This is a genomic window from Cysteiniphilum sp. 19S12-1, assembly GCF_052030685.1.
Taxonomy (GTDB): domain Bacteria; phylum Pseudomonadota; class Gammaproteobacteria; order Francisellales; family Francisellaceae; genus Caedibacter.
Genome location: NZ_JBQAJM010000001.1, coordinates 1 through 57,671, shown reverse-complemented (window position 1 = coordinate 57,671; position 57,671 = coordinate 1). Strand labels below are relative to the sequence as shown.

Annotated in this window: 57 protein-coding genes and 3 tRNA genes (1 of these 60 running past the window's edge); 26 read left to right on the top strand and 34 right to left on the bottom strand. The window is 39.2% G+C overall.

The features are described 5' to 3' along the window. Both ACTS4L_RS00300 and hemC read left to right on the top strand, forming a co-directional pair. Positions 1-107 carry the 3' end of an alpha/beta hydrolase gene (locus ACTS4L_RS00300; RefSeq protein WP_440617307.1) on the top strand. 586 nt of this gene lie to the left of the window's left edge, so only the last 107 of its 693 coding nucleotides appear in the window; the start codon falls outside the window, past its left edge; its stop codon occupies positions 105-107. Further along, positions 91-1,005: a hydroxymethylbilane synthase gene (gene hemC, locus ACTS4L_RS00295; protein WP_440617306.1), complete on the top strand. Its 915-nt coding sequence runs from the start codon at positions 91-93 to the stop codon at positions 1,003-1,005. Before ACTS4L_RS00300 ends, hemC begins: the two co-directional genes overlap by 17 nt. Positions 1,006-1,014: 9 nt before the next feature. Here the strand turns inward: hemC and ACTS4L_RS00290 are convergent, their stop codons facing one another. From ACTS4L_RS00290 to ACTS4L_RS00270, 5 genes are all read right to left on the bottom strand, one after another. After that, on the bottom strand, positions 1,015-1,170 hold the full coding sequence (locus tag ACTS4L_RS00290; protein WP_440617305.1) for a type II toxin-antitoxin system YafQ family toxin: 156 nt from the start codon (positions 1,168-1,170) through the stop codon (positions 1,015-1,017). Next, positions 1,148-1,711 carry a YqeG family HAD IIIA-type phosphatase gene (locus ACTS4L_RS00285; protein WP_440617304.1) on the bottom strand — a complete coding sequence of 188 codons (564 nt, stop codon included), beginning with the start codon at positions 1,709-1,711 and terminating at the stop codon, positions 1,148-1,150. The genes ACTS4L_RS00290 and ACTS4L_RS00285 overlap by 23 nt, the downstream gene beginning before the upstream one ends. Before the next feature lie 5 nt (positions 1,712-1,716). Continuing rightward, positions 1,717-2,604 carry a 16S rRNA (cytidine(1402)-2'-O)-methyltransferase gene (gene rsmI / locus ACTS4L_RS00280; RefSeq protein WP_440617303.1) on the bottom strand — a complete coding sequence of 296 codons (888 nt, stop codon included), beginning with the start codon at positions 2,602-2,604 and terminating at the stop codon, positions 1,717-1,719. Next, on the bottom strand, positions 2,601-3,986 hold the full coding sequence (gene murC / locus ACTS4L_RS00275) for a UDP-N-acetylmuramate--L-alanine ligase (RefSeq protein WP_440651577.1): 1,386 nt from the start codon (positions 3,984-3,986) through the stop codon (positions 2,601-2,603). Before murC ends, rsmI begins: the two co-directional genes overlap by 4 nt. Positions 3,987-4,066: 80 nt before the next feature. Continuing rightward, a complete protein-coding gene (locus ACTS4L_RS00270; RefSeq protein ID WP_440617299.1) occupies positions 4,067-5,320 on the bottom strand; it encodes an O-antigen ligase family protein in 1,254 nt (417 codons plus the stop codon). A 108-nt stretch (positions 5,321-5,428) separates the two neighbouring features. On the opposite strand from ACTS4L_RS00270, the gene ACTS4L_RS00265 reads away from it, so the two are divergent. Next, entirely contained in the window at positions 5,429-6,328 is a 900-nt protein-coding gene (locus ACTS4L_RS00265) for a glycosyltransferase family 2 protein (RefSeq protein ID WP_440617298.1), read from the top strand. A gap of 12 nt (positions 6,329-6,340) precedes the next feature. On the opposite strand, the gene ACTS4L_RS00260 is transcribed toward ACTS4L_RS00265, so the two are convergent. The 3 genes from ACTS4L_RS00260 to ACTS4L_RS00250 are packed head-to-tail and all read right to left on the bottom strand — an operon-like array spanning position 6,341 to position 8,713. Then, positions 6,341-7,123 (bottom strand): glycosyltransferase family 25 protein, encoded by a 783-nt coding sequence (locus ACTS4L_RS00260; RefSeq protein ID WP_440617297.1) that lies wholly within the window; start codon positions 7,121-7,123, stop codon positions 6,341-6,343. Then, on the bottom strand, positions 7,120-7,962 hold the full coding sequence (locus ACTS4L_RS00255) for a glycosyltransferase family 2 protein (RefSeq protein WP_440651575.1): 843 nt from the start codon (positions 7,960-7,962) through the stop codon (positions 7,120-7,122). The genes ACTS4L_RS00260 and ACTS4L_RS00255 overlap by 4 nt, the downstream gene beginning before the upstream one ends. Next, a complete protein-coding gene (locus ACTS4L_RS00250; protein WP_440617294.1) occupies positions 7,952-8,713 on the bottom strand; it encodes a glycosyltransferase family 2 protein in 762 nt (253 codons plus the stop codon). The genes ACTS4L_RS00255 and ACTS4L_RS00250 overlap by 11 nt, the downstream gene beginning before the upstream one ends. 147 nt (positions 8,714-8,860) lie before the next feature. Between ACTS4L_RS00250 and ACTS4L_RS00245 the strand changes: the two genes are divergently transcribed. Continuing rightward, a complete protein-coding gene (locus tag ACTS4L_RS00245) occupies positions 8,861-9,505 on the top strand; it encodes a lysoplasmalogenase (RefSeq protein WP_440616641.1) in 645 nt (214 codons plus the stop codon). Here the strand turns inward: ACTS4L_RS00245 and ACTS4L_RS00240 are convergent. Beyond that, a complete protein-coding gene (locus ACTS4L_RS00240) occupies positions 9,499-10,746 on the bottom strand; it encodes an NAD(P)/FAD-dependent oxidoreductase (protein WP_440616640.1) in 1,248 nt (415 codons plus the stop codon). The two genes, ACTS4L_RS00245 and ACTS4L_RS00240, sit on opposite strands and share 7 nt — an antisense overlap. A gap of 193 nt (positions 10,747-10,939) precedes the next feature. On the opposite strand from ACTS4L_RS00240, the gene ACTS4L_RS00235 reads away from it, so the two are divergent. Beyond that, a complete protein-coding gene (locus tag ACTS4L_RS00235) occupies positions 10,940-12,346 on the top strand; it encodes an LbtU family siderophore porin (RefSeq protein ID WP_440616638.1) in 1,407 nt (468 codons plus the stop codon). Between the two features lie 166 nt (positions 12,347-12,512). Continuing rightward, complete coding sequence (locus ACTS4L_RS00230; RefSeq protein WP_440616637.1) at positions 12,513-12,947, top strand: DUF29 domain-containing protein; 435 nt, start codon at positions 12,513-12,515, stop codon at positions 12,945-12,947. Here the strand turns inward: ACTS4L_RS00230 and ACTS4L_RS00225 are convergent. Further along, on the bottom strand, positions 12,944-13,714 hold the full coding sequence (locus tag ACTS4L_RS00225; protein WP_440616636.1) for an exodeoxyribonuclease III: 771 nt from the start codon (positions 13,712-13,714) through the stop codon (positions 12,944-12,946). The two genes, ACTS4L_RS00230 and ACTS4L_RS00225, sit on opposite strands and share 4 nt — an antisense overlap. A 77-nt stretch (positions 13,715-13,791) precedes the next feature. After that, complete coding sequence (locus ACTS4L_RS00220) at positions 13,792-14,667, bottom strand: FKBP-type peptidyl-prolyl cis-trans isomerase (RefSeq protein WP_440616635.1); 876 nt, start codon at positions 14,665-14,667, stop codon at positions 13,792-13,794. Positions 14,668-14,870: 203 nt separating this feature from the next. Between ACTS4L_RS00220 and ACTS4L_RS00215 the strand changes: the two genes are divergently transcribed. Continuing rightward, complete coding sequence (locus ACTS4L_RS00215) at positions 14,871-15,620, top strand: substrate-binding periplasmic protein (protein ID WP_440616633.1); 750 nt, start codon at positions 14,871-14,873, stop codon at positions 15,618-15,620. 471 nt (positions 15,621-16,091) lie between these two features. After that, on the top strand, positions 16,092-18,038 hold the full coding sequence (gene ftsH / locus ACTS4L_RS00210; protein WP_440616631.1) for an ATP-dependent zinc metalloprotease FtsH: 1,947 nt from the start codon (positions 16,092-16,094) through the stop codon (positions 18,036-18,038). A 94-nt stretch (positions 18,039-18,132) separates the two neighbouring features. Here the strand turns inward: ftsH and ACTS4L_RS00205 are convergent, their stop codons facing one another. Further along, positions 18,133-18,870, bottom strand: a complete 738-nt coding sequence (locus ACTS4L_RS00205) for a helix-turn-helix transcriptional regulator (protein WP_440616629.1) — start codon at positions 18,868-18,870, stop codon at positions 18,133-18,135. A 222-nt stretch (positions 18,871-19,092) separates the two neighbouring features. Here ACTS4L_RS00205 and htpG point away from each other — a divergent pair, with 222 nt between their 5' ends. Together htpG and ACTS4L_RS00195 are read left to right on the top strand one after the other, a co-directional pair. Continuing rightward, a complete protein-coding gene (gene htpG / locus ACTS4L_RS00200) occupies positions 19,093-20,985 on the top strand; it encodes a molecular chaperone HtpG (RefSeq protein WP_440616627.1) in 1,893 nt (630 codons plus the stop codon). A gap of 289 nt (positions 20,986-21,274) precedes the next feature. After that, positions 21,275-21,856 (top strand): cysteine hydrolase family protein, encoded by a 582-nt coding sequence (locus ACTS4L_RS00195; RefSeq protein WP_440616625.1) that lies wholly within the window; start codon positions 21,275-21,277, stop codon positions 21,854-21,856. On the opposite strand, the gene ACTS4L_RS00190 is transcribed toward ACTS4L_RS00195, so the two are convergent. From ACTS4L_RS00190 to ACTS4L_RS00150, 9 genes are all read right to left on the bottom strand, one after another. After that, positions 21,853-22,203 (bottom strand): histidine triad nucleotide-binding protein, encoded by a 351-nt coding sequence (locus tag ACTS4L_RS00190; protein ID WP_440616624.1) that lies wholly within the window; start codon positions 22,201-22,203, stop codon positions 21,853-21,855. The two genes, ACTS4L_RS00195 and ACTS4L_RS00190, sit on opposite strands and share 4 nt — an antisense overlap. Before the next feature lie 4 nt (positions 22,204-22,207). Further along, a complete protein-coding gene (gene ubiB / locus ACTS4L_RS00185; protein ID WP_440616623.1) occupies positions 22,208-23,872 on the bottom strand; it encodes a ubiquinone biosynthesis regulatory protein kinase UbiB in 1,665 nt (554 codons plus the stop codon). Then, positions 23,865-24,485, bottom strand: coding sequence for an SCP2 sterol-binding domain-containing protein (locus ACTS4L_RS00180; RefSeq protein WP_440616622.1), 621 nt, complete (start codon positions 24,483-24,485; stop codon positions 23,865-23,867). The genes ubiB and ACTS4L_RS00180 overlap by 8 nt, the downstream gene beginning before the upstream one ends. A gap of 9 nt (positions 24,486-24,494) precedes the next feature. After that, on the bottom strand, positions 24,495-25,253 hold the full coding sequence (gene ubiE / locus ACTS4L_RS00175; RefSeq protein WP_440616620.1) for a bifunctional demethylmenaquinone methyltransferase/2-methoxy-6-polyprenyl-1,4-benzoquinol methylase UbiE: 759 nt from the start codon (positions 25,251-25,253) through the stop codon (positions 24,495-24,497). Positions 25,254-25,376: 123 nt separating this feature from the next. Then, positions 25,377-26,924 carry an AAA family ATPase gene (locus ACTS4L_RS00170; protein WP_440616619.1) on the bottom strand — a complete coding sequence of 516 codons (1,548 nt, stop codon included), beginning with the start codon at positions 26,922-26,924 and terminating at the stop codon, positions 25,377-25,379. A 292-nt stretch (positions 26,925-27,216) separates the two neighbouring features. After that, complete coding sequence (locus tag ACTS4L_RS00165) at positions 27,217-28,086, bottom strand: outer membrane beta-barrel protein (protein ID WP_440616618.1); 870 nt, start codon at positions 28,084-28,086, stop codon at positions 27,217-27,219. A gap of 251 nt (positions 28,087-28,337) precedes the next feature. Next, entirely contained in the window at positions 28,338-28,538 is a 201-nt protein-coding gene (locus ACTS4L_RS00160) for a DUF378 domain-containing protein (RefSeq protein WP_440616616.1), read from the bottom strand. Positions 28,539-28,645: 107 nt separating this feature from the next. Next, entirely contained in the window at positions 28,646-29,983 is a 1,338-nt protein-coding gene (rimO, locus tag ACTS4L_RS00155) for a 30S ribosomal protein S12 methylthiotransferase RimO (RefSeq protein ID WP_440616614.1), read from the bottom strand. Between the two features lie 21 nt (positions 29,984-30,004). Then, positions 30,005-30,820: a carbon-nitrogen hydrolase family protein gene (locus ACTS4L_RS00150; protein WP_440616613.1), complete on the bottom strand. Its 816-nt coding sequence runs from the start codon at positions 30,818-30,820 to the stop codon at positions 30,005-30,007. A 246-nt stretch (positions 30,821-31,066) separates the two neighbouring features. On the opposite strand from ACTS4L_RS00150, the gene ACTS4L_RS00145 reads away from it, so the two are divergent. After that, complete coding sequence (locus ACTS4L_RS00145; RefSeq protein WP_440616612.1) at positions 31,067-31,513, top strand: hypothetical protein; 447 nt, start codon at positions 31,067-31,069, stop codon at positions 31,511-31,513. Here ACTS4L_RS00145 and ACTS4L_RS00140 read toward each other — a convergent pair. The 5 genes from ACTS4L_RS00140 to ubiG all read right to left on the bottom strand — a co-directional run bounded on the left by ACTS4L_RS00140 (position 31,510) and on the right by ubiG (position 35,942). Beyond that, positions 31,510-32,712, bottom strand: a complete 1,203-nt coding sequence (locus ACTS4L_RS00140; RefSeq protein WP_440616611.1) for an amino acid permease — start codon at positions 32,710-32,712, stop codon at positions 31,510-31,512. The two genes, ACTS4L_RS00145 and ACTS4L_RS00140, sit on opposite strands and share 4 nt — an antisense overlap. A 117-nt stretch (positions 32,713-32,829) precedes the next feature. Further along, on the bottom strand, positions 32,830-33,780 hold the full coding sequence (locus ACTS4L_RS00135; RefSeq protein ID WP_440616610.1) for a hypothetical protein: 951 nt from the start codon (positions 33,778-33,780) through the stop codon (positions 32,830-32,832). A 56-nt stretch (positions 33,781-33,836) separates the two neighbouring features. Next, entirely contained in the window at positions 33,837-34,604 is a 768-nt protein-coding gene (locus tag ACTS4L_RS00130; protein ID WP_440616609.1) for a hypothetical protein, read from the bottom strand. Next, on the bottom strand, positions 34,580-35,278 hold the full coding sequence (locus ACTS4L_RS00125; protein WP_440616608.1) for an HAD family hydrolase: 699 nt from the start codon (positions 35,276-35,278) through the stop codon (positions 34,580-34,582). Before ACTS4L_RS00125 ends, ACTS4L_RS00130 begins: the two co-directional genes overlap by 25 nt. After that, positions 35,241-35,942, bottom strand: a complete 702-nt coding sequence (gene ubiG / locus ACTS4L_RS00120) for a bifunctional 2-polyprenyl-6-hydroxyphenol methylase/3-demethylubiquinol 3-O-methyltransferase UbiG (protein ID WP_440616643.1) — start codon at positions 35,940-35,942, stop codon at positions 35,241-35,243. Before ubiG ends, ACTS4L_RS00125 begins: the two co-directional genes overlap by 38 nt. Before the next feature lie 236 nt (positions 35,943-36,178). Here ubiG and ACTS4L_RS00115 point away from each other — a divergent pair, with 236 nt between their 5' ends. The 8 genes from ACTS4L_RS00115 (at position 36,179) to ACTS4L_RS00080 (ending at position 44,782) form a co-directional block, all read left to right on the top strand. Further along, complete coding sequence (locus ACTS4L_RS00115; protein WP_440616607.1) at positions 36,179-38,476, top strand: putative bifunctional diguanylate cyclase/phosphodiesterase; 2,298 nt, start codon at positions 36,179-36,181, stop codon at positions 38,474-38,476. Positions 38,477-38,608: 132 nt separating this feature from the next. Continuing rightward, a complete protein-coding gene (gatC, locus tag ACTS4L_RS00110; protein ID WP_440616606.1) occupies positions 38,609-38,896 on the top strand; it encodes an Asp-tRNA(Asn)/Glu-tRNA(Gln) amidotransferase subunit GatC in 288 nt (95 codons plus the stop codon). A gap of 11 nt (positions 38,897-38,907) precedes the next feature. Continuing rightward, positions 38,908-40,359 carry an Asp-tRNA(Asn)/Glu-tRNA(Gln) amidotransferase subunit GatA gene (gene gatA, locus ACTS4L_RS00105; RefSeq protein ID WP_440616605.1) on the top strand — a complete coding sequence of 484 codons (1,452 nt, stop codon included), beginning with the start codon at positions 38,908-38,910 and terminating at the stop codon, positions 40,357-40,359. Continuing rightward, positions 40,356-41,774, top strand: coding sequence for an Asp-tRNA(Asn)/Glu-tRNA(Gln) amidotransferase subunit GatB (gene gatB / locus ACTS4L_RS00100; RefSeq protein WP_440616603.1), 1,419 nt, complete (start codon positions 40,356-40,358; stop codon positions 41,772-41,774). Before gatA ends, gatB begins: the two co-directional genes overlap by 4 nt. A gap of 37 nt (positions 41,775-41,811) precedes the next feature. Next, positions 41,812-42,111 carry a hypothetical protein gene (locus tag ACTS4L_RS00095; RefSeq protein WP_440616602.1) on the top strand — a complete coding sequence of 100 codons (300 nt, stop codon included), beginning with the start codon at positions 41,812-41,814 and terminating at the stop codon, positions 42,109-42,111. A 5-nt stretch (positions 42,112-42,116) separates the two neighbouring features. After that, the gene (locus ACTS4L_RS00090) at positions 42,117-42,935 is read left to right on the top strand and encodes an SDR family NAD(P)-dependent oxidoreductase (RefSeq protein WP_440616601.1); all 819 of its coding nucleotides are present in this window, start codon (positions 42,117-42,119) and stop codon (positions 42,933-42,935) included. Positions 42,936-42,951: 16 nt separating this feature from the next. Beyond that, positions 42,952-44,337: a hypothetical protein gene (locus ACTS4L_RS00085; protein ID WP_440616600.1), complete on the top strand. Its 1,386-nt coding sequence runs from the start codon at positions 42,952-42,954 to the stop codon at positions 44,335-44,337. A 67-nt stretch (positions 44,338-44,404) separates the two neighbouring features. Continuing rightward, on the top strand, positions 44,405-44,782 hold the full coding sequence (locus tag ACTS4L_RS00080; protein ID WP_440616599.1) for a RidA family protein: 378 nt from the start codon (positions 44,405-44,407) through the stop codon (positions 44,780-44,782). Between the two features lie 156 nt (positions 44,783-44,938). Here the strand turns inward: ACTS4L_RS00080 and ACTS4L_RS00075 are convergent, their stop codons facing one another. Then, the gene (locus ACTS4L_RS00075) at positions 44,939-46,222 is read right to left on the bottom strand and encodes an AmpG family muropeptide MFS transporter (protein ID WP_440616597.1); all 1,284 of its coding nucleotides are present in this window, start codon (positions 46,220-46,222) and stop codon (positions 44,939-44,941) included. Beyond that, complete coding sequence (locus ACTS4L_RS00070) at positions 46,215-46,361, bottom strand: hypothetical protein (protein ID WP_440616595.1); 147 nt, start codon at positions 46,359-46,361, stop codon at positions 46,215-46,217. The genes ACTS4L_RS00075 and ACTS4L_RS00070 overlap by 8 nt, the downstream gene beginning before the upstream one ends. Before the next feature lie 255 nt (positions 46,362-46,616). On the opposite strand from ACTS4L_RS00070, the gene ACTS4L_RS00065 reads away from it, so the two are divergent. Then, a complete protein-coding gene (locus ACTS4L_RS00065; protein ID WP_440616594.1) occupies positions 46,617-48,287 on the top strand; it encodes a lytic polysaccharide monooxygenase in 1,671 nt (556 codons plus the stop codon). A 221-nt stretch (positions 48,288-48,508) separates the two neighbouring features. Here ACTS4L_RS00065 and ACTS4L_RS00060 read toward each other — a convergent pair whose 3' ends face one another. After that, complete coding sequence (locus ACTS4L_RS00060; RefSeq protein WP_440616593.1) at positions 48,509-48,847, bottom strand: P-II family nitrogen regulator; 339 nt, start codon at positions 48,845-48,847, stop codon at positions 48,509-48,511. A gap of 78 nt (positions 48,848-48,925) precedes the next feature. On the opposite strand from ACTS4L_RS00060, the gene ACTS4L_RS00055 reads away from it, so the two are divergent. From ACTS4L_RS00055 to ACTS4L_RS00030, 6 genes are all read left to right on the top strand, one after another. Then, entirely contained in the window at positions 48,926-49,180 is a 255-nt protein-coding gene (locus ACTS4L_RS00055; protein WP_440616592.1) for an accessory factor UbiK family protein, read from the top strand. Positions 49,181-49,185: 5 nt separating this feature from the next. Then, complete coding sequence (locus ACTS4L_RS00050) at positions 49,186-50,694, top strand: YifB family Mg chelatase-like AAA ATPase (protein WP_440616591.1); 1,509 nt, start codon at positions 49,186-49,188, stop codon at positions 50,692-50,694. 21 nt (positions 50,695-50,715) lie between these two features. Further along, a complete protein-coding gene (locus ACTS4L_RS00045) occupies positions 50,716-51,630 on the top strand; it encodes a lysophospholipid acyltransferase family protein (protein WP_440616590.1) in 915 nt (304 codons plus the stop codon). After that, positions 51,627-52,667 (top strand): uroporphyrinogen decarboxylase, encoded by a 1,041-nt coding sequence (gene hemE / locus ACTS4L_RS00040; protein ID WP_440616589.1) that lies wholly within the window; start codon positions 51,627-51,629, stop codon positions 52,665-52,667. Before ACTS4L_RS00045 ends, hemE begins: the two co-directional genes overlap by 4 nt. 68 nt (positions 52,668-52,735) lie before the next feature. Next, entirely contained in the window at positions 52,736-54,439 is a 1,704-nt protein-coding gene (locus tag ACTS4L_RS00035) for an NAD-dependent malic enzyme (protein WP_440616587.1), read from the top strand. A gap of 20 nt (positions 54,440-54,459) precedes the next feature. Then, positions 54,460-54,999 (top strand): dihydrofolate reductase family protein, encoded by a 540-nt coding sequence (locus ACTS4L_RS00030; protein WP_440616586.1) that lies wholly within the window; start codon positions 54,460-54,462, stop codon positions 54,997-54,999. A gap of 100 nt (positions 55,000-55,099) precedes the next feature. Here ACTS4L_RS00030 and ACTS4L_RS00025 read toward each other — a convergent pair. The 5 genes from ACTS4L_RS00025 to hslV all read right to left on the bottom strand — a co-directional run bounded on the left by ACTS4L_RS00025 (position 55,100) and on the right by hslV (position 57,380). Further along, positions 55,100-55,188 (bottom strand) — tRNA-Leu (locus ACTS4L_RS00025). Between the two features lie 14 nt (positions 55,189-55,202). Beyond that, positions 55,203-55,276: transfer RNA gene (locus ACTS4L_RS00020), tRNA-Cys, on the bottom strand. Positions 55,277-55,279: 3 nt separating this feature from the next. Continuing rightward, positions 55,280-55,354, bottom strand: a tRNA-Gly gene (locus ACTS4L_RS00015). Between the two features lie 100 nt (positions 55,355-55,454). Next, a complete protein-coding gene (gene hslU, locus ACTS4L_RS00010) occupies positions 55,455-56,804 on the bottom strand; it encodes an ATP-dependent protease ATPase subunit HslU (protein WP_440616584.1) in 1,350 nt (449 codons plus the stop codon). 21 nt (positions 56,805-56,825) lie between these two features. Beyond that, a complete protein-coding gene (gene hslV / locus ACTS4L_RS00005; RefSeq protein ID WP_440616583.1) occupies positions 56,826-57,380 on the bottom strand; it encodes an ATP-dependent protease subunit HslV in 555 nt (184 codons plus the stop codon). Positions 57,381-57,671 lie beyond the last annotated feature (291 nt).

The window sequence follows — 57,671 nt, the reverse complement described above, 5'->3', positions numbered from 1 at the left end:
AATTTCATGACTATCCGATGGAGCATAGCGTGTGCATGCCTGAGATTCATGATATTAGTCGCTTTATTCAATCATGTTATGGGCTAATCAATGACACCGCTAAATAAATTGATTATTGCTTCGCGTGATAGCCAACTGGCGTTATGGCAAAGTCATTACGTCAAAGCGTTATTAGAGCAAACACATTCGGGGTTGATCTGTGACATTATTACGATGAAAACACAAGGTGATAAGATTCTCGATCGTCCATTGAATCAAATTGGTGGTAAAGCGCTTTTTATGAAAGAACTTGAAGTGGCAATGACAGAGGGGCGTGCGGATATTGCCGTTCATTCACTAAAAGATGTCCCGTATGAATTGCCTGAAGGCTTTGCACTAGGTGCTTTTTGTCAGCGTGAAAATCCGCAAGATGCCTTTGTATCAAATGCGTTTGCTAGTATTGATGATCTGCCGCAAGGAGCGATTGTTGGTACATCAAGCTTAAGACGAAAAGCACAACTGTTAGCCTATCGACCAGATTTGGATATTCGCGATTTGCGTGGCAATGTCCAAACACGACTCAGAAAGCTCGATGAGGGTCAGTATGATGCGATTATTTTAGCTGCAGCCGGGTTAATTCGTTTGCAGTTAAGCACGCGCATTAAAAGCTTGATTGATGTCAGTATATCATTGCCAGCAGTGGGGCAAGGCATCGTTGTTGTTGAGTACTTAGCGCAAAATTCCAAAATCAAAGCATTGCTAAATGCCATTGATAATGAAGATGCTAGAGTATGCGCCTTGGCAGAGCGTAGTTTTAATGAAGCGCTACAAGGTGGCTGTCATGTGCCCATTGCGGCATTTTGTGAAAAAGATGCTAACAGTTTGCAGTTAACGGCAATGGTTGCCAGTAGTGATGGCAAAGCAATCATGCGTGAGACCTTAAATGGTGATGATGCTGTTAATTTGGGTAAAGCATTAGCGCAAAAGATGATTGAACAGGGTGCTAAGGCTATATTGCAACAATGATGTAGAATATTACATTCCAAAAATGCTAGCATGGCTACCAATATCAAGAAGCGTGATGCTTTCACCATCGACTTTAAAATACAACAATAAGTCGTCAGGCTTTAAGTGTAACTCTCGAATACCCTTTAAAATGTATAGTAATTCAGAGAAAAATTGACTTCTCAATAAAACGTAATAAGCCAAAAAAGCTTTCTTGAAAAGGTCGTCTCTTGTAGTTGCTATAAGGTCTTGTAACTAGGATAGGAAAGCTACCTGCTAAAATGCAGGCAAGACATCCGGTCAATAGCCTGTCATCGATAAGCGCCAGTTCACGTGCTTTGCATGACGCCAGCTCTTGAATTTTTAATAAGCCATCAGGATAAGGTTTTTTGGCGACACCATCAATAAAACGAATATTGGGGAAGTGTGTAGCAAAATACTGAGCGCGCTCTGCTGTTGGCATATTTGAAAGAATAAAAATATGATGCTCACTGTATTTACTCGTGAGCGATTTAAGCCAGTTGAGAATTTTTTCATTTGGCAATGGCTGACCATGGGGCGCGAGTACGCCATCAAAATCAAGTGCAATATAGTTGATACCTGATTTTTTAAGTTTTTCAGGATTTAACTGTGTGACATTTTCCACTTGGTGTTTGCGCTGGGCAATCGCTTTTATTTTTTTACGTTGATACCAACTCATTTTAATCGTAAAACTAAATCGTCCCATTAAATTTATATTCCTGATGTATTATTGGTATTGTTTTGTTTATCTTCTTGTATAGCAAGTGCTTGTTTATACAGGGCGTTTTTTTTGCCTTGGGTAAGCTCCACTACAATGCTGACAGCTTTCTTGATTGGCAAATCTGATAATAATAAGCTAAGCAATTTGTGCTCATCAATAATAGTATCGTCTTTTTTATCTGCCTTAACACCTTCAATGAGGATAACAAATTCCCCCTTTGTTAATGAAGAGTCTTTTGCAAAATCAGCTAAAATATCACAAGCAGTTCCATTAAAGAAACGCTCAAATTGTTTCGTCAGTTCTTTGGCAACAACCAACGTGTGATTTGGTAGTGTATCTTGAATATCTGTTAATGTCGCAATAATTCGATGTGTTGATTCGTAAAATGCTGTCGTGATCGTTGATTTTTCGATATTTTGTAAAATCTTTTTGCGTGCTGACGACTTGGCAGGTAAAAAACCTTTAAATTGAAAACCATCGGTCGCGATGCCTGCTGCGGATAATGCTGTGATCAAAGCATTAGCACCTGGTAGTGGTACTACGGGATAACCTCGTGCGCGTAGGTTCTTCACCAAGTGAAAACCAGGGTCGCTAATCAATGGCGTGCCGGCATCACTGACTAAAGTCACTATTTTTTGATCAGTTAAGTGTTGAATTAATAAATCAACACGCGCCTGTTCGTTATGTTCATGGCAGGAGATAACAACGGGCGGCTTAATCGCATATTGCTCTAATAGTTTACGCGTGACACGTGTGTCTTCAGCGAAGATTATCTCAGCTTGCTTTAAAGCATCTAAAGCGCGCAAAGTAATATCCTGTAGATTGCCGATTGGTGTGGCGACAACGTATAACACACCGCGTTCAATTTGATTTTTCATCGCAACATACTCACTAAATTAGCAATGTCCCCTGCCCCTTGCACGAGTACCACGTCATTTGCTGTTGCAAGTTTATCGATAAGGGTTTTGGCTTCCTCATTATTATCCACATAAAAACACTGTGGGTGTTTGCTTGTTAATATGTTAAATAAATCAATTGCATGCGCACCATCAATAGGGTTTTCACTGGCGGCATAACTGCGCATTAAAACCACAATGTCCGCACTGTTTAAGCAATTGATAAACTCATGAAATAAATCACGCGTCCGTGTATAACGATGTGGCTGATAGATGTGGATAAGGCGCTGATGCGGAAATTGTTGGGCAATGGCATCCAGTGTGCTTTGAATCTCAACCGGATGGTGACCGTAATCATCAATGAGTTGAGCAGGGTGATCATTAACGATGATTTGGTAGTGATTAAAACGACGATAAATGCCTTTAAAGCTTAATAGTGCCTGTTTAATCGTATTCTCTGTAATGCCAAACTTAAGGCAAAGGGCAATTGCTGCAAGCGTATTTTCAGCATTATGTTTGCCAGGTAGTGTGCTGACAAAGTTGTTGTAGACTTTACCTGCAATGGTAATATTAAACTTGGCGTGTTGCGTTGTTTGTTGGAAATGAGTAATTTGAATATCCATATCACTTTTAAAGCCATAATGTTTGGCATTTGGTTTTTTTGCTTTAATTATTTCGGCTAGTTTATAAGCGCTGTCGTTACCACTGCCAACAAGAATCTCACCACTGACATTATCAGTTAAAGCAAAATCAGCAAAGCTTTTAATAAGTGCTTTAATCTCATGCTGATAGGTTTGCATATGGTCTAAATCAACATTGCTGATAATGATGTGTTTTGGATGAATCTTAAGAAAAGAGGCATCGCTTTCATCTGCTTCAATAATCATATAAGGTGAATTGCCAGCATGCGCGTGATGCGTGAAATTATTAGCAAGTCCACCGTTAATAAAGCTCGGATCAAGTCCTGCCTCATGCATGATATGTGCCAAAAGACTTGTAATTGTTGTTTTGCCATGGGTGCCGGTAATGGCAATAAGCTCAGCATAGCCTTTGCTTAAAAAGGCTAAAAATTCGGCGCGATGATAAACTGTTATATTTTGACTCAATGCTTTTTGATATTCTGGATTATCTTTGCGCATGGCTGAGGTATAAATCACGGCATCAGCATTTGTCAGGTTTCCAGTATTGTGTCCCAATGAAATATGCGCACCCATTTGTTTAAGTTTTATCGTTAACTCTGATGATTGTAAATCAGAGCCAGATACTTGATAGCCTTTTTGTAAGCAGAAGATAGCTAAGGCTGACATGCCGATGCCGCCAATGCCAATAAAATGATAATGTGGTATTTTTTGTGTTGTTGTCACGATAATTTTTTATTACAGCAAATCAATATCTGCTAAGTAGTTTAATATAACTAGAGATAAAAATATTGGGGAATTTGGTTTTATTGTGAATCAGTGCCTTTGGTATAGCGTTGGGCTAACACGACGGGTAACAAAAAGCAAAAGATAAATCCAGGGCCAATATCCAGTATCCATGAATTCACCAAGCAGCCAATAGCAAAAGCAATGATAAGGATACGTGTGTTATTGCGCATCATCATTGGCATGTCTTTAGCATAGTAAAAAGAAGCGAGTAATAAAAAGATGAAGATTGCTAGTGCCCAAATGCCTGATTGCATTGCAAAATAAATATATTGATTATGTGGATTGTTGATTACGCGATAATATTTTTTGTCATTTGATGGAATCTCGCTATTAATAAAATGTGTGCTGCACTGTGTTTGCGCGCCCGTGCCACAACCGTAGAAAATACGTTGCGGTTTATGTTCAAAAATTCCCAAAGCAGTGTGATAAAAACCCAAGCGAATACCCGCAGAGGTGTCAGTGTTTGTACCATTATAATAGCTAATGGTGCTGTTGTAGGCTTCATCAATACGCATCTTGAAGTTTGGCGAGAAATGATAAAATGCAGCAAAAACACTTGGGACAATGACAATGGCTGCAATTAAACCCTTCCAGCGGAATTTCATAAAAAAGCCAACTGCCAATACGGAAAATTCAATTAAATAACCAGTGCGACTCGTGTTTAAGCCAAGCTCGGCACAAATAATGATAATGCCAAGAATCAGAAAAAGTACTCGTCGCTTTTTATTATGTGTTGTTAAAGCCATTGAAAAGAGCATAAATGCAGCAACAGCAAAGATAAAGCCTGTCACAAAGTGTGACTGTGCAGCTGGAAAAGTTGCGCCACTAAAAACAATCGCACTTTCAGGGCTTAGAAAGTAGTAGTTCACAAAAATAGCAATGACATTGAGTATCACGCCAATAAAAAATGCCAATAGAAGTTTATTAATAATCTCAGGGTTTTTGTAACATACATAGCCAATAATCCAAACAATCAAGAGCTTATAGAACTTGCCAACCCAACCAATGGATTCATTAAATGGTAGCGTTGAATACAGGCAACTTATCAATGCCAATACAATTAATGCAATGGCAGGCCAAATATAAAAGCGTTTGATTAAAGATAATTTAGCACGATAGTCACCGCTGATAATGAACAATAGCAGTAAAAATACAGCAAAGATGCTGGTGAGTGCTGAAGATACAGAAGAGAATATTCCTAGTAGAAAAGCAAATATTATGTAAAGCTTATTGATTATATTTGACTGTAGCAGGTTGCTAGATGCAGGCAAAGCAGACTCCTTGAGCTTAGTTGTATTTTCATTGTTAAAAAAACAGGGGGATTATACACTGAGATTGCGATACAATCCCAGTTAAAATTATAATGAAGTGTCTGAACGGTGAAATTTTCGATTGTTATTACCAGCTATAACCGCTTAACTCTACTTAAGCGCGCCTTAGCAAGTGCATTGACTCAAAGATATGATCATGATTACGAAGTTCTTGTGATAGATGATTGTTCAAGCGAAAACTATGAAGATTATATTGCTTCGTTGCAGTGCTCAAAGCTACGCTATTTTCGCCATAATTATAATCAAGGAGTTTCTGCCGCACGCAATACCGGAGTAAGACTATCATTGGGACAATATGTTGCGTTTTTAGATGATGACGATCAATTACATCCTGAGTATTTGGCTGAATACGAAAAGCATTTGTTAAAGTATCCAGAGCTTGATTTTATGTGGTGTGGTAAGCGCAATCAATTATATGAAGATGGAAAGCTATATAAAACTGAAGAGTTTGTGTATGAAATTCCAGAAAATATTGAAATGTATGATGTACCGATGTTGCATTATTGGTCGAACAATCTGGGGTTAATGATAAAAAAAGAATTGCTGGTTCAGCTAAAGGGCTATGACACTGAATTAGAAATTGCTGAAGATATTGATCTGTTACTTAGAATGTTGTTTTTAAAAGCAAAGTATAGGCCGGTGTCAAAAATATTAATTGATGTCTATATTGATACATCTGTTTCAAGCTTAAGTAGGCAGTCTAGCGCATTAAAAGCAGCGACAAGTTATAAACTGATCCTTGAGAAAAATACAGCGTTTTTAAAACATAATTTCACCGCATGGCGTCATTATGCAAAATCCTTGTTATTTGCTTATTACCGCTCAAATAACAAGATATCAGCCCGCAATCTTTTTTGGCAGATGTTATGTAGAAGTAATTTTTCAGCAATAAAATTATTGCCGCGAGTATTGCGTTATGAGTTTAAGAAATCATCGAAGCAATTATGATTGGGATAATTATCACCATGTATGATGCTGAGCTTTGATGCCAGTAATCAGTGAGACTACTTTTTGCAGGTATGTTTTCATGATTTTTTCACGAAAAAATTTAGCGAAGCGGCTGGGTATAGATTTGTTCTTTTGTTCATGCTTTATTCTGTCTTGTGCAATGCTTGATTGATTTGCCGCAGTTTCGTCGGTGCTGACACAATAAGGGTAAACACATAGTATTTCGATACTGCTGTATTTGCGGATATAACCCCAACTATCAATTGGGCGTGAAATCACTTTAAAATGCTCAAGCATTTCTTTGGCAGCATTTGGAGTAATGTAATATGCGTGTGTATATGCAGCTTGATGTGCTCTTTTGATTTTGTGATTCTCGCTGTTGATGAAGAAATGCTTGCTTCTTGTTTGTACGTAACGAGCTAGTGATAATAATATGACTATTTCTTTATTTGAGTTGTGCAACTCATCATTGATTGACTTCATAATATTTACTGCTTCATCATTGAGCAGGCAATCGTCCTCAAAAATAAAAGCAGCTTGGTTGTTTTGCACAATTTTTTGATAACAAGTTACGTGACTTAATGCGCAACCAACCTCACCTAAAGTCAAGGGTCGTTTATTGTCATGTATTGCTTTTTTTTCAGAGTACACAGCATTTAATTCATCTTGAGTTAAAGTCTTACCATAAATGGCTGGAATAAATTGATAATCACTTATCCCCATTTCATTAAAGTGTTGTGTAATATGCCTTTTTTTTGATATATCTTTCTCAAGATTAATAACAAAAATATTCATGACTCATCCTTTTGTAATAGAAGGCTTTTGTGCACCATTGCTTTATTGCTTTTCATGAGGTTGTTTAAACGCTTTAGATTGTTTTGTTCTTGTGAACGATCGGCTTCTTTATGCCAAAGGTGTAAGACAGTTGTTGCAAAGTAGCCTGATTTTCTTCTTATACCATGGTTAATAAGACGGATCATTAAATCAGAGTCTTCATAGCCCCAGCCGGAAATTTCTTCTTCAAAGCCGCATATATTTAATAAATCTTGTCGCCAAAAAGCCATGTTACACCCTTTGGCCTTCTGCCATTTTCGCGCATGCTTATACCTTATTTGACTGTTTAAGCCAATTGTTAGTAAAGTATGCCAGCGATTGATGTGTTTTAAAAAACGTTGTTTCAGCCAATACGCTAAGCTTTTCTTGGAAACATCAAATTTCAGGTCAAGCAACGTGTTACTGAATTTTGGGCTGAGCAAAATACGATTGCCTGCAACATAGTGTCCAATTTTGGCTAATATTCGGTGATTTGTCAGAAATTTTGGTCTGACGATGCAGTCTCCATCAATAAAAATAATATAATCACCGCTGGCTTCTTTAATTCCCATATTGCGAGCTCTTGAAAGTCGAAATCCTTTATCTTCTTGCCATAAATGCTTTAGAGGAAAGCGAGCCACTGTTTTAAATTGCTCAATCATCTTTTTGGTTGCAGAGGTTGAACCATCATCAACAATAATGACCTCGAAATTTTCATCGTTTTGATTGTTTAACGCTGTTAAAACAAGTTTCAGCGCATCAGGCCAGTTATAGGTCGAGACAATAACTGAAATCAATCCTTGATAGGTGTTATTGCTCATTTTGTTGTTTCTCCCATAATTTAACATATTTAAAATACGAGCCATAAGCTGAGAGTTTAGCAATTAAGTAGCCGCGTTTACCATCTAGAAATCCTCGTCGCATAATAAAGCCACGCAGGAAAGTCCAATGTTTATGGAAATTGGCTTTCATGAGTGATGTCTTTTTGCCTTTCTGCCAAAGTATTGTTGAGGTGCCATCGCTATACTCATTCATCTTCTTTAATGAGTTGGTGATGCTGTCTTGTGAGTAATGCAGCAATATGCCAGATATAAGCTGAGGATTATGAGTGGTTATAAGTCGTTCATGGATGATGTCATTTGAATATTTTGCTTCTGTACGTTTGAATAAACGTGTGATCACATCTCTTCCCCAATCACCATGATGAATCCATTGACCACAGAATTGAGATAATCTTTTGAATTTGTATACTGTGTAACGGTTGCTTTCAATGGCTGTTAAAATGGCTTTCTCAAGTTCCTTGGTGATGACTTCATCTGCATCTAGCGCAAGCAGCCAGTTACTTGTCGCTTTAGAAATCGCAATATTTTTTTGCTCACCAAACCCGAGCCAATCCTGATGATAAACTTTGGCTCCATAAGATTTGGCAATTTCAAGTGTATTATCAGTACTACCTGAATCAACAACAATAATTTCATCTGCCCATTTGACAGATTCTAAGCAACGGGCGATATTTTTTTCTTCGTTTTTGGTGATAACAACGACGCCAAGCGTATTTCTTCTTTCAGTCATAAGTACAAGGTTGACCGGATTGGATTGCCAAGTATCATAACATAAGTTAAGCAATGACAAGAGTGCGTTGTGACAACAATTTGTTAGAATGCTTTAATTGGATGTTGGATGTTGGATGTTGGATGTTGGATGTTGGATAAATAGCTTATGTTAGGAATAATTGGGTTAACGTTATTAATAGCAGTATGTGCGAGCATACATATTATCGATAAATATCGCACAATGAGTGTTGTGAGCTACGTATTTAAGCCGTTAACAACGCTGTTGATTTTAGTGTATGCATTTTGCTTTAGTGCTGAGATTAACTTGTTTGTGGTGTTGATTTTGCTAGGATTAATGCTGTCATTGATAGGTGATATTTTTCTGCTATCGACAAAGGCTCAATGCTTCACTAGTGGGCTTGCTAGTTTCTTGTTGGCACATATTGCTTATATTACAGCTTTCTCGTTGCAGCTTACATTATTTCATTGGTGGATTATTGCTGTGATGTTGCTATACGCGATAGTGTTTTATCTCATGCTGTATCCAAGACTGGGCTCAGATCGTATTGCCGTTGCTGTTTATATTGTGATTATTGTGCTAATGGGTGCCGTGGCTGTTAATGTTTATATTGCTAATAGATTGTTACCAAGTCTGTATGTGATGTTAGGTGCACTATGCTTTATGTTCTCAGATTCCGTGTTGGCGTGGGATAAGTTTAAATGCAAGTTAAAACACGAACCAAGTCTTGTGATGATTAGCTATTATTTGGCGCAATATTTAATTGCAAGTGCTGTGATAGTTCTTCATTGAAAGTGACTGCACACCTTCGCAAGTACACTGAGTTTGCGTTTGGCGTCAGTTGCATAATCATTGGTTTTATCCCAAGCATAGCCCGCAAGAATGGAACAAATCTTTGCTTTGATTTCAGGTGGCTGGGTGTTACTAAATATAATTTGTTGTAATTCACCGCTGTACCAAGCGCGGACATAAGCTTTAAAGGTATTAACCCCTTTTTGTAACGGAATGGCAAAATCTTGTTGCCAGTTAACGTTCTCGCCTTGTAGTGATTTGTCTAATGTTTCAGCAGCAAGGACGGCTGATTTTAAAGCAATGGTCACACCAGAAGAGAATACAGGGTCTAAAAACTCGCCAGCATTACCAAGAAGTGCATAGCCTGTGCCATGCAGTGTGCTTACGTTTTGGGCATAGCCAACAATTTTGCGCACGGGCATATCAAGGTTTATATCCTTTAGAATTTGATGTAAGTTAGGTGTTTCATTGACAAGTCGCATTAATATTTTTTTGGGGTCATCTTCGCTTTGTTGTAGCAAGTGAGGCTCGCCAACCACACCAAGTGAGTATTTGTTGTCGCTTAAGGGTATTAGCCAAAACCAAATGTCACTATGTGTTGGGTGTACGGTGATCAGTATCTTATTCTGGTCAAATAGTTTTTGATCAAGTGCGCTATTGATATGGGTAAAGACAGACATGCGTGGCGGGAATTCGCTTGGTAAATTAAGCTTTAATAGATTGGGTAATACGCGTGCAAATCCACTGGCATCAAGTACAAATCGTGCGTGATATTGATGTGTTTTGCCATTTTTATCCATTGTAGTGATCATTTGGCTTTCGTCACTTAGTTGAATATCAGTGACTTGTTGCTCATAGTTGATTTTCGTCCCCAATTTGGCAGCCTGATCGGCCAGTCGTTGATCAAAAACACTGCGTTCGACTTGAAATGTGCTATTAAAGCCAATGCTAAATTTTTGGCTAAAATCAAATTCTGTATAATGTTGTTGATGAGAAAAAGCAGCGCCATTTTTAAATTGAAAGTGTGCGTCTTCAATACATCGAAGTAAATTAGCCTGCGCTAGAAATTCCATAGCTTGAGGTAGCAGGCTTTCGCCGATGGAAAAACGTGGGAATTTCGAGGATTCAATAATTGTGACTTGATAGCCTCTTTGTGCCAATATTGCCGCAGCAACACTACCGGAGGGACCGGCGCCAATAATTAAAATATCAGCGTTAAAGGCATTAGATTTAGTATTCATTGGAAGTTATTGAGTAATAGTATTTTAAGTTAGTGCGCTCACTGTAATCAAAAACCAAGCGTTACTCTATAATAATTTCATAAAAAGCAAGTTTTTGTACTTTTCTTTTTTTTTGCCATCAGTTATCTTGTTATCGAGCATTTTTTGCTCGTAGGTAAAATTACCCGTAAAGAAAACAGGAAGGGGAAGATAAATGTTAAAAAAAATCACATTGGCAATGCTTGCTGCATCTGCTGCTACGGCAGTGTATGCGCAAGACGCTAACACCAGTAATGCGGACAATCAAACAGTACAATCACAGATTGCAGAGCTGAAAAAAGAGATTGCCGCACTGCAAGCAAGCCAAGAAGCAATGGCGAAGTCTACGCCAACTCAAACTCAACATGGTAGTGTTGAAAGTGTAGGTACTGGCTCAGACAGCACGGATCATGTTACAGTGCCGACTAATATGGGGCAGATTCAGAATTTCTTATTTTCAGATATTCATGATGGCGTAGTACCAATGGGGATGATAAGCTCATCACAATTTGCCTTGGGCTTATTAAAGCAGCGTAATATGTATAGCGATCGTGCGTTAGTATTTGGCGGATATTTGGAAGCGGATCCACAGGTTTGGCATGGTAGTCCAATTAAGTATGGTAAAGGCACGCCAACAGAAACATATCAATCAGGCAAAGGCTTGCCAATTACTACGGCTAATTTATATGTTGCAGCTAACTTAGGGCGCTATGTTACAGCGGAAACAACGTTAGCAGCAGATCCATCTGATAGCTATAAAGTGAATGCACAAGATGCTTTTGTGATGTTTGGTAATTTGGATGATTTCCCGCTTTATGCAACAGTCGGTAAAAACCGTTTAGCATTGGGCTCATTCTCAGGTGGTGGTCCATGGACTGGCTCATTAACGCAGATGTTATTTAGACCAAGTCGTGTTAATAACGTCTCTCTTGCTTATTATAAAGACGGTTTAAGTAGTAACGTAACCCTTTTCCAAACGGATGATCATACCAGTAACTTTATTTATGCAGCATTCTATGGCGGCGAGTCTGGTAAGTGGGCATATGGTGTTAACGGTGGTTATGTTTATAACGTTGATGGTACTGGTAATAGCTCATTTAAGGATGCAACTCGTTCTGGTACAACTAATAAAACACGCATTGGTGCCGTTAACTTTGATGCCAGCTTAAACTATGATATCTATGGTGTTGGTGCTGGTTGGGCGCAAACGACTAATAAATCAGATAAAACGAATGATGGTTATGCGGGTGCTTGGTATGTGCAAGCTGGTTTCTCACCTGAGATCTATGGCCGTTCAACCAACTTTAATATTGCCTATAACGGTGCCTATAACACCAATAATTTACCAATTACTTTAACAGGTAATGCAGATAAGGGTTATGCAACAACTTCCGGTGCAACTGCTGGTAGTCCAAGCTCAGTAAAATATCCAGGCTCTGGTGTTGATAAAATGATCGTTGCATCTGCTCAACGTCCATTCTTTACTGAAAATGTATTGCTTGGTTTGGAATATGCTTATATGCATATGTACAACAATCAACATACCAATGCGTATACTCTAGATATCTCAGTATATTTCTAAAGATAAAAGCTGTAAAAAATAGGAGGAACTCCTCAACCTTCTATTTTTGTTATTTTAAGCCTGCAACTGCAGGCTTTTTTGTTTGATCTTGAGTGAAGTGCTGTGTATTGAGTTGTTTGTTGCTATAATAGCCAGTGTTTGTAACGTTAAATAAATGGAGCAGTCTATGAATGTTTCACAGCTATATGAGAGAGACTTTTATGCATGGGCAATGAAAATGGCACATGCTTTAAAAGCGCGTGATATTGAACAACTTGATTTTGATCATCTAAGTGAGGAGCTGGAAGACATGGGTGTTAGTCAAGAGCGCGAGATGGAAAGTCGATTAACTATCTTAATTATGCACCTGCTTAAGTGGGAACATCAGCCGACTTATCAAAGTAAAAGTTGGTCGTTAACAATCAAAGAGCAAAGGCGAAAAATTGTCAGAAGATTGAAGAAAACTCCCAGTTTAAAAGCAAAAATTGAGGAAATGCTCGAAGATGTTTATGGTGATGCGATTTTGGCAGCGCAAAAAGAAACAGGACTGGCTGAAAGTGAGTTTCCAGCATGTTTGCCTTATACATTGGTGCAACTATTAGATGATGATTTTTACCCTTAAGTTTTATAGGTGATTGACAGAGGTGCATGATCTGAAAACCATGAATCAGTGTAAATATTATCGGCGATAATGCTATCTTTTAATTCAGGTGTAATCAACTGATAATCAATTCGCCAACCAACATTTTTAGCACGTGCTTGACCGCGATTTGACCACCAAGTGTATTGCTCAGCTTGTTGATTAATCACGCGAAATGCATCAACCCAACCAATATCATCAAAGACATGATCAAGCCAGGCGCGTTCCTCAGGTAAAACGCCAGATGTTTTCTGGTTTTGTTTCCAATTCTTAATATCAATTTCTTTATGTACAATATTGACATCACCACAGATGATAAAGCGCTTATTGTTGTGCATTTGATCTTTGAGTATATCTTTGTATTTATCTAAAAAATCCATTTTATACGCTTGACGTTCGTCACCACTGGAGCCTGAAGGGATATAGATAGATGCAACACTTAAATCGTCATAATCAAATTGAATGTAACGCCCCTCATCATCTGCCCAATCTATGCCAAGCGTGTGGATGATGCGTTTAGGTTTGCGCTTAGCATAGATTGCTACACCACTGTAACCTTTTTTCTTGGCGTCAGTATAGGCGTAGTGATAGCCTTCAGGGAAATAAATGTTATTATCTTTGAGTTGCTCAAATTGTGCTTTGGTTTCTTGAATGCATAAGAAATCAGCGTTTTGCTGGGTGAACCAGTCAAAAAAGCCTTTGCGCGTGGCAGCGCGAATGCCATTGGCATTAAATGAGATAACTTTCATATCATCCTTCTTGTCTTTCTACAATAAATAAAAAAGCCCGCAACAGCGGGCTTAAGATTATGGTGTGTTAGGTTAAACTATTTTGCAGCAGCTGTTGCGTCTGCTTTAGTATCATTTGCAGCGTCATCATTTGCTGCAGGTTTCTCTGCTTTTACTGCTGTGATTAATTCTACTTTGAAGCTTAATACTTGATTAGGTCCGATTTGTGGTGGAGCCATCTCGCCATAGGCTTGCTTAGGTGCACAGTAAAGAATAACTGTTGAACCTACTGGGATTTGACTTAAAGCATCCTTCCAGCAAGGAATCACTTGATTCAATGGGAAGGTTGCTGGTTTGCCAGTTTTTTTAGAGCTGTCAAACGTTTTACCAAGAAGCTCGCCTTTGGCTAGTTTTGCAGCACCTGCTTTAGCATCTTTGTTGAAAGCAGTAGCAGGTGTTGTGCCTGTGTAGTTGACCGTTACTGTATCAGTTTTAGCAGGTTTTTCACCTTTGCCTTCAGTGATTATTTGGTAGTAGATACCATCAGCTGCTTTTTTAACATTAGGCATTTTAGCAACATCAGCCATAAATGCATCGGCTGCTTTTTGGTTTGCCGCGCCCTCAGCCTTCATTTTAGTTTGTGCTTTTTGGATCATTTCCATTTGGAAAGCTTGCATAATTTCTTTGCTTTTAGCTTCAGAAATCTTAGATTCTTTGCCAGAAAGTCCAGCTTCTAAACCGGCATTTAATTGTTTGACATCAAGCTTGATATCTTGTGATTTGAAGCCTTTACCCATCTCTTGACCAATGATATAGCTTACTTCTTTCATGTCAACTTTAGCAGGCTTGGCTGCATCAGTTTTAGCAGCAGGCGTCGCAGTAACTGCAGTTGCAGTTGTTTGCGCATCGGCTGCATAAGCTGTAATTGAGCCAGCAAATAGCATGGCAGCGGTTAATGCAATAATCTTTTTCATGTGTTCTCCTTAGATTGAGATTATTTATTAGTTTAAATACGCATCACATCGTAAAAATTGATTTGGCATAAGTCAATATGTGTATGCGGCAAAAAAATGCTATATTCATCGGGTTAATGTTATGGTTAATGCATTTTGGATTGATTGCGTTTATGCTAAGAGCATGAATGTTAAGGATAAATAATGCGAAAGAGGAGTGCGATGTGAGCGTGTTAAAGTTTGGTATTATTCTGTTCTCTTTGCTAAGCATTGGTGTTGGGTATGCTAATGATAAAACTAAATACACAGTAAATTATGCGTTAGGTGATTATTATTATCCTTATGTGAATCAGCATGAAAGCAGCAAAGGCTGTTTGACTGAATTTGTGACAAAAGTTTTTAAAAGTCAAGGTGTGAATCTTGGCGAGATTAGATGGTTGCCTTGGAGTGTGGCAATAAAAAGCTTAGCTTATGGCTCATCGCCCGTTGTTTCATTCCCATGGAGCTATACCAAAGAGCGTGCACAAAAATATCTATATAGTGATGCACTTTATACCAAATCTGCTTATATTTGGGTGTTGACTGACGGCAAAAATGACCACCTTGATTTTAAAGCTTTGCAAGGAGCGAAAGTCTGTGTACCACAAGGTTATGGTGCTTATGGTAATTTGGCAGAAATGTTTGCGCAAAAAACAGCGACGCGTATTACTGCGTTAACGATGCAAGATTGTTTTAGTCAATTGAAAGCTAAGCGTGTGACCGCTGTCTACGCAGGTGATGATGCGTTTGAAAATATTGCGCATGTTAAAGATGGAGCTAAGCTTTTTACCAAAGCATTTGTTGCGGATCAACAAACGCATTACCTGATTGCCGCAAAAGATCAAACAGGGTCAGCCAAACTGATTAGCCTATTTAATAAAGGGTTAAAAAGCATGAAGTTTAATCCAAGTCTACACTGTAAGTTCGATAAATAATAATTATTGATTTTATTTTGATAATATATTTAATTTCTTGCTGAGCATGCGTTATGCTGAGTTCATATACCCATCGTGAATCATTTTGCGGTGTTTAGTTGCAAAGCAATTTGTGAGGATTTTAACAAGTTGGATTGCAGGTAATAGCTAGGACTATTGCCAAAATTCAACTTGGTGAAAGTACGGAAAGTGCAAAGCAAGCAATTCTGTAAAATGGTTTGTGGTGGGTGTAAGTGGTTTATTAAGCTAGAAAATAGAGAGTTAGCGCATTCGCTAAATATCTGCTGAATTACAATTGTGAAGCGATATTTTTTTGTGCTAAGGTTGAACCTAATAAGTGTTTGCAAAATTTTGTTGTGAAGCCATCGCGACAAGGTCAGCGATATACTATAATGTCCAACCAATAAATTGGCTTTTAGGTTTGAGCTTGGAAGTTAAATAATTAAGCAAAATCAATAGGATTACACTTGCATGAAGAAAAATGAGTTCTTGCGAAATGCACTATTCTGGGGCTTGATTGCCGTAGGTTTAGTGTTTATTTTTAGCAACATGAGTACAAAGACCGATCCATCAACAACGCTGAAGTACTCAAGTTTTGTGCAACAATTAAATAGCGGCAGCATCCAGTCGATCAATGTTGATGGTCGCACTTTTACTGGTACAACGGATACTGGTGAGAAGTTTACTACCTATGCGCCACTATTGGATCAAAGTATTGTTGATCAGATGCTAACTAAAAACGCTGAAGTTTCTGCGAAAGCACCAGAGAAACCAAGTTTATTATTGGCATTTTTGTTTAATTGGTTGCCATTATTGCTAATTGCCGGCTTTTTTATTTTCCTAATGATGCGTGCCGGAGGTGGCAAAAGTGGTGCTTTTTCATTTGGTAAAAGTAAGGCGAAACTTTTAGGTGAAGATCAGATCAAAGTCACATTAGCCGATGTTGCCGGTGTGGATGAAGCTAAAGAAGAAGTTGCTGAAATCGTTGATTTCCTAAAGAATCCTGCCAAATACGAGAAAATCGGTGGCAAAATTCCTAAAGGTGTCTTGATGGTCGGTCCTCCAGGAACTGGTAAAACGTTGCTAGCACGTGCGATTGCCGGTGAAGCAAAAGTGCCTTTCTTCTCAATCTCTGGTTCTGACTTCGTTGAAATGTTTGTCGGTGTCGGTGCATCACGTGTGCGTGATATGTTTGAGCAAGCCAAGCGTCGCGCGCCTTGTATTATCTTTATCGATGAGATTGATGCGGTGGGTCGCCATCGAGGGGCTGGTCTTGGAGGTGGGCATGATGAACGTGAGCAGACATTAAACCAGATGTTGGTAGAGATGGATGGATTTGCCGACAATGAGGGTGTTATCGTGATTGCTGCGACTAACCGACCGGATGTGTTGGATCCTGCCCTTTTGCGTCCTGGTCGTTTTGACCGACAAGTAACAGTTGGCTTACCAAGTGTCAAAGGTCGTGAGCAAATTCTAAAAGTCCATATGCGCAAAATCGCTGTAGCAGATGAGGTGCGCGTTGATTGGATCGCACGTGGCACACCAGGATTTTCAGGTGCTGAGCTTGCTAACTTGGTGAATGAAGCAGCGTTATTTGCTGCGCGTGTTAACAAAGAAATCGTTGGCATGGAAGAGTTTGAAAAGGCAAAAGACAAAATTTTGATGGGTACTGAACGTCGTTCGATGGCAATGAGTGACGAGCAAAAACGCTTAACGGCTTATCATGAAGCCGGACACGCGATTGTTGGGCGCCTGGTACCTGATCACGATCCTGTCTACAAAGTCAGTATTATTCCTCGAGGGCGTGCATTAGGTGTGACAATGTATTTGCCAGATGGCGATCAGGTCAGCCAATCTCGCGAACAGTTATTAAGTCGTTTATCAAGTATCTTTGGTGGGCGTATTGCTGAAGCGCTGATCTTTGGTTATGACAAAGTCACTACGGGTGCTTCTAATGATATTCAAGTGGCAACTAATATTGCTCGCAGCATGGTCACCAAGTGGGGCTTGTCCGACAAAATGGGACCAATTCTATTTGACGAAGATGATCAGCAGCCTTTCTTGGGGCAAAGCATGGGTAAAAGTCCGAAACATTTTTCGGATAAAACAGCCCTTGATATTGATGGTGAAGTGCGTCGCTTAATTGATGAAAATTACTCAAGAGCAGAAACGATTCTTAAGGAAAATACCGATATCTTGCACGCCATGGCGGATGCGCTGATGAAGTATGAAACCATTGATTCAATGCAGGTCGATGACCTAATGGCGCGTCGCGAGGTTAGAGAGCCGGGCGATTGGGGTGATAGTTATACTCCCAAAGGGGAAGAAGTGGCTTCTCCAGTTGCTAAAGAAACGGTAACTGTGACACCATCTGAAGCAACTAAACCGCAGCAGGCGGATGATCAGTCTGAAAAATAATATTAGCTTAACATCAACGCTGGCTGAGCGTCAGTCGAAGCCGTTGTGTCTTGTACCCATCAACTACGCTCAGGGAACGAATGGATCCCAATAATTACCTCTGTAATGCGCCTAAATCATGATAGATTTTTTTACGATGGGAAAATGCTTTTCTTGCTCGAGCACCCAAAGTCTCATTAATATCTTCTACAGTTGTGGCATACTCAATGATTTTATGATCTTTGATTTTTCCTTGCTGATAGAACCATTCAGCTACGGTTGTCCATCGCCATAGTGGACTTTTATTGCTAATTTTCAAAATTGGTTTGGGGAAAGTGTTATTACCCCTCTTGCCCAGAATGTATAGCGATAGCGCTTGCTTACTTAATGAAACCCGACTTGCAATATCAGTTGAGTTGACAAGGTGTTCTGGCGCAACACTACTTACAGAAGCATTAATTTGAGCTGATTCAATATCTTTAATTGCGGAAAGAATTGCGTGTTCAAAGCTTACATCTTCTCGGTCAAAATCAAGATATACAGTGCCATTTTTAAAATTAATAATAGCGTCGTCACAACCTGCCTCAAATAAGGCATCTTCCAAGTTAGGTGTATTTTCATCGACTCCCTGAAGGATAAGTGTAAATTCATAAGTTTCAGCCATTTTATTCTCCTTGATGCTCACAGTTATCAACGACTCTTCTAATTTGTTTTGCATGATTCTCAGCACTACGAGGTGTTGACCATATACTGATTGAGTGACCATCTCTGCTTTCAAGTGGGCATAATAATCGACCCCAAGCATGTGCAGAGCTCCCGCTAGATTGATAGCGCCATCCCCTAACTTCAGCATATTTGACGGCTTTCTCAATTTCTTTATTAGGGTGCTTAGGTCTCATGCATTTGCGTGGTTAATCAGAGTATTTTGGATTATAGTTCACTGTTGACCTATGTCAACAGATAAAGATGCACTTATAATTTGAATTTAGGTTAAATTATTCCTTGAAATATCTTTTTTAACGCCCATTTGTTTGCGGTCGAGTTTTAAATAAAGCAAATCAAAATAGGAGCGAACATGTCCGAAAAGCAAGTTTTTGACTTTCAAACGGAAGTAAAACAATTATTACATTTGGTGATCCATTCACTGTATTCAAACCGTGAAATTTTCTTAAGAGAGCTTATTTCTAACGCGTCAGATGCAGCAGAAAAGCTGCGTTTTGAAGCATTAAGCAATGCTGATATTTTTGAAAATGATGCCGATTTAAAGGTGCGTGTTTCTTTTGATAAAGACGCAAAAACGATTACGATTGCCGATAATGGTATTGGTATGACACGCGATGAAGTGATTGAGCATTTAGGTACAATTGCAAAATCAGGCACTAAGAAATTCTTAGAGGCATTAAGTGGTGATCAGAGTAAAGATTCGCAATTGATTGGTCAGTTTGGTGTTGGTTTTTATTCTGCGTATATCGTTGCTGATAAAGTCACTGTAAATACACGTAAAGCGGGTGTTGAAGCTTCACAAGGTGTGCGCTGGGAGTCTAAAGCAGATGGCTCATTTAGCGTTGAAGATATTACTAAAGAAGCGCGTGGTACTGAGATTGTACTGCATCTTAAAGATGAAGAGCATGATTTGCTTGATGACTTTAAATTGCGTCAAATCGTTAAGAAATATTCGGATCACATCTCATTACCTATTCAAATGTTTAAAACTGAGCATGATGAAGAAGGTAAAGAAAAAGAAACGAAAGAATGGGAAACGATTAACAAGGCAAAAGCCTTGTGGACGCGCTCTAAGTCTGAAATTACCGATGAAGAATACAAAGAGTTTTATAAGCATATTTCACATGATTTCACCGATCCATTAACTTGGTCGCACAATAAGGTCGAAGGCAATCTTGAATATACCAGTTTATTATATTTGCCAGAGCGCGCGCCATTTGATTTATGGGATCGCGAGCGTAAATCTGGTTTGCAGCTTTACGTACAACGCGTATTTATTATGGAGAATGAGCATTTACTGCCATCATATTTACGTTTCGTTAAAGGTGTCATTGATTCAAATGATTTGCCATTGAATATCTCACGTGAGATTTTGCAACACAATAAAGTCATTGATAAGATCAAAAAAGCGACTGCTAAGAAAGTCCTAGATATGCTCGATAAAATGGCAAAAGATGATAAAGAGCAGTATGAAAAATTCTGGAAGGCATTTGGACAGGTGTTGAAAGAAGCGCCTGCTGAAGATCATGAGAATAAAGATAAAATTGCCAAATTATTACGCTTTGCCTCAACGCACAAAGATACTGCTGAGCAAGATGTGTCATTGGCTGATTATGTGTCACGTATGAAGGAAGATCAGAAGTTTATCTATTATGTGACGGCTGAGAGCTTTAATGCAGCGAAGAATAACCCACAATTAGAAGTGTTCCGCAAGAAAGGCATTGAAGTCTTGCTTTTAAGCGATCGCGTCGATGAATGGATGACATCACATTTATCTGAATTTGATGGTAAGACGTTAAAATCAGTTGCTAAAGGTGATTTAGATCTTGGTGATTTGGATTCCGAGGAAGAGAAAAAACAGCAAGAAGAAACACAAAAAGAGTTTGAAAGCATTATTAAGCAAATGAAAGAAGTGCTTAAAGACAAAGTCGAAGATGTGCGCCTTTCTAAGCGTTTGACCAATTCGCCAAGCTGTATCGTTGTTAACGATTATGGTATGAGCATGCATTTGCAAAAAATGATGGCAGATGCTGGGCAAATGATGATGCCAGGCATGGGTGGTAAGCCGATTCTTGAGATCAATGCTGAGCATAAGCTAGTGAAGCACTTGCAGCAAGAGCAAGATGATGCACAGTTTGCTGACTGGACAGATCTTTTATATCAACAAGCCTTGTTGGTTGAAGGTGCTCAGCTTGAAGATCCAGCAAATTTTGTAGGCTTAGTTAATAAATACTTAGCGGTATAATCGTACTTTTTGATAAGGGATTTTGTGCCTTGGATGGCTATAATCTTTAAAGTTTCTATAAAGCTATTTAGTTTTTATCATTAGCGATTTAATATTACTTGGGATTATACTAAGTGATGTTGAGTCATGTTGTTGTAAAGCATGGGCTTGTTAATATGAACGTTGGCTGAGCAAAGTCGAAGCCGTTACACTTTTATATTCTCCATTAGAGTAATATTTTGAGGAAGTTAAATATGAGCTATTACTCATTAAATCTAAATGAAATATCATAAAACTTAAGGAGTTTTTTATGCAAAATACATTGGTTTTAATTGCCGATTTTATTAATGAAATCGTCGATCCAAAAGGTGCTTTTGGTGCGCATAATGCAGCACGTATTATCGAAGATAAAACAATGGAAAAGGCGAATGAAGTGATTGCTTGGGCGCGCAAGCATAACGTGTTAGTTGCGCATGTTAAAGTAGGTTTTGAAGCAAATTACCCAGAATGTCCTAAGCATTCACCGATGTTCGGTAAGGCGCCAGAATACGGCGTATTAAAACTGGAAACATGGGGAACTGAATTTCACGAAAAAATGGATGTTGAGCCTCAAGATGTCATTGTTACTAAGCATCGCGTGAGTGCGCTATACGGTACTAATTTGGAACCTGTACTAAGAGCCAATAAAATTGAACGTGTTATTATCTGTGGCGTATCAACGACTTATGTAGTTGAAGCGACAGCTCGCGAGTTGCATGATCGTGACTATCAAGTGGTTGTTGTTGCTGATGCCTGTAATGCTGCAACCAAAGAGTCGCATGAAGCAAGTTTGAGTGCTTTATCGCGTCTGGCGCAAATCACCACAACGGCTGAGTTCATCAAAGAAAACTAAGTATGCAGCAGCGCATCTTTTTTGGTAAAGCGTCCACCTAATATATGGTAATGTAGGTGATTAACAGTTTGCCCGCCTGCTTTGCCTGTATTTACCAAAGTCTTAAAGCCTGCTTTAAGCCCTAATGTTTGTGCAATCTTAGGGATCGCTAGATTGATTTTACCAACAAGAGAAATGTCCTCATCTTCAAGATGATTTAAGCTATCAATGTGTTTTTTAGGCACAACAAGCACATGGACTTCAGCTACCGGAAAAGCATCATGAAATGCTAAAATATCAGCATCTTCATAGACTTTATTTGATTTAATTTCACCAGTGATAATCTTACAAAAAATACAATCACTCATCGATTTAGTCCTTTTGTTTTGAGAAAAAAGCGTATAGTAATAGCGCCACACCAACGCCACCAACAACAGCAAAATGTTTGTCTATAAATTGATGCAAGGTGTTTAATAGCTCGCCCTGAACACCTGAGATAATACCAAGTGCAGTTAGTGAAATACCAAATCCAATCATAACGCCATGGCGTTTAGAGTGCTTGACCTGTTTGCTTTGATCTGGTGATGCTAAGCTATCATGCTTAGCTTGATTGACTTGAGCACTTAATAAGTCAAACAATAGCTCAGGCACATCAGGTAAACGCTCACTCAAATCAGGGATGCTTGCCATAGAGCGTTTGACAAATCCTTGCCAACCGACACGCGTTTTCATCCATTTCTCTAAAAATGGCTTAGCCGTTGCCCATAAGTTAAGCTCAGGATACAAATCACGTCCTAAGCCTTCAATGTTTAATAAAGTCTTTTGTAATAGGACTAATTGCGGTTGCACAGACATATTAAAGCGTCTAGCGACTTGAAATAAACGCATTAAGGTATAGCCAAATGAAATATCAGCTAATGGTTTCTCAAAAATAGGCTCGCATACTGTACGGATCGCTGATTCTAGCTCATCGACACGGGTGTCATAAGGAACCCAACCTGATTCGATATGCAGTTCGGCTACTTTTTTATAATCACGATTAAAAAAGGCGAGGAAATTACCAGCAAGATAATGCTGATCTTCACGAGTCAGCGTACCAACGATGCCAAAATCAATCGATATATATTTAGGGTCTTGCGGTTTGGTTGCATCGATAAAAATATTACCCGGATGCATGTCGGCGTGAAAAAAACAATCACGGAAAACTTGCGTGTAAAATATTTCAACTCCACGCTCAGCTAAGAGTTTAAGATCGGTGTTGAGTGACTTTAATGTATTAATATCAGAGACAGGAATTCCCTTTATCTTCTCAATAGTTAATACATTGCTGCGGCAATATTGCCAATAAACTTCGGGTACGTAATGGATGTGGCTATCCTTGAAATTGCGTTTTAATTGTGAGGCATTGGCAGCCTCGCGTTGCAAATCCAGCTCATCAAGAAGATTGCGACTAATTTCAGCCACGACTTCAACAGGACGCAAACGCCGAGTTGCCGGCACATAACGCTCAAGCATATGTGCAAGCGTTTTTAACAGTTCTGTATCCTGCACTAATACTTTTTCGATATTCGGACGCAAGACTTTGACCACAACTTCTTGACCAGTGGCAAGGGTGGCACTGTGAACCTGAGCAATCGATGCCGATGCCAAAGGGGTAATATCAAATTGTGCAAAGGCGTCACTAATGGGTTGTTGCAATGCCTTTTCAATGACTTTACGTGCATATTCGCCCGAAAATGGCGGGACCTTGTCTTGTAGCTTGGCAAGTTCATTCGCAAGATCATGCGGCAATAAATCGCGACGTGTTGACAGTGCTTGCCCAAACTTGATAAAGATGGGTCCCAAAGTCTCCAGTGCTAAACGTAAGCGAGTACCGCGATCAAGCTTATTGCGTGCAAACCAATAATAGGGGTTAAAGATAAGCGTGATTTTAAGTATGCGCAATAAGGGTAAATCCGCCAGCATCGTGGTGACGTTATATTTGTTTAATACGTAACCAATACAAATCAGGCGTAGCCACTTTTTAAGTTTAGTCATGCAGATCACCGTTAGTATCAAGGTGGCGATCTATTTTGGCAGTAATGCGCTCTAGATCCTGTTTTAGCAGCTGAATGTCACTGAAAAAGTCCTCTACTTCCTCTTTGCATGGAAAAAACTCTTTTTCATATTGAATATATTCTCTGAACTCATGCGGCAGGCGCTCTTTACTTGTCATAAACCATGCTTTAATAGCATCAAGCGGTTTAGCTAAAAAAGAATTCAGTGAAGTCGTTTGACCTGAAGTGAGCGTGAAGATCAGATCAGGACGAATCGCTTTGAAAAAATCGCGATAACACTCAAGCACATGCATATCCCCAATAAATGTCGCTTCACCCTGTTGAATATAGCTCTGTGGATGTTGACTTAATGCCATTGTGATTAATGTGCCTGAATTTGCCGTAAGTAGATTTTGTGTATTGGTGATTTCAGCTAATGCAAATATAAGCTTATCTTCACTTGACTCAAAGCAAAAACATAAATTAAGATCATTAATAGCAATATAAAGAGGCTGATTGTTCAGCTGCTGGAGTAAATAGGTTCTCTGCGGATCTAAGCTAAGCACTTTATCGAGTATAAAATTGATAGATTTAATGATCATCTGCTCATTCATGTGATCACCTTAATATTTAATGCCCATATGTAGGGCAACAACGCCACCGGTCATATTCTGATAGTTTACCTTATCAAAGCCGGCATTTAGCATCATCTCTTTTAGCGTTTCCTGATCTGGGTGCTTGCGAATCGATTCTGCAAGATAACGATAACTATCGGCATCTTGGGCAATAACTTGTCCCATAAACGGTAAAACCTTAAAAGAGTATTGATCATAAATCTCACTTAATAATGGCAGGATCGGTTTTGAAAACTCAAGTACCAACAGACGACCACCTGGTTTTAATACGCGCTGCATTGAGGCTAATGCCGCATCTTTATCAGTAACATTTCTAAGACCAAATGAAATTGTGATACAGTCAAATGTATTATCGGCAAAGGGTAAGCTCTCAGCATTAGCCTGAACATATTCGATATTGCCAACACAGCCGCGGTTGGTTAGCTTTTCACGACCAACATTGAGCATTGATGCATTGATGTCACTTAATATTACTTTGCCATGATCACCGACTTTTTGAGTAAATTGATAAGCTAAGTCACCCGTACCACCTGCCAAATCAAGGATTTTTTGCCCCATTTTGACTGAGGCTTTCTGAATGGCGATTTTCTTCCATAAACGATGTACACCAAACGACATCACATCATTCATAATGTCATACTTTGCCGCTACCGAATGGAATACATCGGCAACCTTTTGTTGTTTGTCTTCCCAGTTGACTTCTTCAAAGCCAAAATGCGTGGTTTGATCGTGTGGTTTCTTATGCATAAAATTAATGAGCAAAGCTTATTATTACTAGGCAGTATATACCCATAATAAGCTATTTTACAGCGTTTCTTGGCTTGCTATTGTGTGCTAGGGTTATTGTCCATGCCAAAGCTTTGATTATCTTTAAATAACCTCAAAACCATTGATTGTCCGTAAATTATAGTCAAATGAAATACCCACTTGATAGATTGGCAGTTCAAGATGGGTAAATTTCAATGCATAGTTTTTATCGATAATCTGCTGTACAGCCTTAGCGGCTAAGTCCTCACCTTGACTGACCTTAAACTCAAAAATAATGATCTTTTTACCCGTGATAATAATCGACATATCAATACGACCTTCAGAGGTGTGGTCTTCTAATTTAACGTCATAACCAAGGGCAGCAAAATAGCTATAAATAATCGCGCAATAATAACCTTCATAGCGATGTAAGGGTGTTTTGGTATAGTAGTCATAGGGAATGCTACTGTAAAAGCTTTGAATGGCTTTGGCGAATTGATCCCAATCATCGCTTAATAGCGCACGGTTAATGGCAAGCTGATTGGCGGTGGCATCCTCCTGAGTAATCCCAATTTTGGTCAGTTGTCTGTTTAGGGCTGTTTTCACTTCAAAATTTGGGTAGCCTAAACGATACCAAAGATCTTGACCAAAATAAAATTGCTCTTTTATCGTTAGATAACCACTTTGCAGCATTAATGCCGCAATTGGAATATTGTTAACATCAATGCTATTTAACGCATCAGGCGTTGCTTCATAATTCTCAAGCTCAGGAATTATGTCGCGGCGTTTACTAATGAGCTTGATTAAAAAAGTGGGTGTGCCAGTTTCAAACCAATAGCTTTGATATTGTTGATTCCTGAAAAACAGCAAGATATCAAAAGGGTTATAGACTTTTTGTTTTTCAGAACCTGCGAAATTATAGCCGTTGTACCAGGCTTTAAGTTTAGCAAGATCAACATTGTGTAGATAGTCATCAAAAGTTTTTTCTAACTCATCTTGCGTATAACCACATAGATCTGCAAATCGTGCTTGGAAGGAGATGTCTTCCAAATTGTTTAAGCCACTAAACAAGCTGACTTTGGAAAATTTAGACACTCCGGTTAAAAAAACAAAGCGTAAACACGCATCGTTGTCTTTGATCACGCTATAAAGTCCTTTGAGGATCTCACGGTTGCGTAGTGCCTTATCGGATTCGCTAATGACATCGAGAATGGGTTTATCGTACTCATCAACTAAGAATACAACGCGTTGATTATACTTATGTTTTAATGCTTTGATTAATGCGTCAAATTGAGCACTGTACTCTAAGTCTGGGAGCTCAACTTCATAAGCCTTGGCGGTATTAAGTAACGTTTGGTCAATGATTTCTAGCAGGGTTTTTTCGCTATTGATTGCCTTAGAGCCACCAAAGCTAAAGTGAATCACGGGAAATACTTCATTGAAATCCCACTTATCTTCAATGTATAAGCCTTTAAACAGCTCATACTTGCCAAGAAACAGCTGCTTTAATGTGTCAATAGTCAGACTCTTACCAAAGCGTCGTGGACGAGATAAAAAGTAATAGGCATTTTGCTCAATTAAATTAAGTAGATGCTTGGTTTTATCAACATAAATCATATTGGGTTGACGCATTTTCTCAAGGGTTGAGTAGCCAATCGGTAAGTTTTTCATGCGTTATTATGTCTTTAAGTAAAGCCATTACTGACATAGAGTGTAGCAAAGAACGCATGACTTAGGAATAGTCATAGCTATGCAAATAGTCAGTCAACACAAGATGAGCAAGCAACACGTACCGATTTCTTTTTAGCGCCTGCGGTTGGTGTGGCTTATACGTTAAGTCAAAACTTTGCTTTAACCGCAAATTATCGCAATATTATCCGAGCAAAAACCAGCGGAATCATGAATTTATTCGATATTGGATTCGTGCATTATTTCTAGTGGTGTTAATTAATCCCTTGAAGCGTTAGAAAATATAAGAAACGCCCACTTGGAAAGAATTCACAGATAGCACTTTTGAGTTTGAGAAAAGGTGATCATACTCAAGGTTTAAACCGATACCATTAGTAAATAGATAACCGACCTCGGTGCCAATACGCGGAGCTATGCTATTGCCAATGCTATTTGTTGGCTGACCAGACGGTGTTGATTGACTGTTTTTAACATAAGCAACCCCAGCCTTACCCGTAATATTAAAGCCAGATTGGAATAAATATTTGGCTCTAAGCATCGCATTAATATTCCAGCTCTTATAATCCACCGAATCTTTTGATACTTTGCCATCATAGTTAAGCCCGAGTTCAAAACCAGCAAGGAATCCTTTAGTGAAATGCCAGTCATAACCAGCCTTTAAACCACCTGATGCTGAATTACCTTTGCTGCCAATATTGGACATCCCAACAGTGGCACCCATAAAGAATCCAGCAAACTCATAAGGCAAAATTCTTGGTGAAGGCGTTACTTTGCTATAGTTAAACTGATCAGAGAAACTAAGGTCATAGATAAGCTTCTTGGTGCGCGGGTTATAGATCTTAACATGTGTTGATGGCTGATTAATGACAACATAGCCCTGATCCCATGAAATAATTGGCGCGTCACCATCACTTAGCTGATCCACGAGAATCAACGGCATATTATTGCTTGTCACCGTTGGTGGAAATTTAATATAGGTTTTACCTTGGTCAACAAAACCCAACATCGGTTTATAAGTCGAATCTGAGGAGACCGTTTTGACATCAAAATTAAAATTTGTCGAAGGGAGAGAGACATCATCAGCCAATGCTGCGCCCAAGCACGAAGTCATTAACAATGAAGTAACAATGCTTTTTTTCCACATAATAAGATAGCTTCCATATCGCATAATTTTCTAGAGTATATACCCATCACAAACCATTTTACAGAATTTTTTGCTTTGTATTTTGCGTGCTTTTGGCAAGTTGCATTTTGATAATAGACCTAGCTATTATCTGCAATCCAACTTGCCAAAATCTTCACAAACTACTTCACAACCAAACACCGCAAAATGATTTACAATGGGTATAGACACAATAGATAATGAGCTCAAACGGATTATGCAGAATTTCAGAATTATTTGGTTTTATAAATTTGCTTCAACAGACTTAAGCAGTACAACGACGCAAGACCAATAATCACATAAGCGATTTTTTGCCACGTTGGTGAACCATGAAAAATACTCGTAACAATATTGAAACTAAAGACTGATGACATAAACCAGTTAAAGCCACCGATAATTGTCAGCAGCATCAATAGTGTATTTAAAAAGCGCATGATGTCTCCTTATAACGTTTATTAATAAAAACAAGTAGGTTTTTGTTTTGAAAACAACCTGCTTGCGATTTTAGTTCAATTACTAGAGAAAGAACAGTGCTTCATTGCTAATCCATTTTTAGCCTTGCAAATAAATCATGCTCATTAGCAGCAAAAATTTCAACGTTTACGAATACACCTTTGGCAATACCTTTATGATGATTAATATCTTTAATAATGACAACACCATCAACTTCTGGCGCATCGTACTGTGTGCGTGCTAATGCAATATTCTCATCATGACGAATTTCATCAATAATAACTTTCTGAATAGTTCCAACATGGCGTTGTAAACGTTTAGTGCTGATTTTTGATTGCACTACCATAAAGCGTTCAAGACGCTGCTGTTTAACATCTTCTGGCACAAGATCAGGTAAATCATTGGCTTTAGCACCTTCAACTTCAGAGTAAGTAAAACAGCCCACGCGATCAAGCTCAGCTTCTTCTAAGAAATTTAATAACGTCATAAAATCTTCTTCAGTTTCCCCTGGAAAGCCTACGATAAATGTACTACGAATGGTAAGCTCGGGACAAATCGCACGCCAACGTTTGATTGCTTCAAGCGTGTTTGTTGCATTTGCCGGGCGCTTCATTAGTTTTAAAATGCGTGGTGAGGCATGTTGAAAAGGGATATCCAAATAGGGTGCGATTTTACCTTCAGCCATTAACGAGATCACTTTATCAACATGCGGGTAAGGATAGACATAATGCATGCGAATCCAAACATCTAACGTTGATAAGGCGCGCGCTAAATCAATAAAACGACTTTGGTAAGTTTCATCATTCCACTTGGCTTCAGCATATTTGATATCCACGCCATAAGCACTAGTATCTTGCGAGATGACCAAAAGCTCTTTGACTCCTGCATTAACAAGGCGTTTTGCTTCAAGCATAACATCATCAAGCTTTCGTGAGCTTAGCTTGCCACGAATATCGGGAATAATGCAGAAAGTACAGCTGTTATTACATCCTTCAGAAATTTTAAGATACGCGTAATGCCTTGGTGTCAACTTGATGCCTTGAGCAGGAACCAGTGAGGTAAAGTCATGATGTTCAATCGGTAGGTTATCATGCACGGCTTTGACAAGATTTTCATAATCCTGTGGACCTGAAATGCCCAAAACCTTGGGGTACTTCTCACGAATCATATCTGACTTTTTACCCAAACAGCCAGTCACTAAAACTTTGCCATTTTCATCAAGAGCCTCACCTATCGCCTCAAGCGACTCTTCAATAGCAGAGTTTAGAAAGCCGCAGGTATTTACCACCACCAAATCGGCATGACTATAATCGGCAGCAATTTCATAACCGTCGGTTTTTAATTTTGTAATAATACGTTCAGAATCAACTAAATTTTTAGGGCAGCCTAAGCTGACAAAACCAATTTTTGGAATGGTTACCTGCATATAAATACCTTTAGGTTAATGTTACCTGCGGTATTGTAACTGGAATGGATTTTGGTCAAAACAAATATTTTTAAAATATTTTGTATCAATCTCGGCATAGAGTAATTGCTCTCCCATCTCGACGCGCTCTATAAGTTGTCCATTGTGATCAATAACCATACTATTACCATAGAAGAGTAAATCGGCATCTTCATGAATGCCGCTTTGATTGGCAGCAAGGATCATACTACTATTCTCAAGTGCACGTGCTTTAATAAGTGTCGTCCAAGCGTGTGCACCCATATCCTGAGTGAACGCCGCACTTATTGCAAAAATATCGGCACCTTGTTTCTTCAAATAGCGAAAGACTTCGGGTAAAAACAAATCATATGTCGAAATTAAACCAATATTGGCAAACGGTGTTTTAATCACTTTAACCATTTCACCATATTCTTGATCTTGAAGTAAGCTGTGCGTCCATTGAAAGGCGCAAGGTAAGGTGGGTGCCAAATGATAATAGACTTCATATAAATCACCAACGCTATTATAAACGACACTTGCTAAATAGTATTTTTCTTTGCTGTATTCCGACACAATGGGAATGCCACTAGCGATAATCCAGATATTATTGTCACGACTTAATTTCTGCAGATAATCTTGAATACGTCCTTCGCCTAGAATCTCTTTGTTGATTTCATAGTCTGATGAGTTCATTGAAAACAGCGCACAGCGATCAGGAAAGATAATCAGTTTAGCTCCACTATCAGCTGCGCGCTCAATCATCCGTTTCAAGCAAAGCAAGTTAACTCCAACTGCCATACATGCATTGATTTGAGCGATTGCAATCTTTGTCATCATATCCCTGCTGTCCTTTAAGCTATGGGGTTAGTATATAACTCAATCAAGCAACAATAAAGCAGTAGTTAAGCGCACATTGAGATATTTTTTTGCAAAAAAAGTAAAAAAGTAAAAAAGACAAAAAAGGGGTTGCGTATTTTAATATGCTGCTATACTAAGGATAGGTAAGGTGTTAGCTGCGCTGGAAGCATAGGGCTAACAGGCGGCGCAGGGCCATGCGGCTAACCAACAACAGGAGGATGCGCTATGACTACGTCAATCGATCAATTGTTTACCAAACAACAACGCATTCATTTTGACAGTTGCTGTCAGTATTTTGAATTAGCTTTGTCTTATTTCGGCTATAACGTACAAGCGCAATGCTGTATCGATGATAAGAAAAAAGTTGTCCTTTATGCAGTGAATGTCTTTTATCAAGGGCAGCAGCGTCAGGTATTTACCGCATTAACACTCGATGAATTCTACAAAAAAATGGAGTTAGTATATCAGTTGTACATGTATGCTAAAGATCATCAAACGGATCTTGATGAGGCCTTAGATTATTACCTTGATGAATATCAACAGTTTATTGCGATCCAAGGTGAGATCGATGATTTGCTTAACTGGCAAGATTTTATTGATGAAGGGCTCGGCAAAACCAATAGCTATAGTTACGATATGGTGCTAAGTAGTGAGAATAGAACGCTGCATTAGAGCGTTGGTAATAGATTAAATAACGTTAATATTTCAAGCAGGATCATCGCGCCAGCGATTAGTAAAATAATGCCAAGATAGGCTTTACTTAGGAGGTGGTTTTTATTTTGACGCTCACGAATAACCCAGGTCATTGCGGCAGGCAATCCAATTAACAAAATAGCAACAAAAATGCTGGCGTAGCCTAATGCAATAATAAAGCCCTGAGGATAGAAAACAGCAAATAAAAATGGAGGCAAGAACGTAATCACAAAAACAGCCACTTTATTGATATGTGTTGGTCTTTGTAGCCGATATGTATCACGATTAAAATCAAACAGTCCCAAAGTGACACCCAAAAAGGAGGTGGTTATTGCAACTGATTCAAATAGATAGGCAAAGCTACCAATATGTGTACTGTGGTAGCTGCCAACAATTCCTGCCGAGGTATTGCCACTTTGAATGATGCTTTGGAAGCTTTCAGCACCATAGATAGGAATCGATCCAAGTGTGCATAATACCCATACAAGATAAATGACTAAGGGAATAAAACTGCCAAAAATAATGGCTTTACGCAAAGTTGCGCGATCAGAATTAACATAACTGCGCAGTGTTGGAATGATATGATGGAAACCAAAGGAGGTGATTAAAATCGGGAATGTAATCCAAATAAAATTAAATGAACGTGTTTCAACATCAAGCAAGGTCTGTTGAATGCTTGGCACGATCGCAACAACAAAGGCAAAGAATGCCAGAAATTTAATAAGCATTAAGGTCTTATTGGCATGATCAACGGCGCGCGTGCCAATATAGACAAAGAAACCCAAAATCAAAATGAAAATCGCGCTATTTACTGCATTAGGTAAATATAGCCCCACTCTGTTTAAACCGCTGGCAACAAGATTGCCACCACCTGCACTATACGCTGCTGTTAATGAGTAGAGCAATAATAGGTATGAAACCCATGTGATGAGCCGTCCCCCTTTACCTAAAGTTGCATGTGCCATACGACTAAAGTTGGTGCCATTAGGCATGGCAAGATTTACTTCGGCTAACAACAAAGCGGTGAGCATCATAACAAACCAAACAACAATCAATAGCAAACTTGCCAACCAAAATCCGCAAGCTGCAACTGTAGCAGGAATGGCAAGCATCCCAGCACCGACACTTGTGCCAGTGATGATCATGGCAGAACCAAATCCGCGTGAAGATAACGACATAATTATTTCTAATGGATAATATAAAGTTTACGCATTGTAACGATGAATCAAAGCTTCAGCAATGTTATTAGTCACTGATTAAAGGTCTGTTATTTAAGGTAATCATACTGCTTACACTTACACGCTTACACTCATTGTGCTAGTAACTGTACAGCTTAAGTTAGCGTTTGCATCACTTTGTACCGTGCAATTAATCGGAAAGGATATTGTAGAGGTTCTTTTGCTATTAGCATTATTTGTATTAGTTAATTGGACATACAAATTCGCAATATAATATTTACTACCACTTGGCTGACCGGAGACTGCTTGAGGTGTGTAGCTGATATTGGTAATCGTTGACTTATCTGTAATAGTTACAGGTAAACTAAAGGTTTGACTGCAATCACTAAAGCTGCTTGAAGTGCAAAACGAAATGCGATTATAGGTTGATAAATTAAAGCTAATTTTAATGCTATTGCTGCTTGATGCTTCATTAAATGGAGAAATTCCATCAGTATTACTAGTATTAGCAATGGTATAAGTATATTTGTCTTGCTGAGGGCTAAATTGTAACAATGGGTTGGTTGTTGAATTGGATGGGTAATAACCACCAGAGGAATTGTTGTAGTTGCTATAAGGGTTATTGTAATCAGATGAACTTGTGCTTGCGCTATCGTTGTTTTGATTTTTTGCTTTTGCGGCGTCATCTGCCGATTTATCTTTATTATCCTGCGTGCTTGGTTGTTGTTGCTTTTGTTGGTCTTTATATCGATCATTATATCCTTCTGGTATTGGTGCACCACCGGGTAAGAAAATCGGACTATTCATTGCTTCACGATCCATTGGCGAATTAGCTTTATTCACTTTTTGGGGTGTGGTTGGCGCATGTTTTTGCCTTGTCTTTTGTAGCGCTTGCACTTCGCTCATCAGGTGATTAAGCGTTTGTTGATTTTGCATCAATAAATCTTTGAGCAAAGGTTTGATTGATAGTGGGTCACTTTTATCTAACGACTTGGATGAATTGGTATTAGCAAATACGCCGTGGGTAGCCACTAAGCTCAGCAATAAGATTAAGCATTTTCTATTCATAACAACAATACAACATAAATAAATTATAGATGATTGTATAAGAAAAACACTGCAGATTAAAGTTTTGATGCAAAGACACTGGCAAATAGCAAAGCAAGTGGCGAAACCTGAATGCTCTCAATAAAAGGATTATCGACTTTTTTGATAAATTTTTTCACGCATAACATCTGTTGCTGATGTAATGAAACCAATGGTTTAAGCAGCTTAATTTGTGCCGCTGTCAGGTTTGAATTTCGTTTTAAAGTATGAATGTGTTGCATTAATTCATTCATTACTTGGCGAAAGTTTTCTTTCGTGATTTGTGGCGTTAGCGCACTGTGCAAAATAATATTGCGTGAAAAATGCTTGCCGATCATCAATAGGTGACGCAATAACTCATCGATATGGTTTAAAGTTTTGATTTGATCTGTTTCATCAAATTGGAGGGTACGTGCTTTAAGTCTAGCAATACCAAGAAAGCTTTTGCTCAGATCAAGAGAGTCTTGATAATTGCGCCCTTCAGCAATCGTCTGCAAGGCGTAATCCAAGTCACTGGCTAAACATTCTTGCAATATATCAAACTCAAAATTCTGACACAAAGTAGTAAGCAACGGGTGGTCACGACGATCCTTTAAATTGGTTAAAGCCTGCTGCCACCATTGTAGTTTTTGTAGACTAGGATAAGGTTCTGAGTATAGCTCAGATGCTTTAAGCCATTGATATTTTAACTGATCCAAGGCATAAAGAACTTTTGTCTTAGCAACAGAGCAATGGCGATAAGCATAATAATAAATAGATCCTGATTGCGGGGTGTTTTCGCCTAGACAAGCGTATAGATAATCCACTGGCGTAATTGCTCCAAATTTGAAATTTTTAAATCATAGTCATCATCATTCATCGTATTTGCTTCATAACCATAATCAGCGAAAATGCGATAGCAATGTGCGTGTTTGGCAGCCAACATATCTGGCTTGGTATCACCGATATAAGCAGCATGTTGCGGTATTTTATTAAGCGTTTTAAGTGCATGGATGATTGGCATAGGGTGCGGTTTTTTATAAGATAAATCATCCGCACAAATCACGATTTTAGCATCCTGATAGTGTGGCACTTTAGCAATCACTGCTTCCGTTAACGTTCGTGTCTTGCTGGTGACAATTCCCCAGCTAAGCTGTTGCTGATGTAAAGCATTCATTAACTCATGTGCGCCAGTAAAGGAGTGCGTCATCTCAGCTGCATGTTGTTGATAATGCATAAACGCATCATGCTTTAACGTATCCAATTGCTCACGAGTAAGCTGTTGATTAATTTTTTTTAATAGAAATTCAACACCGCGACCGGCATGCTGCCTTAGTGTGTCGGCATTAAAGTCAACTTTGAGCTTATGGCAGGCAAATGCATACTTGATCGCATCAAAGATGCCATCTGATGAATCAAGTAAGGTGCCATCAAGGTCAAACAATAATAGATCAAGCGGGTATTTAGGGCTCTTTGGTAAATGCGGCGATGTAGTTAACATCAGCATTACCTCCTAAAGATAGGTTTTTAGTCAATGGATTATAATGCACACCATTGATTTTAGTAACTTGAAGCCCATATTTCCTTGCCGTATTAATTAATTCAAGCGGTTTGATGTATTTACTATACTCATGTGTGCCTTTAGGGATAAGTCCCATGACATATTCTGCCATGACAATTGATAGCGCAAAGGATTTTAGATTGCGATTTAATGTCGAGAAAAACACCCAACCACCGGCTTTACAAAGTTCTGCACATGAGCGAATAACGCTCTCAGGGTCAGGCACATGCTCAAGCATTTCCATACAGGTGACGATATCAAAACTTTGCGGCTCATTTTGCGCTAGATTTTCAACTGAGTCTTTTAAGTAACGAATCGAAAGGTTTGACTCTAGTAGATGAAGCTTGGCAACACTCAAAGAGGCTTCAGCAAGATCCAGTCCGGTAACGACTGCATTTTTCTTAGCGAGTGCCTCAGAGAGAATACCACCGCCACAACCAATATCAGCAATATTTAATTGCGCCAAATCGCCTGCGCATTCTTCAATAAACTGCACACGCAAGGGATTGACTTGATGCAATGTGCGAAACTCACCATCCTCACACCACCATTGGTGCGCCAGTGCACTAAATTTATTAATTTCAGCTTGATCAACATTCATGATAGTTTATTGCTTCTATGTTGCTGTTTTAGAATTTAGGTCATCATAACAAACCGCGCTATTGTTGCGATATAAAAAATTACCAAATAGCGAATGGTGAGAACGCTGATCCCAGTTGCAAGACGATTTACGATGAGGATACATGAATTGTTCAGTTGATCGCTCGTAAAATAAATTATTAGCGCTATACTGAGAAAACGGCAAATACTTGCAGTTGAAAGCGACAAGGATGACGGATTTTGAAGATATTTGAACGAATCAAAAAGACTAGAAAAGCAAAAAAAGTCGACAAGCTCATCGGCAAACAAATATTCTGGCGTGTCCTGATCAGCACTATCGTATTGCTTGTTCTATTATCTTCTACTGTTTTTGTTCTGTCATTTTATCCTTTTTATCAACAAACACAGCGCACAATTAATCATTATTATGAAGAAGTGTTAGACAGTTATAAAACAGAGATTCAACTATCTTTATCAGAGGCAAGAAGTCTTGCATTGCAGATAAGTAGCCGCACGCAAGCGGCATGGTTGACCGAAGAAATTCAGCGCAAATACCAGCATGGTGCCCCCATTATCGATGAAGTTAATGCCTTAAAACAAATTCTCGCGTCAGCGCTTGTCTCAAGTGCTGCTTTACAATCAATACAACGATTTGAAAGCAATGGACATTTACTAGTTGAAGTAGGCGCAAGACAACGTCAACATTTTGATAAAAAAGCACTTACCTTTGCCGTTGATGGCAGGGGACTAACTGTAATTGTAACTAGCCCAATCTATACACGGATGGGGCAAGATCGAAAAATCATTGGCTATGATCGGCTTTCTTTTGACTTAAGCAAACTATTGAATAAGTTTGAGTCTGAAAATTTGACACAGAAGCGTGATTTTTATTGGTTTATCAAGATTGGTAGCTCATGGCGGGCAGTAAGCTCAGGTTTTGCCAATAATCTCACAACACTACCAACAGAGGTATTAACACAATTAAAAACACAAGAACATTCCAACCTTTTGATCCAAGATAAAAAATATTACTTTGAACGCATTAATGGACAACAAGTATTGGCGTTGAGTGTCAACAAAAAAACGGTTGCCTCAAGTGTTTGGCGGAATTTATCACATATCCCACTAACAATCTTGGGATTTGTTATCATTTTTATCTTATTGCTATACCTTTTATTGCGCCCCATGCTCAATAAATTCATCGTTGAAAATAGTCGATTTTATCAACTACTGAATGAGGATGAACAGACTGCTTTACCAAATCGTAGATATTTCGAAACAGTATTTGAAAACATGTTAGTGGAAGCAAATAAAAACAATAAGAAAGTGGCATTACTTCATATCGATATCGATCATTTTAAAAATATAAATGACAGCTTTGGCTACTATTTCGGTAATGTTGTATTGCGCGAGATTGCCACACGTTTAAAATTAAGTGTGCGTAAAAGTGACTTTGTCGCACGTATTGGTGGTGACGAATTTGTCGTTGTGCTTAAAGACATTCGCACACTCGATGATGTTAAACTGGTTATCAATCATTTGTTTGCAGTGGTTCACCAGTCAATTTTAGTTAACGACTATCCCATCAGTCTTAAAGCAAGTATAGGAGCGGCAATATCACCAGAGCATGCGAGTGATCGTGAGACATTAATGCAATATACCGATATGGCAATCAGAGACTGTAAAAAAGCAGGTGGCAATAGTTATTGTATCTTTAATGAAAATATAGGCGCCCGTTATTTTCGCCAACTAGAGCTAGGTAAGCATTTAGCTAATGCGATAAAGAACAATGAGTTTTACCTTATGTTTCAGCCGATCATTCATTTAAATGATAAACAACAAATGCATTTTGAAGTATTGCTTCGTTGGCATAATCGTTATTTGGGTGAGGTGTCACCGGGTGAGTTCATTCCTGTTGCTGAGGAGCTTAAGCTGATTGTTGAGCTTGGCACTTGGGTTATCCGCCAAGCCTTTTACCAGCTTTATCAGTGGCATGATGATGAAGCAATTATCTATAAACCAAGTATCTCCATTAACCTCTCAGCCGTACAGATAAATAATCCTTCGGTTTTGTTGGCATTTTTAGAACGCTTGATGACGCAAATGGATATCCCTAGTGAATACGTTACCTTTGAAGTTACCGAAACGGTGATTATGGAAAATGTAGACAATACATCTCAAGTGCTAAATACCCTTAAAAATATGGGATTTAAAATATCAATTGATGATTTTGGTACGGGATTTTGTTCGCTGAGTTATTTGACTCACGCCCAAATTGATAATATCAAAATTGACAAAATTTTTATTGATGACATGTTAACCAATGTTAATAATAAGCTTATTATTGAGAGCATCATTGATTTAAGTCATCGTTTAGGGAGTACTGTGGTCGCTGAAGGCGTTGAAACCATTGAGCAATATCAATTATTAAAACGATTGCAGTGTGACTACATTCAAGGCTATTATTTCAGTGTGCCATTATCCGCCTATGATGCAACCCATTTTATAGAGCACAAACCGCATCAGCAATTGTTTTAGTTATTATGTAATAGTGATACATCCATCGTAAACCATTCTGCGGTGTTTAGTTGCAAAGGAAAAAATTCTGTAAAATGCCTTGTGATGGGTATATGATAAGCCTCATGCAAAAATCGCTTTGGAAATCAGGAAATGGCAATCTCGCAGCAGGAATTAAAGCACATTCTCACGCTTTCAAAACTCAGTGCCAAGCCGAAAGAGTTGGTACAGTTTGAATATGATCTTAATAATATTTTTAATCTATTTGACAACCTTAAGTTGGTTGATACGCATGAGATTAAACCAATGATTTCACCGTTATTAAGTCATTATCCAGCACGTGAAGATGCACCTCAAGCACAAAACCATGAACAGGATTTTAAGCGCATCGCGCCTGAATTTAGCGAACACTATTTTATTGTGCCAAAAGTCATTGAATAAGAGGAGGTTTTGTGAGTATTTTAAAAACATTGCGCCAAAAGCTCGATAGCAAAACCATAAGTGCCGTCGAATTAGCAACAGAATATCTAACCGAAATAAAGCGTAAAAATGAAGCTTTAAACGCTTTCATATCAATCAATCAATCACAGGCTTTAGCACATGCTAAAGAAATGGATGATTTAATAGGTAAAGGTGAGACGACTTTGTTAACTGGGATTTCTATCGCGCACAAAGATAATCTATGTACTGATATATTAACCACAACCTGTGGATCAAAGATATTAAGCAATTATAACTCACCATTTAATGCCACGATTGTTGATAAACTCAAAAAACAAGGCATGACGTTGCTTGGTAAAACCAATATGGATGAATTTGGTATGGGCTCAACCAATGAGCATAGCTTTTTTGGTGCCGTTAAAAACCCTCATGACTTAAATCATGTTCCAGGCGGCTCATCCGGTGGTTCAGCCGCTGCTGTTGCCGCTGGACTTACACCCTTTGCTACAGGTAGTGACACGGGTGGATCCGTAAGACAACCAGCAAGCTTCTGTGGTATTACTGGGATAAAACCAAGTTATGGTACTTTGTCACGCTATGGCTTAGTGGCTTATGGTTCGTCTTTTGATCAAGTGGGGGTGTTAGCGCATTATGCCGAGGATTGTGCTTATTTACTGCAGGCAATGGCAGGCAAAGATAATCATGATGGCACAAATATTGCAACTGATCCGGATTTTTTTACCAAATCATTACAACAAGATATCACAAACCTGAGTATTGGTGTGGATAAGCAATTATTGTCAAAACTCTCACCTGAGGCACAAGAACTGTTTCAGGAGTGTATTGCTGTTTACCAAAAGCAAGGTGCGAAGATTAAAGATATTCAATTGCCCGATTTGCAAGCGGCTGTTTCAAGCTACTATATATTGGCACCGGCTGAGGCTGCCACTAACTTAGCCCGCTTTGATGGGGTACGTTATGGCTATCGCAGTGAGCAGGCAAATACACTGGATGAGTTATATATCAACAGTCGCACAGAAGGATTTGGCGCGGAGGTCAAACGCCGTATTGTCATGGGCAACTATGTATTAGCAGCTAGTCAATACGATGCTTATTACCACAAAGCCCAGCAAGTGCGCGCCAAATTAAAGCAAGACCTTGATGCAATTTACCAAAATGTCGATATGGTTTTACTGCCAACAGCCGCAACGACTGCTCCAAAACTAGGGGCGCAAAAAGATCCAGTAACCACTTATTTATCGGATATGTATACATTGATTGCGAATTTAACAGGAGCTCCAGCGATTTCATTCCCTATTGGAAATATTGAACATTTACCATTTGGTGCGCAATTGATGACTAACAACTTCCAAGATCATTTATTGCTACAAGCAGTTTGTGCGTTTCAGCGTGAAACAGACTTTCACCTGCCACAGCAACTATTACAAGGAGTCGGTGCATGAGTTATGAAATGGTCATTGGACTTGAAGTGCATGTCCAGCTACAAACACAAACCAAAATATTCTCAAATTCTGCAACGCTATATGGTCAAGAGCCAAACACACAGGTAAGTTTCCTTGATATTGCTTTACCTGGCACTTTGCCTGTTGTTAATAAAAAGGCAATCGATATGGCGGTGATGTTTGGTTTAGCAGTTGATGCAACAATTTCAAAGAATAGTTTTTTTGCACGCAAGAATTATTTTTATCCAGATTTACCCAAAGGCTATCAAATCAGTCAATCTAATAATCCAATTGTGCAGAATGGTCAGCTTGAGATTACAACGAGTAAGGGCGTTAAAACCATTCGCATTGAACGCGCTCACCTTGAAGAAGATGCGGGAAAATCAGTGCATGATTTTATTGGTGATCAAACTGGTCTGGACTATAACCGTGCCGGTACGCCATTATTGGAGATTGTGACACACCCTGATTTTCGTAGCGCTGAAGAGGTGATCTGTTATCTTAAAAGCCTGCATCAACTGGTGCAGCATTTGAGGATTTGTGATGGCAATATGCAAGAAGGCTCATTTCGTTGTGATGTTAATCTATCGATTCGCAAACCCGGTGATGATCTTGGCACAAGAGCTGAGCTTAAGAATATCAATTCATTTCGCTTTATCGAAAGTGCCATTCATTATGAGTATCAGCGTCAAGTCAATGTCCTTGACAAAGGTGGCATAATCACTCAAGAAACAAGGCTTTATGATCCAGATAACAATGAAACACGCAGCATGCGTAGCAAGGAAAACGCCTTTGATTATCGCTATTTCCCTGATCCTGATTTATTGCCCATTATCTTATCTAATGAAGAAATTGAAAACATACATTCACAGATGCCACTATTGCCAAAAGTGCGACGTGAAACCTATACTAAGACGCTTAATGCCGATGAGGTCAACTTCTTAATGGATAACCCGACAATCACGGATTACTATGATGCATTGGCAAAAAGCATTCCAGCAAGAGCCGCATATAACTGGGTCGCCGTTGAGTTGCAAGCTGTGTTTAATCGCGCACAAAGCACATTTGATGCAAAGCGCGTGCCTGTTGAGATATTACTTGAAATTATTGCTAGTGTTGACAAGGATGAGATTTCTTTAAAATCTGCCAAAGCTGTATTACAACACTATTATGAGCAACCACAAGCGATACAAAGCATTGTTGATCAATTGGGCGTGCGCCAAAGTAATGACCTTGGGTTCGTTGAAAGCTTGGTTGATGAGATAATCTCCAACAACCCACAACAAGTGCAAGATTATCGTGCCGGAAACAAGAAGCTTTTGAGTTTCTTTGTCGGTCAGATTATGAAAATTAGCAAAGGCAAAGCAAATCCTAAACAAGTGAATGAAATACTAAATAAGAAACTGGGTGCATAACTTCAGTATTTAAGGATATAAATGTGCGCATAAAACATTGGATATTATTGATATTAATCATCGCTTTATTTGTGGTATTGGTGCTATGATGCGTATTTTTTCTAAATTAACCCTACTTGCGATTTGTATTGCATCAGGTGCTAGTGGTGCTTGGTTTTATCAATATTATACGGCTAGTGATAATGCGAAGTTTTATCCAAGTGTGGCCCAAGTAAAAGCGATTAGCCAACTGGCAAATAGTGGTCAATATATCGCGCAAGCACAGGCACAGATTACACAGATATTACAAGAAATGTACCGACCATTTGACTGGAAGGTGAAAATCAATTGGAGTTAACTTAAATGGACAAACAAACCATATTAATTACCGGCTGCTCACATGGCGGTATTGGTTACGCTACAGCGAAGTATTTAAAAGCACAAGGTTATCGCGTTTTTGCCTCCGCTAGAAGACCAGAGGATGTTAAAAAACTCACGGCTGAAGGTTTTGAAACTTACTTGATTGATGTGTTAGATGATTCGCAAATAGATGCAGCATTGGCTGATATTCTACAAAAAACAGGGGGCACGTTAGATGTGTTATTTAATAACGCCGGATATTCACAAGCCGGCGCTTTAGAGGATATTCCGACAAAACACGTCAAAGAGCAGTTTGATACTAATTTTTTCGCACTTCATAATCTCACCTGCAAAGTACTCAAAATTATGCGTGAGCAAGGTCATGGTAAGATTATTCAGCATGGCTCTGTCTTAGGTTTGGTATCACTTAAATATCGCGGTGCATATAATGCCAGTAAGTATGCCATAGAAGGATTAGTTGACACGATGCGTCAAGAATTGAGAGGTTCCAATATCCATATGAGCATACTTAATACCGGACCGGTCACCAGTAAAATTAGAGAAAACTCGATGAAGACAGTTAAAAACATTGAGCTTAAAAATTCAGTACATTTAGATGATTATAAAAAACTGATGTCAGGTAACCACAAACCGGTGCCATTTAACCAAGAGGCAATAACAGTCGCCAAGGTTGTTGACAAAATCCTTAAAGCGAAAAATCCAGCACCACGCTACAGTATCACTAAATTTACCAGTATTGCTAAATTATTGAAATGGGTGCTATCCAGTCGCGCACTTGAACGTGTATTAAGTAGATTTTAATAAAGGAATATCATCGATGTCACCACAACGCGCCTTTTTGCTTAACTGTATACGTCATCCGAGTATTTTATATTTCTGTATTTTGCCTGTTTATGTCCCTATTCGCGCATTAGCAGAAAGTATTTCAAGCTTTAACCAAGTTTTTAAAGATGACTTTGAACGTTTATATTTCTTCTCAGATATGCTGATTATTGGTGCGATTTTAGGGCTCATTACTTGGCTTACCGTCATGCTGACTGAAAAACTTGTCAAAGATGTCAAACAAAAGTCAGATGCCCTGACAGTGGTTGGTTTCTTCTGTCCATTTTTATTGATGCTGACCACCTATGTCCTGCTCTCTGGAAAATTTGGCGGTGGTGCGCTTTACATGACGATGGGGGTGCATTTCTTTTTACTATCGTATCTCGGCAATCAAGTCGTATTGCATACTAAACGTTATCAACTTGTCGCAGAAAACTCACTTTCCAATGAGATTAAAAACAACCTAATGTCTTTTATTGTCAACACTCTTGGGATTATCGTCACCATTTTGTTTGTAGGCTTCTCTTTTTTAAATCTGCTGCTACCTTTCACTCTGGCAACTTCAATTTGTGGCGCGGTTTTTTACTACTTTCGCTTTGTGCGTAGCATTGAAACCTTCAATATACAGGTGTTTTTAAAATGTCTTTTATCCTTTGCTATGGGCGCATTATTAGCACTGCTGTGTGGTGCGTTAATGTATCGCTGGCATAATATCGCTGATGTGCTTGTTATTGTGATTATTGCTTTTTTGAGTATTGCCATTGCTGTCAAAACCAAGCCACGTTATGTCATGCTTTGCATCAATGGCGCAAGTCAATACAGCATCGTTGTTTATGTGTTGATGTCATCGGTGTTGCTGTTTTTATTCAACGATCAATTGTCACAAATCTATCAGGCAGTTTATCCATTAGAGCCTGTATTTTCATTAATTGTCGTAATCATTGGTTTACGCCTTATTTTGTGTAAAAAAAGCCAAACGACTGATGCCTCCATCCGCCAAAATATCTTTTTATTTGGTCTGTTGATGTTGCCGCTATTGTGGTGCTTTTATACCATTGGTTCAGCCAATATAGCTTGGGTATTGCTTGCCGTTATTGTGTTTTTTATTATTTATGCGATCGTAGAATATGTCGTCATGTTTAACCTAAGGCAAATCATCTTTACCAATCAATATTCAAATCAAACAAATACCTTATTAAGCACCTATCTTAATATCTTATACCAAGGGTTTATTCCAGTGATTTATTTAAGCATTGCTTCATTGCTGCATCGTTACTCAACGATGGCGTTTAAAGATGTATTGTTATCTAGTTTGCTCATACTTGTAGTGTTGGTGATCATATTTAATTTCATTACACAGCTCACGTTACGAAAGTGCTAACACATGCGTTGACAATACGCTTGATTTAGACAGAATAAAATTGCTTTTAAAAATCTAAGGAAAATTTATGAAAGAAATCGTGCAAACCAATAACGCACCACAAGCGATAGGTCCTTATGTGCAAGCAGTTAAGATCAACGGCATGCTCTATACCTCAGGACAAATTGCCTTAAATGTCAACGGTGAATTAGTCCAAGGCGATATTAAAGGGCAAGCAACACAAGTAATGCAAAATTTAAAAGCCGTTGTTGAAGCCGCCGGCAGCAGTATGAACAAATTGATTAAAACTACCTGCTTTATTAAAAATATGGATGATTTTGTTGCTTTTAATGAGGTTTACGCGTCATTTTTTCAAGGGGTAACACCACCGGCACGCTCATGTGTTGAGGTCGCACGCTTACCCAAAGATGTGTTAATTGAAGTCGAGGCAATTGCCACGCTTTAACCAATCGACTTTCTTTTTACTCCACAATCTGAGCGATCGTAGACGGGGCACCACGGGCTTAGCCCGAGGACATCTCAACTAGCCACCTCTCAGTTGGTGGGAGAGATCGTGCAGCAGGTGAGACAGAACAAAACACGACTTACTCTTGTTTTGTCACTACGCATGCAGATTTGCCATTAAGATAATCTGTTTGCGTGCCAACCATATACCAAAGGTGACAATACAGCCAAGAATGAAACTTAATAAAAACAATATCTCCCAACCGTAGCTTGCTTGAACATTGCCAGCTAGTGGTCCTACCAATACACGTCCTAATGAGTCGATCGAGCTTAATACCGCAAACTGTGTCGCTGAGAAACTTTTATTGACCAAGCTCATAATCATTGCCACCAATACGGCAGTACCCATTGCACCGACCATATATTCAACGGCAACCGATATAACCATTAAATAATAATTTTTGCCTTCAAATGCTAACCACATATACATCAAATTAGCAGCTGCCATCATAAAACCAAATACCAAGAATGTACGAAACAAACCAAAGCCTTTGGCTAACATGCCACCCAACACTAGACCAATAAAGGTAAATACTAAGGCATTGGTTTTATACGACACAGCAATCGTGACTTTATCAAAGCCAAGTTCGGCAAAGAAGACGGTATTAAGTGAAAATGCTAGCGCATCACTAAACTTGTAAAAAATAATAATTAAAAGCACAACAATCGCCACTGCAAAGCCGCGACGGGTAAAGAAATCATAAAATGGCAAAACAACCGCATCAGCAAAAGTTTTAGGGCGGTTGTCCACTGAAGCTTCTTTAGCCAAAAAAGTACCAACCATTGCCACTGCAAAAAACGGGATAAGCGCAAAAATACCAGTTTGCCAATTATTATCAAAGTATTTAACCATGATCAGCAAAAAAGCACCCGTAACCATCATCGCCACACGATAGCCTAATACTGAAATAGAGCTACCCAGTGCACGTTCATCTTCATCTAATACTTCTGTTTGATAGGCATTAATCGCAATGTCTTGTGTTGCCGAGAAAAAGCAAATTGCCAAGGCAATACCGGCAATAATCAATGGTGATTGTGTAGGTGAAAATTGACTCAATAAAAACACACAGACAATTAATAATAATTGCATTAATAAAATCCAGCTTTTGCGTCTGCCAAGGAATTTAAGGTTTACCTGATCAATCACAGGCGACCATAGATACTTTATCGTATATGGCAATGCTACCAGCGTTAATAAGCCAATATCTTGAATACTGATCCCTGCTTCGTGATACCAGTAAGTGAGCGACGATGCTGTAAGCATTAAAGGTAGTCCTGAAGAATAGCCCAAAATAAACATCACCAGCATTTTTCGATTTTTAAATAAGCCGGTAATACTGTCTACGGTTGCGGCTTTTAGTTGTTGTGAAAAGCTACTCATTTTCTACCCAACCCTTACCTAAAAGCGTTGTGTTATTTTGATTATTAACAAACGTTGTTTGGCGTTGCGCCAAACAATCAAATATAATGTTATATGCCAATGTGAGTGAAAAATGAAGCCACTTTATAATCACGGTCATATCCGGTGCTTATGTTTATTTAAACAATATATCGAAACCAGTCTGCAAAAGATACTGTTAGGGATTAATTTTAAATAGTACTGCTTTTACCCAAATATAATGCTTAGTTCTTACTTTATATGGTTTTGAGACACAAAGCCTAGATTCGCTAAATTTTGAAAATAAATAACGCTTATAACACTATTAGTTCTTTCAATTTCACATATTGGCGCGAATTTCATACACTTCTGCTAAATTATTTTATAGGAGTTATATATGAAGTTACGTTCTATTTTTTTAGTGTCAAGCTTAGCGTTAAGCTCAGGTGCAGTTTTTGGGCATGGTGCATTGTCCTTTCCAGATAGCAGGCAATGGTTGTGTTCAGGAGGGGCGACACCTAATAATAATGTGTCGTGGAATGGTCACAATGGTGCAGATGTATGTAGTGTTAATTTGCATGGCGAAGGTATCAATCAGGTCATTACTGATTGGAGTGGCGTGGCTCAAGGGGCGGCAGCAGGTTGGTCAAATGATCCATCTTATATCAATGATTCACGTAGTGCACATATTGCTATTATGGGTGGTAAAGATGCGCCGATTTGCTCTGCAAACTTAGCAAAATATCGCAGTTTAGAAGATAGTGAATGGACAGTTGATCAAGGCGATAATCTCTACCCTGTTAAACTTGAGGCAGGTGAAAATAAGTTCACTTATGCAGTAACTGCACCTCATAAAACTTATGGTAAAGGTTATATTGATATTTATATTACGCGTGATGATTGGCAAATCAATAAAGCATTGACTTGGAATGATCTGGAAGAAAAGCCCATTTGTCATTATGTGCCGACTACGAGCGAATCAGCTTTGCAATCTCCAGGATTAGGTGGTTTTGAAAATTTCACATGTACAATACCTGAGTCTAAAGTAGGTCAGCATGTAATTTACGCGGTATGGCAGCGTGATGATAGTGCTGAAGCCTTTTATTCTTGCTCAGATGTCGTGATCGGCAATGATACGCCACCGCCACCTGTGGATGTTGTATGGCAAAAAGTAAAGAATGTTTATGGAGAAAGTGCTCTGCCTAGTCTAGATATTAAACCGGAAGATACGGTGACTGTTGACGTCTGTACAGTGGATGCGCATAGCCAGTGCTATGCAGCTTCTTATCAACCTACATCAGACAATGATGCAAAATTGTGGCAACAAAAGCTAGCGCAGCAATTCAATCAAAGTCATGACCAAAGCAATGTGCAAATTGGCGTGCTTAGTCGTGATGGTAAAGTGATCGAAACCAATTCACCTTCAGGTTATAGTGTTTATCAGACAAAAACGTCGCCAGTAAACTATCAATGGCGTATCGAACATCATGCGGTAACGCCAGAACCAATTGAAAGTGTGTGGACGCCACTTGCAGGTAAAGAGGGTAGTGCTGTCTTTGGCGCTCAATCAGAGAGTAATTATAAACAAAATGACCAACTTAACTTCAGGTTATGGCGCAGTGATGTCTTTGATTCTGGGCGTTTAGGTGGTTATGAAGAAGCGATCGAAGTGCCAATGGTGATCGATAGTTTGGCAACGTGGAAATCACAATATATTGCCAAGTTAAATAATGAATTGCATGCATATGGTGTTGTCATTGGCGTCTTACAAGATGATGATACCGTGAAGCCGATCGATGGTGTTGATAATATCGTTTATATCAATACCGAGATCGAACAGAGTAATCATATTGAATATACTTGGCTTTTGGAAAATAAAGGACAAGTCTCTCCGGAGCCAACGCCAGATTTACCAGAGTGGTCAAAAGGTCTTGGCAGCTATCAATTAGGCAGTAAAGTCGTTAGAAATGGTGTGACCTATACTTGTACTGGGCACGAAGGTTGGTGCAATCAAAGCGTTTATGATCCAGCAGGTCATTTTGGTAACGGCACTTGGACTAAAGACTAAAGTGGAGGGTAATTAATGGGAGGCAGAAAAGGCTATGACCATATTCCTGCCCACTTTGATTTTGTAAGCGCTGGCTGAGCGTAAGTCGAAGCCTCTATGGCGTGTGATTTTCCCAAGCATCACCACTTTGACTGATGCTCAGTGCATTGCTTCGACTTACGCTCAGGGTACGATGAGCACTTGTGGGTGAATATTTAGTCTTAGCCGAAAAAAAGTTTGATTTAAACTGCCTCATCATCCGTCTCACCAGTGCGGATGCGAATAACTTCTTCAAGGTGGGTGATGGTGATTTTGCCCGCCCCAATCTTATCAGCTTTATTTGTGTCAATGATGGCCTTTATAAAGTCTTGTTGTTGATCATCTTTGCAGATGACCTCCATCTTAATCTTAGGCAAAAAATCAACCGCATATTCTGCGCCTCGATAAAGCTCAGTATGACCAAGTTGGCGCCCAAAGCCTTTGATTTCAGTGATAGTAATGCCTGTAGCCCCAGTGCTTAATAAGGCTTCGCGTGTGCGGTCAAGTAAATGCGGTTTGATATAGGCTGTAATTAGCTTCATGCTCGAATTGATTTGTCAATTTGGCTGTCTATGCTACATTATGCACTATCTATTAGTAAAGCATTTAAGTGATTGAGTATGAAACTAAACAATAAAATAATCGATGATGTTGCCAGTAAAATATCCAATGGTATTCCAAGTGGTTTAAAAACGGTGACTAGTGAGTTTGAAAAAAACTGCAAAAGTGTGTTAAAAGCAAGCTTTGAAAAGTTGGATCTCGTTACGCGTGAGGAGTTTGATATCCAAAAAGAAGTGTTAGCAAAAACACGTTTAAAGCTTGAAGCGCTTGAAAAAAAAGTTGATGAACTTATTGCTGAGCAAGGAAATAAGTAGCAGTTATGTCGCTAGCTACGGTCTTTAGTCGCGCTCAATTGGGGGTGAATGCACCACAAGTAACGGTGGAAGTGCATTTATCGCATGGATTGCCGAGTTTGTCGATCGTAGGCTTACCTGAAGCGGCGGTTAAAGAGAGTAAGGATCGCGTTAGAAGTGCGATTATTAATTCAGGATTGCAATTCCCAAGTAAACGCATCACCATTAATTTGGCACCTGCCGATTTGCCAAAAGAAGGTGGGCGCTATGATTTACCAATTGCCATTGGTATTTTAATTGCATCTCAACAAGTTATAGCACCCGATATTGAGCAATATGAATTTGCTGCGGAGTTATCTTTAAGTGGCAAATTAAGACCGGTAAAAGGTATTTTGCCGTTTGCCATTCAAAGCTTAAAGCATCAACGTAACCTCATTATTGCGGTAAAAAATGAAAGTGAAGTTGCCTTATTGCCAGATCTTCATGCTTATGCGGCTAGGAGTTTGATGGACGTTGTTTTGCACTTATCAAAAACACAGTTTATTAAAGCGGCACAACAAGCAGAAGGCGTGATGTCAGATAATGCGTTTGAATTGGATTTGAGCGATGTCAGAGGTCAGTTTCAAGCCAAACGCGCGTTAGAGATTGCCGCAGCAGGTGGTCATAATCTTTTATTTGTTGGTCCCCCTGGTACAGGTAAAACGATGCTTGCATCACGATTTAATACGATCTTACCCAAACTTTCGATGGATGAGGCCTTAGCAACGGCAATGGTTGCGTCTATTAAAGGTACCAGTGATGTTGCTGAGCATTTTTATCAGCGCCCATTTCGTGCCCCTCATCATACCTCATCGGCAGTGTCTCTTGTCGGTGGTGGATCAAATCCAAAGCCAGGAGAGATTTCATTAGCGCATAATGGCGTATTATTTTTAGATGAGCTGCCAGAGTTTGATCGCAAAGTCCTAGAGGTTCTTCGTGAGCCACTTGAGTCTGGCAAGATTGTGATCTCAAGAGCCAGTGCACAAGTTGAATATCCGGCTAAATTTCAATTAATTGCGGCGATGAATCCTTGCCCTTGTGGGTTTTTAGGTTCACAGCGCAAAGCGTGTAAAGATACGGATGTGCAAATAAAACGTTATCAACAAAAGCTCTCAGGCCCCCTATTAGATCGCATTGATCTGCAAGTTGAGGTGCTTGAAGTTGAGCATGATGATTTGATTGCAGGCGCACAAGGCGAGTCAAGTCATGATGTCAAAGCGCGTGTGATCAACGCACGCGATCTGCAAATCAAGCGCCAAGGGAAAATTAATGCCGAACTTCAGGGCAAGGAAATTGATCAATTCTGCATTTTAGGGGATAATGAGCGACTGTTGTTGGCGGACGCCATTGAAAAGCTTGGTTTATCGGCAAGAGCGTATCACCGAATCGTTAAAATTGCGCGGACAATTGCTGATTTGGCAGCACAAGAGATGATTGCAAAGCATCATATTCAAGAGGCATTAAGCTATCGTAAATTTGAACGCTTTCAGCAATAAAATAAAAAACGGTAAAATGCGATGAAGAAAATAGGTGCCCAAGCCCTAATATTAATATTGTTTTTGTGGGGAAAGTTAAGTTTTAAAACAGCGCAGCGTATTGGGGCGATGATTGGGATATTACTTTATTATTGTAAAAGCGATATGCGTCGAATAGCACGTATTAATATTGATAAATGCTTTCCGGAATTAAGTGACTATCATAAACGCAAACTGGTTAAGAAAACTTTACAACAAACCTGTATGACCGGTGCTGAAATGCCGGGAATCTTATTTAAAAATCCGCAAAAGCTGCTCAAACAAATTCAAGTGGTGCATGGTGGGGATATTTCACAACGCTTATATGAAGAAGGTCGTGGTGTTATGGTTGTTGCACCTCATTTGGGAAGTTATGAAATTGCCTCGATGTATTATTCAAGCAAATATCCTTCGGCGATGTTATACACACCACCGAAGATAAAAACACTGGATAAGCTGATTTTGCGTGCGCGTTCACGCTTATGTGAAAACATGTCACCTGCCAATCAAAAAGGTGTGAAAATGTTATTTAAAGCCCTAGCAAAAAAGCAAGTCATTGCCATGCTAACGGATCAAGTCCCAGTTGATGCTGGAGGTACTTATGTTGATTTCTTTGGCAATCCTGCCAAGACGATGAATTTCGCTGGGAAATTATATGAGCGCTACAAGCCTGCAGTTGTGTTAAGCTATGCCGTTAGAAATTCTGATGGCAAAGGTTTGACACTGTTTAATGAGGACTTGGAGCCTTTGATTAAGCACTATCAAGCAATTGATGGTATTGAAGATCCAGTGGCTTATGCTTTTACCAAGCGCTTTGAGGAAATTATTCGCCAATATCCAGAGCAATATCAGTGGACGTATAAACGCTTTAAATATCACCCTGATGGGATTGATTATTACAAAAAGGATAAAAAATGAGAACATTGTTTTTAGACGCCTTACAAGGCAAGCCTGTGACACAAACACCGATGTGGATTATGCGCCAAGCTGGGCGCTATTTGCCTGAGTATCGTAAGACGCGTTCACAATTTAGTGATTTTATGCAGATGTGCCGCCATGCTGAAGCTTGTTGTGAAGTAGCTTTGCAACCTTTGGATCGTTATGATTTAGATGCATCCATTGTCTTTTCAGATATTTTAACGATTCCTGAAGCAATGGGTATGGATCTTAAATTTGTCAGTGGTAAAGGGCCAATCTTCTCCTCGCCATTGACAACTTTAGCAGATGTTGAGCGCTTAGATACTCAAGGTGCTATTGATAAATTGCATTATGTGTTCAATGCAGTTTCAACCACTAAACAGGCAATTAAAGATCGTGTGCCATTAATTGGCTTTAGCGGTAGCCCTTGGACGTTAGCGGCTTACATGGTTGAGGGTCAGGGTTCAAAACAGTTTACGCAGTTACGTAAGATGCTTTATAGCGCACCAGAAGTATTGAATAAGTTGTTGTCTGATCTAAGTGTTGTAATTATTGATTATCTGGATGAACAGATTAAAGCGGGAGCTGATGCTGTGATGATCTTTGATACATGGGGTGGTATGTTGGCACAAGGCAACTATGCAGCCTTTTCATTGAATTACATGCAAAGGATTACAGCTGAGCTTAAAAAACGTCATCCGCATGTGCCGGTGACACTTTTTACCAAAGACGGTGGTTTGTGGTTAGATCAACTGATTAAAACCGACTGTGATGGCATTGGTATTGATTGGAGTATTGATGTAGCACGTGCAAGACAAGTCGTTGGCAATGAATTTGCATTGCAAGGCAACTTAGATCCTGCGGCACTTTATGGCAGTGATCAAAGTATTATTGACTCGGTAAGAAGCATCGTCACAAGTCAAGCACCATATAGTCGCTTTGTCTTTAATCTAGGGCACGGCGTATATCCAGACATTTCACCGGATAAAGTTAAAATAATGGTTGATGCAGTGCGTGAGTTCGGTGCCAAAAATTGAGTGAATTAGAGATTAGAAACTGAAGTTAAAAAGATATAAAAATAAAAAATAACGATAGAAACATAGCGATGAAGAAAATAAAAAGATTTGAATTTAAACGCAACCCTGAAAGCAATGAAATGTGGGTTGAAACTGATTTGCATGGTAAGAGTTTATTAACGCTTGCCTCTTTAAATAAGGGGACTGCCTTTAGTGAGCGTGAGCGTCAAGAATTTGGCTTGTTGGGTAAATTACCTTTCCAGATTGAATCATTGGAAGAGCAAAAAACGCGTGCCTATCAGCAGTATAAATCTTTCAGGAGTAACATCGGGCGCTATAGTTTTTTAAAGAACTTGCACAATATCAATGAGACATTGTTTTATCGATTAGTGCGCGATAACCTCAATGAAATGTTGCCAATTATCTATACACCAACAGTTGGTGAGGCAGTGATGCGCTATAGCGAGCAATTCTTGTCTCCTCGAGGACTTTATATTGCTTATCCAGATCGCTATAAAATGCGCGAGATTCTACGTAATCGTACCAATTCAGATGTTGATATTCTTGTAGTCAGTGATGCGGAAGGCGTGTTAGGGATTGGTGATCAAGGTGTTGGTGGTATTGAAATACCGGTTGCTAAGTTGATGGTTTATACGCTGTGTGCTGGCATTAATCCTGGGCGTTATTTACCGGTGTTTTTAGATGCAGGCACCAATAATAAAAAGTTATTAGAAGATCCGTTATATCTTGGTTGGCGTCATCAGCGTGTGCGCGGTGAGCAGTATGATGAAATGGTTCAGTTATTTATTGAGGCAGTTCAAGATGAAATGCCAGAGATATTCCTACATTGGGAAGACTTTGGACGTGATAATGCGCGTAAGAATTTAGTAAAATATCAAAATGAAATTTGTAGCTTTAACGATGATATGCAAGGTACTGCTGCCGTTGCGTTAGCAGGTTTGATCTCAGCGTCAAAACGCTCAGGCTTGAAGTTTAATCATCAGAAATTTGTGATCTTTGGTGCGGGAACGGCAGGCTTAGGTATTGCCGATGAGATTGTGGCAGCACTTGTGCACTCAGGTTTGACAAAAGAAGAAGCTTATCAGCACTTTTGGTGTATTGATAAATATGGTCTATTGATCGATGATCAGGAAATGATGGACTTTCAACGACCTTATGCCTGTACGCGTGAGTCGGTTAAAGGGTGGGGGACTGATGATAAGGGACGCATTACGCTTTCGGAAGTTGTCAAACAAGCAAAGCCAACAACCTTAATTGGCTGTTCAGGTGTTGCTGGTGCATTTACAGACGATGTTATTTTGTCTATGGCTGAGAATAATGATCGCCCGATTATCTTCACCTTATCGAATCCAACGAGTCGTTGTGAGCGTGTGCCGCAGGATATTATTCGTTTAACTGAAGGGCGTGCGCTTATTGCCACAGGTAGTCCATTTGATGATGTTGGCTATAAAGGCAAGGTTTATCGTATCGCGCAATCAAATAATGCCTTGGTTTTCCCTGGCATTGGTTTAGGAATCGTTGCAATTGCTGCCAAGCGCTTTACCGATAATATGCTATGGGCAGCATGCAAGGCATTAGCAAATTACTCAACCCAAGATGATGCGTTATTACCAAAACTAAGTGAGGCATACAGTGTTAGCCGTCAGGTGGCATTTGCTGTAGCGCGTCAGGCGATTGAGGATGGTGTCGCTCAAGATGTTGATGATATTTGGCGCAAGATTGATCAAGTTATTTGGGAGCCGAAGTATTATCCGTATTATTTTAAGTCATAGTTTTTTCAAGGGTGTTTAACATGAAATTATCAGTTTTTATCGCAACGAGTTTAGATGGCTATGTTGCAAGAGTAAATGGGGGTATCGATTGGCTAATGAAGTTTAATGCTTCTTTACCTGTTGATGAGGATTGTGGTTATGCTGATTTTATCAGAGCTATTGATACAATCGTACTGGGTAAAAACTCGTTTAATAAGGTATTAGAGTTTGATCAGTGGCCATACACTAATAAAAGAGTGATTGTTATGGCTAGAAGTGATGTGATTGTTCCTGACGCTTTGAAGAATAAGGTTTCAGTATTTTCAGGAACACCAAAAGAACTGATTGGATCACTTAATATCATGGATGCTAATAATTTGTATATTGACGGTGCTTTGATTATTCAGTCTTTTCTGAATGAAGGGTTAATTGATGAGCTTATAGTAACTGTTGTCCCAACCCTTCTTGGTGAAGGTAAAGCTTTGTTTGGCAGAGTTAATCAAGATATCAACTTAAAGCTTGTAGATGTTAAAAAGTATGAGTTTGATGCAGTTCAATTAAAGTACACTGTCATTAAATGATTTTTACAATCTGTAAGGGATATCGCTAATACTTTTTGATGAGTTATTTAAGCCATCATCATCAAGATGGTAACTATATAAAATGATTGGGTAAATTTGATGGTGCCCGGGGCCGGAGTCGAACCGGCACGAGAGTTAAGTCTCGAGGGATTTTAAGTCCCTTGTGTCTACCAATTTCACCACCCGGGCAAAGACTTGTTCTGTGGAGGCTGAGACCGGAATCGAACCGGTGTCCAAGGCTTTGCAGGCCTCTGCATAACCACTTTGCTACCCAGCCAACTGGAGCGGGAAACGAGGTTCGAACTCGCGACCCCAACCTTGGCAAGGTTGTGCTCTACCACTGAGCTATTCCCGCAGAACAGGATCAGATTATAAGGACTAAAGCCCTAATGTCAATTGTATTTTTTGAGTTTTCATACGTTTATTAACGAATTTTTCTTAAGTGTACAAATGCGCTACAGAATATACTGACTTAAGTCACGATCTTTGACTAAATCACCTAGCTTTTCGTTCACATAATCACTGGTAACATTAAAGGTTTTTTCAGTGCGATCAGAGGCATCAAAGGATACTTCTTCTAATAACCTTTCTAGCACGGTATGCAAGCGTCGAGCACCAATATTTTCTACCTCTTCATTGACACGAAATGAAATCTCGGCAATGCGTCTAACAGCCATTTCTTCAAAGATGATTTCAATACCTTCAGTACCTAGTAGGGCAACATATTGTTTGATTAATGAATAATCAGGTTCGGTGAGAATGCGCACGAAGTCTTCAACTTCAAGTGATCTTAGTTCAACACGAATTGGCAGACGCCCTTGAAGCTCAGGAATTAAGTCAGATGGTTTGGCGACATGGAATGCGCCAGAGGCGATAAACAATATGTGATCTGTTTTGATCATGCCGTGTTTAGTAGTGACTGTTGAGCCCTCAACCAATGGTAATAAATCACGCTGAACACCTTCACGTGATACATCGCCACCACGCTGATCTGATTTTTTGCATACTTTGTCAATTTCATCAATAAATACAATACCATTTTGCTCAACGGCTTCAATGGCCTTAAGCTTGATATCATCTTCATTGACTAACTTGCCAGCTTCTTCGTCTTGTAGTAATTTCAAAGCATCTTTAACTTTGATTTTGCGACGTTTTTTGCGTTCATCACCCATTGATGAAAATAAGCTTTGCAGTTGATTGGTCATGTCTTCCATACCAGGAGGTCCCATGATATTCATCTGAGGTGCTGCCATGGCAATATCGATTTCAATTTCTTTGTCATTAAGCTCGCCTGTGGCAAGTTTTTTTCTGAAAAGTTGACGTGTTGTACTTTCAGTTTTTTGCTCGACTTCAACGGGTTCATTGGCAAAGCCTACTTTGCTTTCACGAGCTGCAGGCAATAGCGCATCTAATATACGCTCTTTTGCCAACTCTTCAGCGCGTGCTGCGACTTTAGTTTTCTCTTGCTCACGATACATCTTGATTGAGATATCTGCTAGATCACGGATGATTGAATCAACATCCTTACCAACATAGCCTACCTCAGTAAATTTAGTTGCTTCAATTTTGATAAATGGCGCATTGGCAAGCTTTGCCAAGCGTCGTGCAATCTCTGTTTTACCAACACCTGTCGGACCAATCATTAAAATATTTTTAGGCGTTACTTCTTGGCGCATGCCATCTTCAAGCTGCATTCTGCGCCAGCGGTTTCTAAGCGCAATCGCCACGGCTTTTTTTGCATCTTTTTGACCGATGATAAAGCGGTCTAATTCACTGACAATTTCTTTAGGTGTCATTTGTGACATGATTTCTATCCCCTTAGTCAATTATACGGCTGCTTTGTTAGCAAGCTTTTCAATGGTTAAGTTATGATTGGTGTAAATACAGATATCAGCGGCAATATTAAGACTCTTTTTAACAATTTCATATGCCGAAAGATCGGTGTTATCGACCAAGGCATGTGCCGAGGCCTTAGCAAAAGCAGAGCCTGAACCAATCGATAAAATGCCTTTTTCATCAGCCGCCATGACATCACCGACGCCTGAGATCAAGAGTGATTTATTTTCATCAGCGACAATGATCATCGCCTCAAGCTTGCTCATCATACGATCTAGACGCCATTCACGCACCATTTCAACGGAAGCGCGTTCAAGGTTGCCTTGATAGAAGTCAAGCTTTTGCTCAAATTTTTCAAATAAGGTAAATGCATCTGCTGTTGATCCAGCAAATCCAGTTAATACTTTACCATTACTTAATTTACGCACTTTGATGATATTGTCTTTTGCAACCGTATTGCCTAGTGTTGCTTGACCGTCGCCACCAATGACGACTTCATCACCACGACGCACGCACAAAATTGTGGTGCCTTTCATTTCTAACATAGTTTCCCCGCTTAAATGGTTGGGTTTGTAAAAACATGATCGCTATAGATTGCGCTTAAGAGAAAAATTACAAGGTTTTATTTAAAAAGATTTAACTGTATTCAAAAGGTTGGACATTTGTATTTGGTTTTACCGTAGGGGTGTATAGCATACACCCTGAAAAATATACTTTTATCCTAGCTGATTAAAAGTTTTGGCTTGGTATCAACAGGTACTGAAGTTTAGAGTTTTAAACATTGAATTATGAATCAGTCGATCTAATTGCTAGCTCATGCAATTGAGCTTTTAAGC

What these genes read in the sequence shown, in the direction of transcription:
- hemC (WP_440617306.1), top strand. Translation starts at nt 91, where the DNA reads ATGACACCGCTAAATAAATTGATTATTGCTTCGCGTGATAGCCAACTG.
- ACTS4L_RS00285 (WP_440617304.1), bottom strand. Translation starts at nt 1,711, where the DNA reads ATGGGACGATTTAGTTTTACGATTAAAATGAGTTGGTATCAACGTAAA.
- rsmI (WP_440617303.1), bottom strand. Translation starts at nt 2,604, where the DNA reads ATGAAAAATCAAATTGAACGCGGTGTGTTATACGTTGTCGCCACACCA.
- ACTS4L_RS00260 (WP_440617297.1), bottom strand. Translation starts at nt 7,123, where the DNA reads ATGAATATTTTTGTTATTAATCTTGAGAAAGATATATCAAAAAAAAGG.
- ACTS4L_RS00255 (WP_440651575.1), bottom strand. Translation starts at nt 7,962, where the DNA reads ATGAGCAATAACACCTATCAAGGATTGATTTCAGTTATTGTCTCGACC.
- ACTS4L_RS00250 (WP_440617294.1), bottom strand. Translation starts at nt 8,713, where the DNA reads ATGACTGAAAGAAGAAATACGCTTGGCGTCGTTGTTATCACCAAAAAC.
- ACTS4L_RS00245 (WP_440616641.1), top strand. Translation starts at nt 8,861, where the DNA reads ATGTTAGGAATAATTGGGTTAACGTTATTAATAGCAGTATGTGCGAGC.
- ACTS4L_RS00240 (WP_440616640.1), bottom strand. Translation starts at nt 10,746, where the DNA reads ATGAATACTAAATCTAATGCCTTTAACGCTGATATTTTAATTATTGGC.
- ACTS4L_RS00235 (WP_440616638.1), top strand. Translation starts at nt 10,940, where the DNA reads ATGTTAAAAAAAATCACATTGGCAATGCTTGCTGCATCTGCTGCTACG.
- ACTS4L_RS00230 (WP_440616637.1), top strand. Translation starts at nt 12,513, where the DNA reads ATGAATGTTTCACAGCTATATGAGAGAGACTTTTATGCATGGGCAATG.
- ACTS4L_RS00225 (WP_440616636.1), bottom strand. Translation starts at nt 13,714, where the DNA reads ATGAAAGTTATCTCATTTAATGCCAATGGCATTCGCGCTGCCACGCGC.
- ACTS4L_RS00220 (WP_440616635.1), bottom strand. Translation starts at nt 14,667, where the DNA reads ATGAAAAAGATTATTGCATTAACCGCTGCCATGCTATTTGCTGGCTCA.
- ftsH (WP_440616631.1), top strand. Translation starts at nt 16,092, where the DNA reads ATGAAGAAAAATGAGTTCTTGCGAAATGCACTATTCTGGGGCTTGATT.
- ACTS4L_RS00205 (WP_440616629.1), bottom strand. Translation starts at nt 18,870, where the DNA reads ATGCTGAAGTTAGGGGATGGCGCTATCAATCTAGCGGGAGCTCTGCAC.
- htpG (WP_440616627.1), top strand. Translation starts at nt 19,093, where the DNA reads ATGTCCGAAAAGCAAGTTTTTGACTTTCAAACGGAAGTAAAACAATTA.
- ACTS4L_RS00195 (WP_440616625.1), top strand. Translation starts at nt 21,275, where the DNA reads ATGCAAAATACATTGGTTTTAATTGCCGATTTTATTAATGAAATCGTC.
- ACTS4L_RS00190 (WP_440616624.1), bottom strand. Translation starts at nt 22,203, where the DNA reads ATGAGTGATTGTATTTTTTGTAAGATTATCACTGGTGAAATTAAATCA.
- ubiB (WP_440616623.1), bottom strand. Translation starts at nt 23,872, where the DNA reads ATGACTAAACTTAAAAAGTGGCTACGCCTGATTTGTATTGGTTACGTA.
- ACTS4L_RS00180 (WP_440616622.1), bottom strand. Translation starts at nt 24,485, where the DNA reads ATGAATGAGCAGATGATCATTAAATCTATCAATTTTATACTCGATAAA.
- ubiE (WP_440616620.1), bottom strand. Translation starts at nt 25,253, where the DNA reads ATGCATAAGAAACCACACGATCAAACCACGCATTTTGGCTTTGAAGAA.
- ACTS4L_RS00170 (WP_440616619.1), bottom strand. Translation starts at nt 26,924, where the DNA reads ATGAAAAACTTACCGATTGGCTACTCAACCCTTGAGAAAATGCGTCAA.
- ACTS4L_RS00165 (WP_440616618.1), bottom strand. Translation starts at nt 28,086, where the DNA reads ATGTGGAAAAAAAGCATTGTTACTTCATTGTTAATGACTTCGTGCTTG.
- ACTS4L_RS00160 (WP_440616616.1), bottom strand. Translation starts at nt 28,538, where the DNA reads ATGCGCTTTTTAAATACACTATTGATGCTGCTGACAATTATCGGTGGC.
- rimO (WP_440616614.1), bottom strand. Translation starts at nt 29,983, where the DNA reads ATGCAGGTAACCATTCCAAAAATTGGTTTTGTCAGCTTAGGCTGCCCT.
- ACTS4L_RS00150 (WP_440616613.1), bottom strand. Translation starts at nt 30,820, where the DNA reads ATGATGACAAAGATTGCAATCGCTCAAATCAATGCATGTATGGCAGTT.
- ACTS4L_RS00145 (WP_440616612.1), top strand. Translation starts at nt 31,067, where the DNA reads ATGACTACGTCAATCGATCAATTGTTTACCAAACAACAACGCATTCAT.
- ACTS4L_RS00140 (WP_440616611.1), bottom strand. Translation starts at nt 32,712, where the DNA reads ATGTCGTTATCTTCACGCGGATTTGGTTCTGCCATGATCATCACTGGC.
- ACTS4L_RS00135 (WP_440616610.1), bottom strand. Translation starts at nt 33,780, where the DNA reads ATGAATAGAAAATGCTTAATCTTATTGCTGAGCTTAGTGGCTACCCAC.
- ACTS4L_RS00125 (WP_440616608.1), bottom strand. Translation starts at nt 35,278, where the DNA reads ATGTTAACTACATCGCCGCATTTACCAAAGAGCCCTAAATACCCGCTT.
- gatC (WP_440616606.1), top strand. Translation starts at nt 38,609, where the DNA reads ATGGCAATCTCGCAGCAGGAATTAAAGCACATTCTCACGCTTTCAAAA.
- gatB (WP_440616603.1), top strand. Translation starts at nt 40,356, where the DNA reads ATGAGTTATGAAATGGTCATTGGACTTGAAGTGCATGTCCAGCTACAA.
- ACTS4L_RS00090 (WP_440616601.1), top strand. Translation starts at nt 42,117, where the DNA reads ATGGACAAACAAACCATATTAATTACCGGCTGCTCACATGGCGGTATT.
- ACTS4L_RS00085 (WP_440616600.1), top strand. Translation starts at nt 42,952, where the DNA reads ATGTCACCACAACGCGCCTTTTTGCTTAACTGTATACGTCATCCGAGT.
- ACTS4L_RS00080 (WP_440616599.1), top strand. Translation starts at nt 44,405, where the DNA reads ATGAAAGAAATCGTGCAAACCAATAACGCACCACAAGCGATAGGTCCT.
- ACTS4L_RS00075 (WP_440616597.1), bottom strand. Translation starts at nt 46,222, where the DNA reads ATGAGTAGCTTTTCACAACAACTAAAAGCCGCAACCGTAGACAGTATT.
- ACTS4L_RS00070 (WP_440616595.1), bottom strand. Translation starts at nt 46,361, where the DNA reads ATGACCGTGATTATAAAGTGGCTTCATTTTTCACTCACATTGGCATAT.
- ACTS4L_RS00065 (WP_440616594.1), top strand. Translation starts at nt 46,617, where the DNA reads ATGAAGTTACGTTCTATTTTTTTAGTGTCAAGCTTAGCGTTAAGCTCA.
- ACTS4L_RS00060 (WP_440616593.1), bottom strand. Translation starts at nt 48,847, where the DNA reads ATGAAGCTAATTACAGCCTATATCAAACCGCATTTACTTGACCGCACA.
- ACTS4L_RS00055 (WP_440616592.1), top strand. Translation starts at nt 48,926, where the DNA reads ATGAAACTAAACAATAAAATAATCGATGATGTTGCCAGTAAAATATCC.
- ACTS4L_RS00050 (WP_440616591.1), top strand. Translation starts at nt 49,186, where the DNA reads ATGTCGCTAGCTACGGTCTTTAGTCGCGCTCAATTGGGGGTGAATGCA.
- ACTS4L_RS00045 (WP_440616590.1), top strand. Translation starts at nt 50,716, where the DNA reads ATGAAGAAAATAGGTGCCCAAGCCCTAATATTAATATTGTTTTTGTGG.
- hemE (WP_440616589.1), top strand. Translation starts at nt 51,627, where the DNA reads ATGAGAACATTGTTTTTAGACGCCTTACAAGGCAAGCCTGTGACACAA.
- ACTS4L_RS00035 (WP_440616587.1), top strand. Translation starts at nt 52,736, where the DNA reads ATGAAGAAAATAAAAAGATTTGAATTTAAACGCAACCCTGAAAGCAAT.
- ACTS4L_RS00030 (WP_440616586.1), top strand. Translation starts at nt 54,460, where the DNA reads ATGAAATTATCAGTTTTTATCGCAACGAGTTTAGATGGCTATGTTGCA.
- hslU (WP_440616584.1), bottom strand. Translation starts at nt 56,804, where the DNA reads ATGTCACAAATGACACCTAAAGAAATTGTCAGTGAATTAGACCGCTTT.
- hslV (WP_440616583.1), bottom strand. Translation starts at nt 57,380, where the DNA reads ATGTTAGAAATGAAAGGCACCACAATTTTGTGCGTGCGTCGTGGTGAT.